The following is a 56,221-nucleotide window of genomic DNA, read 5'->3' as shown; positions in this document are numbered from 1 at the left end:
CGTTCATAGGTCAGGAATGCGCCGCCGACGGTGATGCGTCCTTGCGAGACCGGCGGGACGTTCTGGTTGCGCAGGCCGAAGCCGAGCACCGCGAGCGTCTGCAGGATCAAGAGGAAGCCGATCGAGGCAATCAGGCCGCCCAGCGGATTTGTTCGCAGCGGTCGAAACAGCGTCAGCTCCATCAGGATGCCGAGGCACCCGACAAAGACAAGCCCCAGCGCGACAGCCACGAAGAAGGGCAGTCCCGACCAGACGTAGAAGAAGACGATCGCATAGGCGCCAGCCATGTAAAGCTCGCCATGCGCGAAGTTGATGACACCCATGACGCCGAAGATAAGCACCAGTCCGACGGCGATCAGCGCCATGTAACTGGCAGCATAGGATGCATTGAAAACGGTCTGCAGGAGGAAATCCGGCATCGGTCACCCCGTTTAGTGGCGTCAAGTTTCAGGTGATGGAGCTGCCGGGCCAGCCTTGGCCCGGCAGCGCGCAAATCAGGTGCGCTGGTTCCACATCTGGCCGAGATCGGTCATGTGCTTGACCAGCAGCTGGCCGTTCTTGTCCCACCAGTCGGGGATCGAACGGAACTCGGCGATCGTCGCCTTGCCGTCGCGGATGACCACAACCGGCCAGTCGCCGACGAGCGCATTGTCGATGCCGAACAGTTCCTTGCCCCACCAGCGGGCGTCGCCGAAGGCGTGCTTGCCCTTGCCGCCTTCCTTCATCGCGACCAGCACGTCCGCAGGCTCGACGCTGCCGGCGCGCTGGGCGGCATCCGCCCACAGATCGAGGATCGATGAGTATTCCCACGACACAGCCGACCATTCGGTCGCGCCATAGCGCTTGACGTATTCGGCGAAGAACTCGTTCGGCTTCTTGAAGTTGATGCGCGGATCGTTGAGCGCCTTGTCGTCGAAATCCGGGAACTGGAAGATGACGCCTTCCATGAATTCCTTCGAGGTGCGCTCCACGATGCGCTGGTAGAAGTCCAGCGTGCAGGAGATGATCTTGCCCTTGTAGCCCTGCTGGAAAGCCTGTTCGCACAGCGGCTGCACGTAATCGGCATAGCAGGTGTCGAGGCACAGGATGTCCGGGTTGTTGGCCAGGAGCTGCGTCATCACCGGCGCGAAGTCGGTGGTGGCCGGATCGAAGAACAGCGGCGGGCTGGCCATGGTGATGCCGGCTGCCTCGAACGCCGCGAGATAGGTGGCGACGGACGGCTTGCCCAGCGCATCGTCCTGCGCGCAGACAACGGCCGTCTTGAGCTCCGGATGGTTGGCGGCCAGCCAGTCCACGCCGGTCACGTTATAGATCGGGTGTACTTCGCAGGGCGCGATCAAGGTCGTGGTGTCGGGCGTCAGATCGCTCGGCAACAGCGTCGAGACCATCATGCCCTGGCGCGCGGCAATTTCTTCCACGCCCGGCCAAGAATTGCCGCCCAGCATCATGATGAACTTGACGTCGTTTTCGCGGATGAGCTGGGTCGCGCCGGTACGCGCCTTGCCGGCGTCGTCCTCGTCGTCATAGGACGCAAGCTCGACCTTGTAGGGTTTGCCGCCGATCTCGATGCCGCCGGCCTCATTGACCCAATCAGCCCAGATCTTGCAGCCGTCGAGGCCAGGCTTGCCCCAAGCCGCGACAGGGCCGGTCAAGGGAGCCAGGAAGCCGACCTTGACGACGTTTTCCTGCGCAAAGCTCGCCTTCGGCATACCGACCAAGGGCAGCAGCGCGGCACTTGCCGCACCGGTCAAAAGGGATCGTCTGGTAAGCGAGATACTTGATGCTGACTTCATTGCAGTTCCTCCGCTTTGCGAATGGCCAACGGTGCCCCGCCCGACCAGTTCCCATGTCGATCCTGTCTGTTTCGAAGCGCGCCGGATCGACTGTAGCGCACCCGTTTCCCTCATTTTTCTACGATCGTCTGACGCGACCCGTTTCTTGTGGCGTCGCATCGCCATTGTTCGTTCCGGGCCTCTTTTCGCGGGCGGCGAGCATGATGACCGCCGCCATCAACTTCCTCGGATCGCTCAGCGTCACCGGGCGCTCCCGTTGCCAGCGCGCCAGGCGCACTCTTGCTTCTTCGCGGTCAATCAGTTCCAGCGTATCGCCGACGCAAACTTCCTCACGCACGTCGTCGAGCAATTCGCGCCCCTTGACACGCCAGCGCTCTTCATAGGCAGGGCGATGCAGCCGCTCCATGCGCAAATGAAACATCGACGAGCGAGCGGTTCGCGGCGCCGTCATCTTTTCGACCCAGCCGTCGCAGGCGGCCCAGGCCTGTTTCGCCGCGGCTCGCGTCTGGCCGGCACTTTGATCGCTGTCCAGGGCCGCCACCGCCGCCGCCTGGTTGCTCAAGCTTGCAGCCAGCCTCGGATCGTTGGCGGCAAATTCAGCGCGGGCCAGTCGAAGCGATGTGGCAAAGACGTTGCCGGCCTCGTCGATGCGGCCATAGGCCAGCGCGGTCAGCGCATCCTCATTCAGCCGTTCCCATTCGAGATCGGCTTCGCCCCAACCTGCGGATACGAGATCGTTGAAGGTCCAGTTCTCATGCACCAAGATACGCCCTCCTCACATGATCGTTGGTCTGAAGGTCGGAAGCCTTGCCTTCCACGGCGACCGTCCCGATTTCCAGGACGTAAGCATAAGAGGCCAATTTCAGGGCAAGGCCGGCATTCTGTTCCACCAGCACAACCGGCACGCCGCGCTCGGCGATGTCCGATACGATCCTGGCCATTTCCTGCACCATAACCGGCGACAGGCCCATGGACGGTTCGTCCAGCAAAAGAAGCTTGGGGCCGGACATCAGCGCACGGCCGATGGCGACCATCTGCTGCTCGCCGCCGGACAGCGTGCGCGCCCATTGGGTGCGACGTTCCTTCAGGCGCGGAAAGCGCTGGAAGATGTCTTCGATGTCGCTCTCGATCTTTGCCTTGTCGGTGCGCAGGAACGCGCCGATGCGCAGGTTCTCCTCCACCGTCAGGTCGGGGAATATGCGCCGCCCTTCCGGAACATGGGCGATGCCGCGTGCAACGATCTTTTCCGCCGGCAGATTGTCGATGCGCTGGCCGTTGAAATGGATTTCGCCCTTGGACGGCTTGGTCAGGCCCGAGATCGAGCGGAGCGTCGTGCTTTTGCCGGCGCCGTTGGCGCCGATGATGGTGACGATGCCGCCCGAGGGCACCTGCAGGCTGACGCCCTTCAGGGCAGCGACCTTGTTGTAGTGAACGTGCAGGTTGCGGACTTCAAGCAGCATCGTCTGTACGCCCCAGATAAGCTTCGATGACGCGCGGATCGTTGGCGATTTCCTGCGGCGAACCTTCCATCAGGAACTGGCCGAAGTTCATCACCGTGATGCGTTCGCAAAGGCCCATCACAGCCTGCATGTCGTGCTCGACCAGCATGATGGTGATGTCGCGCTCGTCGCGGATGCGCCGCACATGGTCCATCATGCGCCGCGTTTCTTCCGGGTTCATGCCGGTAAACGGCTCGTCGAGCAGGATCAGCGCCGGATCGGCAGCCAGCGCCACGGCCATGCCGAGCGCGCGCTGGTGGCCATGTGGCAGGCTGGAAGCCGGTTCGTCCGCAAGCTGGCCGAGATCGAACAGTTCAAGCGCTGCGCGCGCCTTCTTGTCGGCTTCGCGCTCGACCGGTGCATCGCCGCCGGTGATGCGCGAAATGAAGCCTGAGCTTGCGGAGCGGTGACAACCGACCCTGACATTGTCGATGACGCTGAACTCCTGGAACAGCGTCGTGCCCTGGAAGGTGCGGATCAGTCCGCGCTGGGCCAATTTGCTGGTCTTCAGGCCCGAGACGTCCTGACCTTCATAGAAGATCTTGCCGCTCGACGGCTTGTAGTACCCGCTGACCAGGCTGAACGTGGTCGTCTTGCCGGCCCCGTTAGGGCCGATAAGACCATGGATGCTGTTGCGCCTGACGGAGAAGGAAAGATCATTGACGGCTGTCAGCCCGCCAAACTTCCTCGTGACATTGCGCAGTTCGAGAATCGGTGCGTCGGACAGTGTTCGCCTCCCAATTGGCTACTGTCTGGAAAAGCAGGCCGGTGCGGGTATTCCCGTTCACCAGCCCACGGCTTTTATTCCGCTGCGGCGGTCGTCTCTGCTGCGCCGAGATAGGATTCCAGCGAATCGTCGAGCGCATCTTTCCACGGCGTGTGGTGCGGGGGCGCCATCGTTCCGGTGATGACCGACCGGTAGGAGTGGTTGCGGAACTCCATGATGCCCTTCTTCTTGTGCTTCTTCCACTCGAAGAACGCTTCGTTGGCGCCGTCCACGTCGAAGCTCGGATAGTCGGTCTCGGCGATCAGTTCCTTGACGTAGTCGCCCTGGTAGCGGATCGCGTCATAGCTGTCCTTGCCGGCATCCTCGCCCGCAACGCGGGCCTCGACGTCGGCGAGCAGCGCCTTCTTGTCCGCCGGAACCTTGATGCGGCCAAGGATGACATCGCGTGTCCACCATGCCTGGGCGTCGAACATGTTGAAGGTGAACCACTGATCCTGCATGCCGATGTAGAACAGGTTCGGATTGTGGACATACGCCACGCCCTTGTAGAGATCGGCGGTTGCAAGGCGGTTGGCCGTGCGCAGGCGCAGATCATCCGGCAGGAACGGGAAGTGGTGCTTGTAGCCGGTGCACAGGATGATGGCGTCGATGCGCTTGGTCGAACCGTCCTTGAAGGTGGCCGTGTTGATCTCGACCTTTTCGAGCAGCGGCTTTTCTTCCCAGTTTGCCGGCCAGTCGAAGCCCATCGCTGCGGTGCGGTAGCTGTTGGTGATCGACTTTGCGCCGTACTTCCAGCATTGCGAGCCGATATCCTCGGCCGAATAGCTGGTGCCGATGATCAGGATATCCTTGCCGATGAACTCGCGTGCATCGCGGAAGTCGTGGGCGTGGAGGATGCGGCCGTTGAAGCGGTCGAAGCCGGGGAACTCGGGAACGTTCGGGGTCGAGAAATGGCCCGAAGCGACGATGACGTGGTCGAATTCCTCGGAATAGCAATGGTCTTTCGGCAGATCCTGCACCGTGACGGTGAACTTCCTGGTCTTCTCGTCCCAGGTGACCATGCGCACGGCGGTCTCGAAGCGGATCCAGTCGCGGACGCCGGCCTTGTTCACGCGGCCTTCGATGTAGTCGAAGAGGACTGCCCGCGGCGGATAGGAAGCGATCTGCTTGCCGAAATGCTCCTCGAAGGAATAGTCGGCGAATTCAAGGCCCTCCTTCGGTCCGTTCGACCAAAGGTACCGGTACATTGAGCCGTGAACCGGCTCGCCATACTGGTCTAGACCGGTACGCCAGGTGTAGTTCCACAAGCCACCCCAGTTCGCCTGCTTCTCAAAGCAGACGATTTCCGGGATTTTCGTGCCTTTAGCGGCGGCTGACTGGAAAGCTCTCAGTTGAGCGAGGCCGGATGGTCCGGCGCCAATTACTGCGATCCTTTTATCCATGCGGTAGCCCTCTAGAAGATTTTTTGTTATTGGTTCTTTTGGTTCAACGAATGGTGCCTTTGATTGTACCAATCTGTCAACCGATTTCCTGCGGGGAAGAAAATTTTACCGCAAGAGGATGAAATGTTGTAGGTTTTGGTGGTACTTACCGACATGCAAAATTCCAGCTTCGCCCATCAACTTGCGGTCTCCAGCGCCCTGCCCCGGCTGTCTGTAGGCATGCCGAACGCGGTGAACATCGGATTTCTCGCCCCGCTCAGCGGCCAGGTGGAGTCATGGGGCCTGCCCGGATTGCATGGTTGCAGGATCTGGGAGGACTGGCTGAACAAGAACGGCGGGCTCCTCATCAACGGCCGACGCTATCCGATCAAGATCGTGGAATTCGATTGCGGCTACGACCCGGAAAAGGCCCGGCAGGGCGCGCGCCATCTGGTCGAGCAGCATGACGTCAAGCTGTTGATGATGCTGGGCGGCGACACCATCGCGCAGATACGCGACTACCTGACCCGTCGCAAACTGCTGACTTCGACCTTGCTGCCGAGCGACCTGTCGCCGGATACGCCCTACCTGATTGCGCCCAGCGAACTGCATCCGATCTACAACGTGACCGGCGTGGAGTGGCTTGCCCAGACAAAGCCGCAGCTTGGAAGCGTGGCAATCTGCAGCCAGGTCGATGAACTCGGCCTGCCCTCGCTTGCCACCTATCGCGCGGCATTCAAGGCCGCCAACATCCACATCACCAAGGAAATTCAATACGATCCCGGCACCACCACAGCCGCCGGGATCGTGCAGCCGATGCTGGATTCGGGCGCCGATATCCTGTGCTGGTGCACCAGCTACACGCCGATGGTCCATGCCATGACGGAGTATGCCCACGCCAAGGGTTTCAAGGGCCAGATCATATCCTGCACGCTGGATTACTACGACCAGCTTGTCGCCAGGACATCCGCCGAATTCATGGAAGGCTTCGTCTTTCAGTTCCCGGATTTCGACGATGAAAAGCTGACGGAAAAGACGTTTTTCTTCAATCGCCCCAAAGGCTTCTTCGACGAGTACAACAGTCGCTTCCCCGGCACATGGACCGCGGTGAGCTGGGAATATGTCGCCATTCTCGACATCTGGCATGCCGCGGTCGAAAAGTGCAACAGCGTCAACTCGCTATCCGTTTTGGCGGCGATGAAGCAGCTTGGCCACGTCACCCATGCCTTCGGTCCGGCTCACTGGTGGGGCGAAAGCATGTTCGGCATCGACAATGCGCTGGTCGGCGACTGGCCGGTGGTCACGCTGAAGAGCGGCAAGGCCAAGATTGCCGCTTTCGGCTCGATCCCGCGCTGGCTAAAACGCCACGGCGACCTGCTCAAGCATGAAATGTCGAATCTGGGCCAGCTTTGGGAGCAGCGCCTGCGCTCGAGCGGCAATGGCGCCGCCCTGAAGACGCGCACGCCGGAATCAGTCCTGCTGCAGAAGTAGTTTCTGCTCTTCGATCAGGTGCAGCTTGATGAACTCGACGGCGCGTTCGACATCGCGCGACGCAATCGCGTTGAACAGCGTGTTGTAGCGCTGTTGATATTCAAGGATGCGCTTCGGCGTCAGGTGCCGGCGCAGCAGCGCGGTGCGGAAGCTCAGCCTGCAAGCCTCGATCGTCAGTTCGTAGCACGACGCCAAAAGCGGGTTGCGCGTGCCTTCGGCGATCTTGCGGTAGATTTCCTCTTCACATTTCACGAAGGCGGCGACGTCGGTGTGCACGCCCTCGATCTTGGACATCAACTGTTCGAGTTCCCGCACTTCGCGCGGGGTCATGTTGATGACGGCGAGGCGCACCATCTCGGGCTCAAGGATGCCGCGCACAACGAGGTGGTCCAGCGGACTGGTTTCCAGCGCAACCGAATTGTCTTCGCGTCCGTATTCGTCTTCGGAGCGATAGGTCACGAAACTGCCGCTGCCTGGCCGCCGCTTGATGACGTTGCGGGCCTCCAGAACATCCAGCGCCTCGCGCACGGTGTTTCGCGCCACCCCGATTTCAGAGGCAAGGGCGCGCTCCGAGGGAAGGCGCGTATCCGGCGGGTATTCTTCCGATTTGATTTTCGCAAACAGCCGGTCCAGCACGATCTGCACCGTCGCCCCCACCGAGTGGGTGGTGATGATCTGAGACGTTATCTGGTCTATTTCAGCCTTCATTTGCCAACTCTGCTGTCAGTCCTTTCCTGTGGAAACAGGCGCCGGACAATGCCCTGCCGCGGCGTCGGCAGATCGGCGCCCGCACCTTGCGCTCGGCCTCAGTCGTTGCCGCGCGCCGGATAGGAGATGATCGACAGGTAGCGGATCGGGAACTTCGTCATCTCCTCGGGGCCGTGCGGCGCATCGGCATCGAAGAACAGGCTGTCACCCGGTTCCATGTGGAAAAGGTTGCCGCCATGGCGATAGGTCACCTCGCCTTCCAGCATGTAGAGGAATTCCATGCCGTCGTGCTGGAAAGTCGGAAAGACGTCGGAATCCTCGGTCAGCGTGATGAGATAGGGCTCGACGACCACGCCGCTGGTGTTGGAGCCGATATGGCCAAGCAGGTTGTACTGGTGGCCGGCGCGCGTTCCGCGCCGCTCCACGTCGACACCCTGGCCTGCCTTGACGAAGACTGCGCTGCGCTCTTCCTCGAAACGGCGAAACAGCGAGGTCAACGGCACGCCAAGCGCGTGCGATAAGGCCTGCAACGTGGTCAGCGATGGCGAGGTAATGCCGTTTTCGATCTTGGAAAGCATGCCGAGCGAGATGTTCGTGGCGCTGGCAAGGTCGGCCACGGTGATGCCGAGCTTCTTGCGAAACGCCCGCACCTCGTGGCCGATGGCGACCTCGAGGACCTTTTCCTTGGTGTCCTTAACGGCGTGCGGATTCTGCGAAAGGGTCGGTGAAGGACGGGCTGCGGCCTTCCGTTGAAGCGTCGATGCGTTGGATACGGATGGAGCGAGCGGCGCGACCGTCATGTTCCTTGCTCCCGCCATATTATCCTATCTCCCGATCACCGTAGCCTCTTTATCGAGAGTAAACATTTCACCACCTGAATTCAAGCGCCGACGCGCCATCGGGTAAATGGCCGCAATCACTCCCATGTGAAGCGGGAAGTGCTTCAATCGAAATCCTGGTTCCGGGAGGTTTCGGCGGCGCGGGTGAAATGCACCATCACCTGTTCCTTCAATTCGCCCTCGATGCCGACCGTGGCCATGGCCTTTTCCATGCAGCGCAGCCACAGGTCGCGCATGGCGGGGCCGATCGGAACATGCTCGTGGATTTCGGTCAGGCGCGAATGGCCGTGCTTTTGCACATAGCGGCTCGGGCCGCCGAAAAAGCCCGAGAGATAATTGAACTGTTCTTCCCGGGAATGCGCCACCCCGTGGCCCCTGAGGTGCAACAGGTGAAGCTCGTGGGCGCTCGGGTCCTGCTCGATGACGTCGTAGAAAGTCTCGACGAGGTTCCGCACACCTTCTTCTTCGCCCAATTCCTTATAAAGCGTGCGGGTCTTCACGGTTACATCCATCGTGATGTAACTCCTTTCTGCACTGCGGGAAAAGCGGCGTAACACGAGGGACGCCGCCCTTCTTTGTCCTAGCGCAACGAACCTTTCGGGGGTTCGCTTGGCGCGAGATCAGGCCGGTCTCAGTCCGGGCCCAAACCAGCCGATGTCGGCGCGCCGTCATCGTATTTCGACAGCCACTCGACCACCGTCGGCCGATAGCGGACAAGGCCCTTATATTCGGCCAGTTCGTTCGGCAGGTCGCGCAGCACCCGGTGGAACCGGCGCGCCCACTTGGGCGACGTCACCAGTTCGTCCATCTTGAGCAGGTAGCAGCGGATCGGGAACAGCAGCGCATTGGAACGCGGCAGGCGGAAGAACATCTGCACTTCGACGCGCAAATGCACCTTCTGGCCGACGTTCTCCGGCGTCACCGTCGCCCGGTCGGTGCCCCATTTGTGGAAATTCTCCGGGCTGGTGTCGAGCCGCGAATTGATGGTCATCGTCCAGTTGTGGCGGCGCGACGGCTGGCCCTGCTGCATCGCCATCAGGAACTTCAGCGCCCGGGTGAACACGCCCATCTGGTGCGCAAGCGGCACCGGCGCATGCCACTCGAAGAAGTTCATGCCGATGTCGAAATCGAGCGACCAGTCAGCCTGTGTCGTGACGATGCCGGCATCCATCCACAAATTGTTGTCGCGCTGGTCGAGCACGGCGAAGTCGCCCTGGCTCTGGCGGGTGATATATTCGAGCGGACCGTACGGCAGCGTCGAGCTGTCGCCGAAGGTGAAGTGGTCATCGATGCCGAGCGGGCGGTTGATCCAGTGCCACTTGTCGCCGTCGCGGGTCAGCGTGAACAGGTCAGGGTAGCTCTTCGCCTTCTCGGTCATGAGAAGCTCGAGCGTGTCCCAGCCGGCAAGCTCCATGTGCGGCAGCGACTGGCAGCGCAGCGGGTCTTCCGCCAGCACCAGCGCCCGGTCCTGCATCTCCGAGATATAATGCTCGTCAACGTCGAACAGGTGTTCGAAAACCGTGTCTTTCAAACCGGGCACATGCGGCTCGATATTCACCGAATACATGTACTTGTCTTCGGGGAACGGAAACGGGAAACGCCGGATCTGTTCCGGACTGTTCTTGAACGAATAATCGTCGCGGAACGTTTCCTGCCTGAAATTGATTCCCATGATCTCCTCCTTCTCCCGCCTACCGCTCGAGTACCAGCGACTTGCCCTCGAAACGCGATACGCAAGGCATGATCTTGCAACCTGACTGACGATCCTCCTCGCTCAGCCAATGATCGTTGTGCAGGAACTTGCCGTCATGCGAGATCACATTGGTCTCGCACTGGCCGCAAACGCCGCCACGGCACAGATAGGGCGGATCGAGACCGGCGGCCTCGATCGCTTCCAGCAAACTCTCATGCTCGCCGACCTGGATGTCGACGCCGCTGACAGCCAGCCGCACGTCGAAAGGCTTGCCGGGCTGGGGCGCTGCGAAATGCTCGAAATGCACCCGCTCGGCAGGCCAACCGGCAGCCGCGGCGGTGTTCCTTACCCAGGTGATCATGCCTGCCGGGCCGCACACATAAAGATGCGTTCCGAGCGGCTGGGTCGCCAGCACCCGCGCAAGGTCCAGCGTCTCACCACTATCGTCGCGATAAAGATGGATGCGGGAGCCATGGCGCTCCTTCAAGACATCGGCATAGGTGGCAAGCGCGTCATTGCGAACCGCGTAGTGCAGTTCGAAATTGCCGGAACCCGCAGCCAGTTGCGAGGTCTGGGCGACAAAGGGCGTGATGCCGATGCCGCCAGCAATCATCAGATGCTTCTTCGCCCTGAGATCGAGCGAAAACAGATTGACCGGATTGGAAATCACCATGCGGTCGCCGGGCTTCACCTTGCGATGCATGAACAGCGAGCCGCCGCGCCCGACGTCGTCGCGCCGAATGCTGATGCGAAAATCCCTGGTGTCGAGCGGCGAGCTCATCAGCGAATAGGGATTGAGCCGGGTCTTTTCATCATCGCGCATTTCTACGACGATGTGGGCACCGCCCGAAAATGTCGGCAAGAGACCGCCATCGGCACGTTCGAAATGGAATCGCTTCACCAATTCGTTGACCGCGACCACGTTGGTCACGACCGCTTCGATCCTGTTCGATCCTGCCTTCAACGGAATATCTCCTCTGTCGGTGGAATCTCGGTCGGGTCCTCCGCGTTGATGCACACGCCCTGGAAAGCCGCGTAACGGCGCGAATAGTGGTCGCGTACGAGAAGAAGCAGGCCACAATGAGAACAGGTGCAGGGCTGCGTGGTCACGTTCTCGGTGATGCCCTTGCAGTGCACGCACTGGACGCGGCGGGCGAGCGAGCCCCGGTGCTCCGTCTGCACCGCAGTATACTCTATGCCGGCTTCATTGGCGATCTGCACGATCTGGCCGATCAACCCCTCGGTTCCCGCCACATAAAGGCGCAAGCCCATGTGGGATTCCGCGAGAAGCTGGCGCAGCCGCGGCAGCGCGGCTGCGATGGAGGGGCCCTGGTAGAAGCGGGCCGGCGACAGCGCCTTCAGCGCCTGCACGGTCTTTGCGCCATCCGGCCCATCAAGATACATGATCTCGGCTGAGGCAAAGAAGCCGGGTGGCGCCTTTTTGGCGAAGTCCGTGATTGCGGACGCCCCATCGGCGTCCGCAATCAGGAGGTGGTTCTTTCCGGTCTGAGGCGTCAGAACTCCATAGACCGGGCGACTTAGCATCGTCATGACCGGTACACCGTCCAAAGCCTCAGCCCTTTGCCGTCCGCTTCAACTTCTTCGGATCGTCGAACGGCAGCGGGTGAGCCTTTGCCTTAACCTTGCCAGAGGCGTTGTGAATTTCCAGTTCGGTACCCTCGACCGCGCAATCGACATCGAGGCGAACGATGGCCATCGATTTCTTGACCAGCGGCGAATACATCGCGCAGGTCACCACGCCGACCTTCTTGCCGTTGCGGTGAACTTCGGCGCCTTCGTCAGCCGGCTTGTCGCTGGCGACTTCGATACCGTAGATCTTGAAGCGCTCCTTGCCCTTCAGCCGGTAATGCTCTTCAGCGCCGCGGAAGCCGGTCTTGCCCGGGCTGACGGTGAAGTCGAGGCCGAGTTCCCACAACGTGTCGCCAGGGCCTTCGTTCGCAAACGGGAAGCGCTGGGAATTGTCGTAAGGATAGAACAAGAGGTAGCTTTCGACGCGCAGCATGTCGAGCGTGGTGAAGCGGCACGGGATGATCCCGACCTCCTTGCCCTCAGCCACGATGCGATCCCAGATCGTGCCGGCATCCTGGCCGCGGCAGAAGATTTCATAGCCGCGCTCGCCGGTGTAGCCGGTGCGCGAGATCATCACCGGCAAGCCGAACAGCTGCGTCTGCATGTGGTGGAAGTAGTTGAGGTCGCGGATGCCGGGCACATACTTTGCCAGGTAATCGACGGCGGTCGGACCCTGCAGCGACAGGTCGTGCAGATTGTCGTCGAACTGCACGGAGACGTCGCGGCCGATCGAAGCGCGGGTCAGTTCCTCATGGCCGGAACCTGAGCCGTGCACGACCATCCAGGAGTTGGTGCTGATGCGATAGATGACGCAGTCGTCGGTGAACTTGCCGGCCTCGTTGAGCATGCAGGCATAGACGGACTTGCCGGGATAGATCTTCTCGACGTCGCGGGTCGTCGCCAGGTCGATGACGTGGGCAGCCGCAGGTCCGGTGATGTGGACCTTCTTCAGGCCCGAAACATCCATGATGCCGGCCTTGGTGCGGATCGCGACATATTCTTCGTTCGCATCCTTGTCGTAGCTCCAGGCGGTTCCCATGCCGCTCCAGTCTTCCAATTTGGAACCGAGCGCGCGGTGCCTGTCTGCCAAAGTCGAGAAACGCCAGGAAGCGGTCATGCGGTATTCTCCTCCAATCTGTTTTGCTTCAAAGGGCGCATCCTCTTGGCCCGGTATGAAGCTGTCGCGGATATTTGAACGTAAATTTGCTCGAAGGGCAATATCTAAATGCAAGAAATTTTACTGATAGGCAACAGGTTGAAATAGCAGCGATAGTCAAGGTCGAGCGCAGCGCTTGCAACCGCGGCGGTCATTCTTCCTGCTGATTTGCGCTATCGCGGCTCAAGCCCCGCCGTAGGAATTGGTCGTACATTCCATATCCCTGGCCAAATCCCGGGAAGCTTGAATGGCCGGCCAGATGCGAAGCGAGTTAAGCCGCTCCTGACATATGGGCATGGCCAGATGCGCGCCATCTGCGAACGTAGCCCCATCTGCAATCGCTGCGGGCGTGCCTGTGATCGATTCAAGGATCGAGCGGCTGCGCCGAGGCAACAGATCCGTGCAACGGGTCATGGCATTCAACACCAGAACCAGCGGAATTTCAAACCCGTTCAGGAAAACACCCGGCTCCGGTTCGCCCGGCAGCCAACCTTCAAGAGCTTCCAACGCATCATGAAACGCATTCTGCAGCGTGATCGGCGCGTGGCCTTCGTAAAGTTCAGGTAGAGCATTCTCCATCGACGGACCTCCTTAACCTCAGGCGCGAAACACTGCGACATCGGGTTGGCCCGACGCCGTCCTCAGTGGTTTGCGCTTTTCTCCATAGGCAAGATACTTGCACAAAGGTTAAGTTGCGTCCAGTCGAATTGAGCGCCGGAAGAGGGTGCTGGCGGCTACCCCCTTCCCTACCTGTCAAGGCTCGGGAATCTGCTCTGCAAGTGCCCAAAACGCCATCGAACGGTCAGTACCCGCACCACCCGAACGAATGGGAAATCTACCCGTCCGGGCGTTTCCGAGACGACGGAAAAGCGTTCTTCTGACTCACTGGCGATATCGGGTGATGCGCCGACCTGCACCACCCGGCAACCGTGGCAAGAGGAGGCCGGGATCGATGCAGGCCGGCAGTGGGAGCAACGAGCCGATGCATGGGCGTCTGTTGGAGGAAAGCAAGCCGCTGAGCTTCCGTGAGGATGTACGCAGCCTGTTGTTCAGGCTGCTGGTCTCGGTGGTGTCCGAACGCGAACCCGAAATGGCCGGCATCCTGACCGGCAAGGTCAGTCTCGACGAGGTCGCCAGCGAACGCCGCATCGCCGCCCTTCAGGCCACCGGCATCTGGTTTCAACTGGCCGCAATCGCCAATGAATTGCTGGCCATGCGCTCGCGGCGCGAACTGGAACAGGCTGGCGGCGCCGACGAAGTCATCGGCTCTTTCGCAAACGTCATCGGCGAAATCGCTGCGGCCGGCTATTCGGCCGAGGATGTGCAATCGGTTCTGGGCACGCTTAGCGTCGGCCCCACCATGACCGCGCATCCGACCGAGGCCAAGCGCGTCACGGTCCTCGAAATCCACCGCCGCATCTACCGCAAGCTCACCGAACTGGAGCAGCAGCGCTGGGCGCCGCGCGAGCGCGACCAACTCATCGACGACCTCAAGAGCGAGATCGAGCTTTTGTGGATGTCGGGCGAACTCCGACTCGAACGCCCTTCGGTCGAGCGCGAGATCGCCTGGGGCCTGCACTTCTTTCGCGAAGTCATTTTTGAGGCGACGCCGAAGCTCTACGACGCCGTCGAGGAAGGGCTTTCGCGCCACTACGCCGAATACGCGATCAAGGTTCCGTCCTTCATGCGCTATGCGTCATGGATCGGCGGCGACCGGGACGGCAACCCGAACGTCACCGCAAAGCTGACCGCCTACGCGCTGAACGAATGCCGGCAGGCCGTGATCGGGTGGTACATCGGTCAGGTTCGCCGCCTGGTGACCGTGCTCAGCGTCAGCGCAAACGTCATCGACATTCCTGAAAGCTTCACCAAGGCGCTGGGGCGCGCGCTGCACCGCAGCCGCGTCGCATCCGAGATCGTGGCGCGCAATCCGGACGAGCCGCTTCGCCAGTTCGCGGCGTCCATGCTCGACCGGCTGCAAGCGATCCTCGGCGAAGGTTCCGCCAAGCCCTACCCGCGCCCCGAGGCGTTCAAGGCCGATCTCGTCGATCTTGAGACCGTACTTGGCCAGATCGGCGGCAAGCTGGTCGCGCAGCGCTTCGTGCGTCCGCTGCGCCAGCAGGTCGAAAGCTTCGGCTTTCACACCGTCGCGCTCGACATTCGCCAGAACTCCACCGTCGTCAACAAGGTGCTCGAGGAGATCTTCCGGCAGCAGAGCCCGGACGATGCGCCGGCTGCCGATACGCCGCAATGGAGCACCCGCATCCGCGCAGCCCTGCACAGCGGCGAGAAGCTCAAGCTGAAGCGCTCCAAGCTCTCCGACGACGCGCGTGAACTGCTCGATCTCTTCGACGTCATCCGTGACGCCTCGGGCAATGGCAGCCGTGGTGCCGTCGGCGCTTTCGTGCTGTCGATGACGCGCTCGTGCGACGATCTTCTGGCGGTCTACCTGCTTGCCCAATACAGCGGACTGGCGACTGCGGACGACGGCAGCGGCACCATCGGCCTGCAAGTCGTGCCGCTGTTCGAAACCATCGCCGACCTGCGCGCCGCGCCCGAAATTCTCGACAAGCTGCTCGATGTCTCGATCGTGCGCCGCACGGTGCGCGATTTCGGCAACCGGCAGGAAGTCATGCTGGGCTATTCGGACTCCAACAAGGACGGCGGTTTCCTCGCCTCCAACTGGGAGCTCAACAAGGCGCAGCGCCGCATCACGGCGCTTGCCACCAAGCGCAAGATCAAGATCAGCTTCTTCCATGGGCGCGGCGGTTCGGTGAGCCGTGGCGGCGCACCGACAGGCCGCGCCATTGCAGCCCAGCCTGCCGGCACCGTCGGCGGCATCATGCGCGTGACCGAACAGGGCGAGGTCGTCTCGTCCAAGTTCGCCAACCGGGGCACCGGCCTCTACCAGCTCGAAATCCTGGCCGCGAGCGTGTTTGCGCACAGCGTCAAGTCGGGCGACGAGGCGGAACTGAAGGACAATCCGGAGTTCAACGAGGCGCTCGAAGCGCTGACCGGCATGTCGCAGGCCTCCTATTTCGGCCTGATCAACGAGCCCGGCTTCATCGACTATTTCAACCAGGCGAGCCCCGTCGAAGAGCTTTCGCTGCTCAAGATCGGCTCGCGCCCGGCCCGCCGCTTCGGCGCCAAGACCATCTCGGACCTGCGCGCCATTCCATGGGTGTTCGCGTGGAGCCAGAACCGCCATCTCCTCACCGGCTGGTACGGCATCGGCAGCGCGCTGAACGCCTTCGTCAACGTCCGCGGCGAAAACGGCCTCTATCTGTTGCAGCAGATGTTCGAGCGCTCGCGCCTGTTCAGGCTGATTGTCGATGAAGTCGACAAGACGCTCTACCAGGCCGACATGGACATTGGCCGGCTCTATGCCGAACTGGTCGATGACAGCGTCACCAGCGAGCGCATCTACCAGAAGATCGCCAACGAATACGCGCTGACGCGGCGCATGATCACCGAGGTCAATGGCGGCCTGAAACTGTCGCAGCGTTTCCCGGCCTTCAAGCGCCATTTCGACCGCATCCGGCCGCAGATGGACTCGATCCATCGCCTCCAGGTCCAGCTTCTTCGCGAAGTGCGCGCCAAGGAACCTGCACCGGAAAAGCCGAAGCGGGCAGTCAACGCGCTGTTGCTTTCCATCAACTGCATCTCGTCCGGCCTCGGCTGGACGGGCTGACGTCACCCAAAAAACGCTAAACACCACGCTCGCGCAAAAAAGCGCCACAAGGGAGGAGCCCGATGAATATTCCCGCAAGACCCGGCACAGGTAACGCCCGCTCGTTCTTCCACACCGGCGTCGCCGCCTCTGACCCGGCCGTCAGCGATTCCATCCAGCGCGAATTGAAGCGCCAGCAGGACGAGATCGAACTGATCGCGTCCGAAAACATCGTCTCCAAGGCGGTGCTGGAAGCGCAAGGTTCCGTGCTCACCAACAAATACGCCGAAGGCTATCCGGGCCGCCGCTACTATGGCGGCTGCCAGTTCGTCGACGAGGTCGAGGACCTTGCCCGCAACCGCGCCAAGGAAATCTTCAACTGCACCTTCGCCAACGTCCAGCCCAATTCGGGCAGCCAGGCCAACCAGTCGGTGTTCATGGCGCTGATGCAGCCGGGCGACACCTATCTCGGCCTCAACCTCGCCGCCGGCGGCCATCTCACCCACGGCGCTCCGGTCAACCAGTCGGGCAAGTGGTTCAATGTCGTGTCCTACGGCGTCAAGCCCGACACCCACCGCATCGACCTCGACGAAGTGCGCGACCTCGCCCGCAAGCACCAGCCCAAGGTGATCCTGGCCGGCGGCTCGGCCTATCCGCGCGTCATCGATTTCAAGGCGTTCCGCGAGATCGCCGATGAAGTCGGCGCCAAGCTGTTCGTAGACATGGCGCATTTCGCCGGCCTTGTTGCCGGCGGCGTGCATCCAAACCCGCTCGACCATGCCCATGTCGTCACCACGACGACCCACAAGACGCTGCGCGGCCCGCGCGGCGGCATGGTCCTGTCCAACGACGAGGACATCGGCAAAAAGATCAATTCCGCCGTGTTCCCCGGTTTGCAGGGCGGACCGCTCATGCACGTCATTGCGGCCAAGGCGGTTGCCTTCGGCGAAGCGTTGACGCCTGAATTCAAGACCTATGCGGCCAATGTCGTCACCAACGCCAAGCGGCTTGCCGAAACGCTCGCCAATGGCGGCGTCGATATCGTCTCAGGCGGCACCGACACGCACCTGATGCTGGTCGACCTGCGTCGCAAGGGCTTGACCGGCAAGGGCGTCGAGGCCGCCTTGGGTCGCGCTCACATCACCTGCAACAAGAACGGCATCCCGTTCGATCCGGCAAGCCCCACCGTCACCTCGGGCGTCAGGCTCGGCACCCCGGCCTGCACGACGCGCGGCTTCACCGCCGACGATTTTGCCCAGGTCGGTCAGATGACGCTGAAGGTCATCGACGGTCTGGCGAAGAACGGAGAGGACGGAAACGGCGCAGTCGAAGCCGCGGTCATGGAAGAAGCGCGCGGCCTGACCCGCCGATACAAAATCTACGACTGATTTCCGTCGCGGCAAGACTGTCATAGACTGCCGAAACCCGGATTGATATCCACCAGCAGGTGGTTCGGGTTTCATTGGCGGGTCCATGACGCAGACGAGCAGACTGAATGTCCTGATCGCGGAGCGAAACCCGCTGGTAATCGCGGCGGTGCGCGATCTTATCGGCCGTGACGAGCGGTTCAATTTTGCCGGCTCGGTGCAGAGCGGCGATGCCTTCATCGAGGCCGCCGCGAAGCAGCCTGCCGTGTTCGACCTCGCCATCGTCGGGTGGCGGCTTTCGGACATGAACGGCGGCGAAGTGCTGATGGAACTGCGAAACCGCCAGCTTACGCCTCGCGTCATCATCTTTTCCAACGACCACGACGTCGGCATCCTCAAGCAGTGCGTGCGGCTGGGCGCACAGGGTTTCTGCTACCAGTTCGAGGACCCGCTCATCCTGTTCCAGACACTGGTGGCGGTTGCCAACGGGCGCATCTGCATTCCCTACACCGACGTTACCAAGATCGGCGAAACCAGGCTCTCAGGCCTGACGACGCGCGAACTGGAGCTTCTGGGCGTGCTGGCCGACGGCTGGACGAACCTGCAAATCGCCAGCCGCACCGGCATCTCCGAGAACACCGTCAAATATCACCTGAAGAATCTCTACGACAAGCTGGGCGTGCGCAGCCGCGCCATGGCGGTCGCGCTCTATGCAAGCGAAAAGAGATCGGGGTCGTGAATTTCGTTGGTAGGTAACCGCTAAAGCACTTCCTTCGAAGCCACCGTCGAGTCCGCGTTAAGCCGGTAAACGATCGGCACGCCGGTGCCGAGTTCCAGCTTGACGATCTCCTCGCCTGACAAGCCTTCCAGCGCCATGATCATCGCGCGCAGCGAATTGCCGTGGGCCGCGACGAGCACCGTTTCCCCGCGCAGCACATGCGGCTGCATGTCGTGCAGATAGTAAGGCCACACCCGCGCGCCGGTGTCCTTCAGGCTCTCGCCGCCGGGCGGGGGCACGTCATAGGAACGACGCCAGATATGGACCTGCTCGTCGCCCCACTTCTTGCGCGCATCGTCCTTGTTGAGCCCGTTGAGGTCGCCATAGTTGCGCTCGTTGAGCGCCTGGTTGCGAACCGTCTTGAGATCGCTCTGGCCGGCCGCATCGAGAATATGCTGGCAGGTTTTCTGGGCCCGCATCAGCGCCGAGGTAAAGGCGATGTCGAACTTCAGGCCCTTTGCCTTCAGCTTCTGCCCTGCCGCCTTCGCCTCAGCATGTCCCTGCTCGGTCAGGTCGACATCGCGCCAGCCGGTGAACAGGTTCTTCAAGTTCCATTCGCTCTGGCCATGGCGCACGAGCACAAGGGTTCCCGACATCATTTCTTCCTTCAATATCTACAAACGGTCGTTCAATTCAGGCCAAGCACGTCGCGCATGGAGTAAAGCCCCGGCTTCTTGCTGCGCGCCCAAAGTGCGGCCTTGACCGCACCGCGCGCGAAAATGGCGCGGTCGTCGGCGTGGTGCGCAAGCACGATGCGTTCGCCCTGGCCCGCCAGCACCACGGAATGTTCGCCCACAACCGAGCCGCCGCGCAAGGTGGCGAAGCCGATGGTGCCGGCCTTGCGCGCGCCGGTATGGCCATCGCGCACGCGCACATCATTGCCGGCAAGCGCAATCTCGCGCCCTGCCGCAGCCGCTTCGCCCAAAAGCAAAGCAGTACCTGAAGGGGCATCGACCTTGTGCTTGTGGTGCATCTCAAGGATCTCGATGTCGAAATCCTCGGCATCGAGCGCGCGCGCCGCCTGTTCCACCAAGGCCGCAAGCAGGTTGACGCCAAGGCTCATATTGCCGGACTTGACGATAGTGGCATGGCGGGCGGCAGCGGCGATCTTTGCATCGTCCGCCGTCGAACAACCGGTCGTGCCGATCACATGGGCGATGCGCGCTTGCGCCGCATAGCCGGCGAACTCGACCGTCGCAGCCGGTGCCGTGAAATCCAGCACGCCGTCAGCCTTGGCAAAGGCGGGCAGCGGGTCGTCGCCAACCGTCACGCCAATCGCGCCAAGGCCGGCCAGTTCGCCGACGTCCTTGCCCAGCGCCGGAGAACCCGCGCGCTCGATCGCGCCGACAATCTTCGCGCCCGCCGTTTCGCGAATGGCGCGCACCAGCGCTTGCCCCATGCGGCCGCCGGCACCCACCACAACAAGCCCCATGTCGCTCATCAGCTTCTCCCGGCCACTTTCTTCGCGCGCCGCTTGATCGGCTGCTTCTCATCCGCCTTGTCGTCGATCAGGCCGAGGCCTTTGCCGCCCTGCAGCCGATGGAAGCGGGCATAGGCGCTGTGCGGGTCCGCCATCAATGACGCGTGGGTGCCCTCTTCGATCACCCGCCCCTGCTCAAGCACCACGATGTGGTCGGCATTGACGACGGTTGAAAGCCGGTGCGCGATGACAATCGTGGTGCGCCCCTGCATCACTTCGCCCAAGGCCTTTTGCACCCGCGCCTCGGACTCGTTGTCGAGCGCCGAGGTCGCCTCGTCGAGGAGCAGGATCGGTGCGCGACGCACAATGGCGCGGGCAATCGATACCCGCTGGCGCTGTCCGCCGGACAGGTTTGCGCCGTTCTCGCCGATCTGGGTTTCATAGCCTTCGGGCTGCTGGCGAATGAACTCGTCGGCGGCTGCCCGGTCGGCAGCCTGCTCGACCTCGGCATCGGTCGCATCAGGCCGGCCATAACGGATGTTGTCGCGGATGGAGCCTTCGAACAGATAGGGCTGTTGCGAAACATAGGCGATCGACTGGCGCAGCGACCGCTTGGTGACCTTCGATATGTCCTGGCCGTCGATCTCGATCTTGCCGCCGTCGAGGTCGTAGAAGCGCTGCAGCAAGGCCACCATCGTCGTCTTGCCGGCACCCGAAGCGCCGACGATTGCTGTTGTCTTGCCGGCAGCCGCGGTAAAGCTCACCTTGTGCAGCACCGGGGTATCGGCGGAATAACCGAACGAGACGTCCTTGAAACGAACCTCTCCCTGCTCGATCTGCGCGGTGACCGCCCCCGGCACGTCTCGTTGCCTGGGTTCAAGGTCGAGCAGTTCATAGATCATGCGCGCATTGACCAGCGCCCGCTCGAGACCGACCTGCGTGCGCGCCAGACGTCGCGCGGGATCGTAGGCAAGCAAAAGCGCGGTGATGAAGGCCAGCACATCGCCCGGCGGATGGTTGGTGGTCGCGGCCTGATAGGCGGCAAAACCGATGACGCCGGCCACCGCAAAGCCGGCCAGCATTTCGGTGAACGGGCCTAGGCGCTCGGACACGCGGGCAATCTTGTTGTAGCGGGCTTCCGCCAGATCAACCAACTCTCCGACCCGGACCGAAAGCTGATCCTCCATGGTGAAGGCCTTGACCACGGCGATGCCCTGCACCGCCTCCTGCATGGCCCCGATGAGGTGCGAATTGATGGTCACGGATTCGCGGGTGACGCGGCGAACCCTGCGCATGATGTAATTGACGGCCCAGACCAGCGGCGGCCCGACCACCAGTACGGACGCGGCAAGATAAGGCTGTTGCCAGACCATCACGCCGATCAGGCCGATAAGGCTGACGATGTCGCCGGCGACCGAGCGCAGCGTCAGGCCCATCAGGTCGCGGACGCCGCCGACGTTCTCGTTGATGCGCGCGGCAAGCCGGCCCGAACGCGTCTCGTTGAAGAAATCGACGCCCAACCGCATCAGGTGCTGGAAGACCCGCTTCTGGTAGCGCGCGACGACATTGTTGCCGATCTTGGCCAGCGTAACGGCCTGACCGTAGTTGGCGATGCCGCGAACAAAGAAGATCAGGATCACGCCACCGCAAATGATCGGCGCGCGCTCATACATGCGATGGACGAAGATGTCGTCGACCAGCGGCTTCATGATCCACGCCGCAAGGCCGGTTGTCGCGGCCATGGTGGCGAGGCAGATGACCGTAAAAATGTACAGGCCGCGATACTCGCGCCCGTTTTCGCCGAAGATGCGCTTCAGCACGGCGAAGACTTCGCCGGGCGCGGGCTTGCTGCTATTTGTTGCGACGGTCAAAATTCGGTCCGCTGCGTCTGTCTCATCAAGGAGCGCCGGGCGGCGTCCGGCCCTCTCTTAGAGCATCGGGCCTGAAAGTGGAAACCGCTTTTCGGGCAAGCTGCGTGCCAGCGTGGTCATGTTGCCGTCCGGCTACGCCTGCCAACGCCGTCCCGAGGTCTCGACGCCGAATTTGCGCGGCGCGCGCGCAAAGGCGGCAAGCCCGGCAAGTGCCGCCAACGGATGGGTGATGACGTAGACGGGAATGGTGCGCAGCAATTCGCTGTGCGGAGCCTTGTCTTCAAAGGCGGCGCGGAAATTGCCGGCCTTGAGCGCGGGCACAATCTTCTGGGCGATGCCGCCGGTCAGGAAGACGCCGCCGCGGCTCATGAACACCAAAGCGAGGTCGCCGGCAGTGCGCCCAAGGCAGGTCGCGAACATGGAAAGCGTTTCCACGGCAATTTCGTCGGTTCCGGCAAGCGCAGCGGCGGTAATATCGGCGGGCACGCTCAGCTTTGCGGCTTTGCCGTCGGTCTTGGCGATTGCCCGATAGGTGTTGACCAGACCGCGGCCGCACAGGATCTGCTCGCCCGAAACGCGCCCCTCGATCGTCTCGATATTGGGGAAAACCGCATAGTCGCGCGGTGTGCGCGGCCCAATGTCCATATGGCCGCCTTCACCCGGGATCGGCACCCAACCGCCAAAGGCATGGACAAGCCCGGCAACGCCAAGACCCGTGCCCGGCCCCAGAACGACGCGCCCGGCATTCGGCTCCGGCGCGCCGCCGCCGATCTGCTCCATATGTTCTTCGCCAAGCGCCACGACGGCCAGCGCCTGCGCCTCGAAATCGTTGAGCACCACGACATCGCCAAGGCCGAGCGACGACAGCATCTGCCTCGGCTTGACGATCCACGGGCAGTTGGTCAGCGGGATTTCATCGGCTTCGACCGGGCCGGCAACAGCCAGAACGGCTGAATTGGGTCGAATGCTGGAACGGTCCAGAACGGCGGCGCGGATGGCGTCGTCGATGGTGGCGTAGTCGGCTGTCTTGACGATCTGCGGTTCGCCGGCTTCGGACCCCTCGTCGGCAATCACCGAAAAGCGCGCATTGGTGCCGCCGATATCCCCGATGAGGACCGGAAAGCGCAGCGTTTTTGTAGCACCTTCTTCCGCCATAGCCGTTCTCAGTTCGTCACCGTCCGCCCGACGGCCTCCGGTTGACTAAAGCGCGAAGCACTTCGACTTGTTCGATTTGCGCATGCCGTGATCCCGAAACCGTTTCCCGCTTTCGGGCGACATGCTTTAGCGCATCGCCTCGAAAAGGGAAATCGCTTTTCGCTTACCCGTCTTAAATCGATTGAAAGCAGCGAAGCCTGCCTCAATTATCGGGCCGCGGCCGTGGCAACGGCACGCCGATGTCAGGCGTCGGGGCAAAGGCGTTGACCGAGGAAGGCAGCGCCGCGCCACCGCCTGTTGCGGAAGCGGTCACCGGCTGCGCCGTCGATATGGTCGCAGCCCCGCCATTCACCGGATAGGTCACCGCCGCAATCGACACCGGGTCCGGCGCGTTCAGCACGGCCCGGCAAGCCTTGGGCAGGGATGCCATCGTCATGATATCGCGCGCCTTCGGCGCATCCGGGTTCTGGTTCGGCCGCCACGGCTCCTCGGTAAACCACCACGCCAGCGACTTGTCGCAGCCGTCGCTTGCCGGCGTCGCTTCCTGCCGCTTGCAATCGGGCGAACCCGGCTGGCAACCGATGCGGACATGGAAATGATAGTCGTGCCCCCAGAACGGCCGCACCTTGCGCAGCCATGAGCGATCGCCGGTCACCGTATCGCACAGCTTCTTCTTGATACCCGGATTGACCAGTATCCGCTCGACTTCCGGATAGCTTGCCGCGCGCTTCAACAGGCGTTCGTGCGCCGGCGTCCACAGCTTGTCGATGACCCGATGCGTCTTTTCATTGACCAGCGAGGTCGCGCTCATGTTCTCGCGCTCGCTTGCGCTCAGCCGCCGGTCCGGCATCGGCGTGAACCAGATGTCGGCATCGAGACCGATCTGATGCGAGGCGTGGCCGGTCATCATCGGCCCGCCGCGCGGCTGCGAGATGTCGCCCAGCAACAGGCCCGGCCAGCCGTCCGCGACCGCGTCGCGCGACAGTTTCTCGATCAGCGCGATCATCGTCGGGTGACCCCAGCGGCGGTTGCGCGAAAGCCGCATCGCCTGCCATGTCGGGCCATCGGTGGCAATCGCGACACCACCGGAAAAACAACCCTTGGAATAGAAGCCGATCGATTGCGGCGCGGTCGCAGCCGGCAGGTCCTTGGCGCCGAACAGATTCTTCGCCAGTTGCTCGGCCTGAACCTCAGGCGCGCCCAAAACCGAAGCGGCAAGCAGCGCCGCACCCGCAAAGACGGCCCACGCAAACCGGCCACCCATTGATCGCATCGTCCGCTTCATCAAGATCGAAGTCCCCGCAGTCCGATTTTCCCCGCCTGTCCTCGAGAGGCAGAAGCAGTGCGAATCACATCATGAAGCCAACTGCGACCGGATCAAGGCCGTTTCATCGGGCTGCGCGCTTCACCGTCGGCCCAGTTGCCCTTCGACCACATGTCGTCCAGAGCGCTGCGGTAGTTCGGAAAGCCGAACGAGAACCCGTCAGCCTTGATCGCGGCATTGGAAACGCGCTTGTTTTCGCCATAGAACGAGCGCGCCATCGGCGTCAGTTCCGCCTCTTCGAAGGCGATTTCCGGCGGCGGCTCGACACCCATCAGCTGCGCCGCATAGGTCACCACATCCTGCGGCGGCGAAGCCTCGTTATCGGTCACGTTGAAGATGCCGCCACGGTCCTGTTCGGCAAGATGCAGCAAGGCCCCTGCAATATCCTCGACATGGATGCGGTTGAACACCTGTCCAGCCTTCACCAGCCGCCGCGCGGTGCCTTCCTTGAGGTTCACCAGCGCATTGCGGCCCGGACCGTAGATGCCGGACAGCCGCAGGATCGCCACCGGCAGCCCCGTTTCCTCGCCGAGCGCGAGCCAGCTTTTCTCGGCCTCGACCCGCATCATCGACCGGCGCGAGACGGGGCGGCAGTCCGCCGTTTCGTCAACCCAGCCGCCGCCATAGTCGCCATAGACGCCAACGGTGGAGAGATAGCCGATCCATTTCAGCTTGGGCATCGCCTGCCTGATCGCGGTGCCGGCGGCGTTCAGCACCGGATCGCCGGTCTCGTCCGGCGCGACCGAAACGACCAGATGCGTCGTGTCGGCAAGCGCATCCGAAATCTGCGGCGTCAGCGAACCCTGGAACTCCAGCGGCCTGATACCCGCTGCCTCCAGCGCGGCAAACTTCCGCGCCGCGCGCGTCGTGCCATAGACCGGCGTGCCGTCCGAACAGGCGCGGGCAAATGCCTTGCCCGAGTAACCGGCACCAAAAATGAACACCTTTTCCACCGTCACGCCCCGATCTCCTGCTGGCCGACACTCGCCAAGGCCTGCTGCCATTCTTCGCACACGCCGCCGTCGTCTTCCAACGCCAAAGCCGCATCGGCGCGCTCAGTAAACTCGACTTGCGGCAGCAACTGCGACAAGGCCCACACGGCAGCGCCGCGCACCAGCGGCGACGCATCCGCAAGCAGTCCCGCCACCTGCCCTGCCAACGAGGGATCAGTGGAATTGCCCGCGGCGATCAGCACGTTGCGGATGAAGCGGTCCCGGCCGATCCGCTTGACCGGCGAGCCGGAAAAGAAATTGCGGAAGGCGGCATCGTCCAGTTCAAGAAGCTCGCTCAGCTTCAGCTCGCGCAGATCCTCGCGCGCCGCCAATTTGGCCTCCGAAGCCATCTGGGCAAACTTGTTCCACGGACAGGCGGCGAGACAATCGTCGCAGCCATAGATCCGGTTGCCGATCGCCCGGCGAAATTCCAGCGGGATCGGCCCCTTGTTCTCGATGGTGAGATACGAGATGCAACGCCGTGCATCGAGCCGGTAGGGTGCTGGAAAAGCATCGGTCGGGCAGGCGTCGAGGCAGGCATGGCACGAGCCGCAGTGATCGGCCTCTCGCGCATCCGCCACCAAATCCGCCGTGGTGAAAATCGAGCCAAGAAACAGCCACGAACCATGTTCGCGGCTGACCAGATTGGTGTGCTTGCCCTGCCAGCCAACGCCCGCCGCCTCGGCCAGCGGCTTTTCCATCACCGGCGCGGTATCGACGAACACCTTCACGTCGCCGCCCGCCTTGGCCACGATCTTGCCGGCGATTTCCTTCAGCCGGCCTTTCATCACGTCGTGATAGTCGCGGTTGCGCGCATAGACCGAAATCGCGCCCCGGTCGCGCCGCGCCAGCAGCTCGCGCGGATCGTGTTCCGGCCCGTAATTCATGGCGAGCACGATGACCGAGCGAACCTCCGGCCACAGCGCCGACGGGTCGCCGCGCCGGTCCAGCGTCTCCTCCATCCACCCCATCGAGCCGTGGAAACCCTCGGCGACAAATTGCGCCAGCCTTGATGGCGCAAGCGGGATTGAATCGGGGGACGTCACCGCAACGACGGCAAAGCCGGCGCGCGCTGCCTCGTGGTCGATCAGCTCGCGCAGTTTCTGGGTATCAGAAGTCAAGGTCCGCATAGTGCGACACCGGCGAGAGTCCGCGCACGCGGTCGGACAAAAGCGAGCGGAACGAAGGGCGCGACTTCACCCGCGTGTACCATTCGCGCGCAGCACCGTGGTCGCGCCATTCGATCTCGCCAAGATAATCGAGCACCGACAATGTCGCTGCGGCGGCAAGGTCGGCGTAGGTGATGCGCGGCCCAGCCAGCCAGGGCCGCGTGCCGGCCAGCCAGTTGGTGTATTTCATGTGCTGCTTGATGTTGGCGCGCGCCGCGCGAATAGCGGTAGAGTCCGGCGATCCGCCGCCGACTTCCTGCGGCATCAACGGCTTCAGCACGCGCTCGCGCACCAGATGCTTGGTCACTTCGCTCTCGGTCTTGGTCAGGTACCAGTCGGTCAGCCGGCGTATCTCGGCGCGCTCCATCGGCCCTTCGACGAACAGGCGTTTCTCGCGCTTCAGCACGCCGCGCGTCTCATCCAGATATTCCGCGATCACCGGTGCGCCGACAATTGGCACGTCGCCTTCGGCCAGCAGGATCGGCAAGGTTCCGGCCGGATTGAGGGCCAGAAATTCCTTGCGCCGTGTCCACGGCTTCTCCTCGATAAGGGCCAATTCCTCGCCATATTCGCCGAAAGCGAGCCGGACGAATCGACAGGAAGCGGACATCGGATGATGAAAAAGTGTCAGCATGGTCTCTTGAATCAGAAGCGTACTGGCGAATCGCCTAACGCGCCGGTAAGTCTTGGCAGCCTGAACGAGCGGGCTGTCAAGCTGCTGTTGCTATAGGATCAGTTCGGCGACATGACAAGCAAAGTGGGACAAACTGAGCATGCAAAGCCAGACAATCATCGAAGCCTTGCTGCTTGGACTTCTGGAAGGCCTGACCGAATTCATTCCGGTGTCCTCGACCGGGCATATCCTGCTGGCGGGCCATTTCCTCGGCTTTGAATCGACCGGCAAGGCCTTCGAGGTGCTGATCCAGCTCGGTGCCATCCTCGCCATCCTGAGCGTCTATGCCGGCCGTTTCTGGACCTTCCTGAAACGCCCCGACAGGTTCCGTGTAATCGGCGAAACCATCGTCGGCGTCCTGGCTTCGCTTGTCTGGATGGGCGGCTGCGCATTCGAACTCGTCGCCTCGGCCGTGCGGCGCAGGAAGCCCAACATGTTCCTGCCGCCCGAACTGCCGAACGACCCGGCCGTCAAGATGCTGGTCGGGCTTGCCATCGGCTTTTTGCCGGCTGCCGTCATCGGCGTTCTGGCGCATGACTTCATCAAGACGGTGCTGTTCGAAACGCCGAAGCTGATCTGCATCATGCTGATCCTCGGCGGCATCGTCCTGTTGTGGATCGACCGGCTCGACCTCAAGCCGAAATATGCCAGCGTCGCCGACTTCCCGCTGTCGCTCTACCTCAAGATCGGCCTGTTCCAGTGCCTCGCGATGATCCCCGGCACGTCGCGCTCCGGCGCAACCATCGTCGGCGGCCTACTCATGGGCGCCGACAAGCGCGCTGCGGCTGAGTTCTCGTTCTTTCTTGCCATCCCGACGATGCTCGGCGCATTCACGCTTGATCTGCTCAAGAACTGGAGCGTGCTTTCGGCGGCCGACCTGCCGATCATCGTCACCGGGTTCATCGCCGCCTTCGTCATGGCGGTCATCGCCGTGCGCAGCCTGCTTGGCTACGTTTCACGCCACGGCTATGCGCTGTTCGGCTGGTGGCGGCTGATCGTCGGCGGCCTCGGCCTTGCAGCCCTCTTCATCTGGGGCTGAGCTAGAAGAGACCGCCCGACTTCCTCAGCCGGCAGGCTTGCGCTGGAACTGGCCGGCGGCGCGGAAACGCCACAAATAGCTCGGCAATATGGTGCCAAGCGACTGCGGCTGGATGCCGAGGCCGATCAGCGTCCGGCCGGACTTGACCGCTTCCTCGGAGACGACATTGTTCGAGCGCAGTTGCGTGACCTGGTCACTGGTCAGCAACCGACCCGGCAGCACGCCGAGAATGGAAGCCTGGATCTCGGCAATCCACCACGGCACCGGCACCAGCAACCGCTTGCGGTCGATGACGCTCAGCAATTCCTGCATGCATTCCTTGAAGGTCAGGACGTTTGGCCCGCCAAGCTCATAGACCTTGCCCCCCTCGACCGCGCCATCGACCGAGCGCGCAACCGCCTCGGCGACATCGCCCACGTAGACGGGCTGGAACTGTGTCGCGCCGCCGCCGATCAGCGGCAAGGCCGGCGAATAGCGGGCCATGGCGGCGAAGCGGTTGAAGAAACCGTCCTCGGGGCCGAAATTGATCGAAGGCCGTAAAATCACCGCGTCCTTGATCGTCTCGAGAACCGCCTTTTCGCCAAGCGCCTTGGTGCGGGCGTAAGCGGATTGCGAATTCACGTCCGCGCCGATGGCCGAAACATGGGTCATGCCAGCGCCGACGGAGCGGGCGGCCTCTGCAATGGCGCGCGCCCCGAACTCATGGACGGTGCGGAATTTCTGGCGACCGCTCTCGTGCAGGATGCCGACAAGGTTGATGACATGATCGGCGCCGATCACCGCCTGATCGACCGACCAGCGCACGCGCAAATTCGCCTGCACCGGTTGGATCTGGCCGACGTTGCCGAGCGGTTGGAGATGGCCTGCCAGATCGGGCCGGCGGCAGGCGACGCGGATGCGGTAGCCTCGCTGGGCGAGAGCCCGCACGACATGGCGTCCGACAAAGCCCGCGCCGCCGAAAATCACCACGAGCTTTGGGGTTTGCAGGATTTCGGTCATGTCTGGCTCCGGCTATGCGCCCCGGTCTTGCCGGGGCTTGGCTGTAGCCGCTTCATAATCCGTTTCGCGCCGAAGGCAAAGTGCGTTCGGTGGTCGCTGGATCAGCCATTTATGCCCACGGCGTGCAGAGATTCAGGTCCGGGTGAGCCTAAAGGGGCTTTCGAGCAGCGGAGGCGCAGAAAGACGCCAACTTGCAGGCCACCCTCACTTGAATATCACGCTTAGAAAGCCTTGCCGATCCTTGCATCCACCGAATGCCGGTTGGCGCCGCGAATGACGAAGAAGAACAGCATTGCCGACCAGAGGATCGACTTTTCCGCGCCGGAGATCCCCTGGCTCATGGTCACCCAGTGGAACCAGACCGTGACCAGAAGCACGATCAGGCCGGCCAGTGCCGAAGGGCGCGTCAGGAAACCCAGCGCAATGAAGATGCCGCCGAAGAACTCCGTGCAGGCCAGAAGCAGCGACCAGAACGCGCCGGGGTAAAAGCCCAGCCCCTCGACCATTTCGGCAGCGCCGAACGGATTGACGATCTTCTGCGAGCCGTGCAGCGCGAGAAAGCCGCCCGTGGCGAGGCGCAGCAGCGTTTCGGCGCTATCATGAAGAGCCGAGTAGATCCCGCGCAAGGCAGGAACGATCAAGCGCGGCGAGGTGGTTTCGCTGGTAACTGACATATATGATCCTTCGTTGTGTGCTGCAGCGCACACATCCGACCATAAGGCTCACGGTCAAATAAAATAAAGTTGAACTAGATAGTCAACTTATTTGCCGGCGAAGCAGCTTCACTCCGAGTAGCGCGAGGCGAACTCGGAAATGCGCTGGACCACTTCCCTGGAAACAGTCACGCCGCGCGCCACCGCCTGCTCCGAAGCTTCCGAGCGCGAGCGCCCGGGAATATGCACGCCATATTGCCGCCGCAGCCGGTCCATTTGGTCCTTCATCCGGCCTTCGAAATCTGGATCGAGCAGTTTCGGCTCGATGGCGACGATGAAAAGCCCCGTTCCCGGGCTTTGCGACCCTTCCGTGAAAGAGGGCGCATCGAGCGACCAGTTCGCCCCGGTCAGCCCCGCCGCCAGCACCTCGACCATCAACGCGATGTTGGCTCCGCGCTCGCCGCCGAACGCCAGCAGCGCGCCTTTCATCGCGGCTTGCGGATTGGTGGTCGGGTTGCCGCTCTCATCGATCGCCCAGTCCGGCGGGATGCTGCGACCCTCCTCGGCAGCCTGGCGAATGCTGACGAAGGCGGTAGCGCTCGACGCCTGGTCGATCACCAGCGCCGGACCATTTGCCGACGGCGCGGCGAAGGACAACGGATTGGTGCAATAGACCGGCTTCACCGATCCCGATCCGGCAAGCAGCGCCGGGCCGTTGGTCGCAGCCAATGCCACCAGTCCTTCGGCAGCCAGCCGCCCGGTGAAATAACCGAGCGCGCCGCAGGTATAAGCGTTCTTCTGCGCAAAAATCGAAATGCCGAACAGCCGCGCCGCCTTGGCGAGGTCGCCAACCGTCCTGTCGAAGCCGATATGGGCGACGCCGCCCTTCGCATCCGAGCGGAACACCGCCAGCGCAGGCCGCGTCACCACCGGTTCTGCCTTGCCGTCGATGCGGCCGGCTTCAAGCGCTTCGAGATAGTCGATGAAATGCGACAGGCCGACGGTGCGATAGCCTTCCGCCTCCGCTGCCACTGCAGCAGCGGCGATCGAGCGGGCAACCTCGTCGCTGGCGCCCGCGCCAAGTGCCGCCATGCGGCAAAGACCTGTCGCCTGTTCAAGACTAAGCTGCATCACCTGCTCTTGCGCTGCTTCCTCGGGGCCCTGCATATCTCCGGTCAGCCGATCCGGGTCGGGATACGCACTTCCAGCCTGCGGAAGGCAAGCACGATGATACCCGTGATCGCCATATAGACCACGGCCAGCAGGAGCAAGGGTTCGTAGGTGACGAAGGTGTCCTGCCGCACCCGCGAGGCCACGGCATAGATATCGACCATGGTGATCGTCGCCACCAGCGGCGTCGCCTTCAGTTGCAGCACAGATTCTCCCGCAAGCGTGGGCAAGGCGCGCTGCAGCGCCTGCGGCAGCCAGATGCGGCGAAACGCCGTCCAGCGGCGCATGCCGAAAGCGCGCGCGGCCTCCAGTTGTCCCCTCGGCACGCCGGCAAAGGCGCCGCGCATCACCTCGCCTTCATATCCGGCAAAGGACAGCGTCAGGGCCAGCACGCCGTAGGGCCATGCCTGCCTCAGATACGGCCACAGGAACGACTCGCGTATCCACGGCAGTTGCGGAAACAGCGAGCCGAGGCCGTAGTAGAGCAGCCACAACTGCAACAAAAGCGGCGTGCCGCGAATGATGGTGCAGAACGTCCTTGCCGGCACGGACAGGAACCAGGGTCCCGCCGCTTGTGCGAGCCCCAGCGGTATCGCCAGCAATATGCCGAGGACCGACGTCACCACCAAAAGCCAGATGGTTCGCCAGATGCCTTGTATGGCAAGCGGCAGATAGGCCGGCAGCCAGTCCCAGCGCAGGTAGAAGATCGATGCCAGCACGATCGCCAGCGCTATCACCAGAAGCACGATGCGGTGCGGCTGCAGCCAACCCGCCGCGCTCTTCCTCATCGTTCCTGCCGTCGCATCGCTCGCCATCAGCGCGTCTCCGAAAGCTGCGGCGTACCGCGCCGCGCCCATCGCTCGACACGGGCGATGATGACGTTGGAGAACAGCGTCAGCGCGAGATAGAGCGCGCCGGCAGCGAGGAAAAAGGTGAAATAGGCCTTGGTCGCGCCTGCCGCCAGACGTGTCGTCTGCGTCAGCTCGTTGAAGCCGACGATGGCCAGAAGGGCAGTGTCCTTGGTGGCGATCAGCCACAGATTGGCTAGGCCCGGAATGGCAAATGGCAGCATGGCCGGCAAGGTGATGCGCCGCAACAGTAGGCCGGGCGGCATGCCATAGGCGCGCGCCGCCTCGATCTGGCCTTGCGGAATCGACAGGATCGCGCCGCGCAGCACTTCGGTCGAATAAGCGCCCTGCACGATGCCCAGCACGCCGATGCCGGCCACCAGCCCGTTGATGTCGACCGGCTGATGCCCGAAGGCGATCAGGACGCGGTTCACCAGGTCCGTGCCGGCAAAATAAAGCATCAGGATCAGCACCAGTTCCGGCACCGCGCGCACGACGGTCGTGTAGAGCCCCAACAGGTCGCGCACCACCGGCCCGCCATAGAGCTTGCCATAGGCTCCGCCGATGCCGATCAGAAGTCCGACACCGTAAGCGCCCAAAGCAATCTGGACGGAACTCAGCAGGCCGCGCAGCAGATTGCCTCCCCAACCCGGAGGCTCAAGCGCCAGAAGGTCGAAGATGCCGGATGCTGCGGCGGGTATGATTGCGTCGATCAGCTTCGCCTCCAATCGCTGGCGATGACCGAGAACAGGAAATTGCGCCACGAGTGCCCGGCGTCGTCACGGACGCCGGGCATCAGGCAGCGCTCAGGCTTTGTCAGTTCGACTGCGTTTCGTCGCCGTAGATGTCGAAGTCGAAGTACTTCTTGGTGATCTCGGCATATTTGCCGTTGGCGCGAATGCCCTTGATCGCCGCGTTGATCTTGCCGGCAAGTTCGGTGTCGCCCTTGCGCACGCCGGCACCAACGCCCGGTCCGAGCACTTCGAGGTCAGGCGCGACATAGCCCTTGAGATCGCAGCACGCCTTGCCCTGGTCCGACTTCAGGAAGGCGTCCAGTGCAATCGAATCCGCCTGCGTTGCGTCGATGCGGCCGGCAACGAGATCCTGGTTGGCCTCGTCCTGCGTCTGGTATTCCTTGATCTCGGAAGCGCTGCCGCCAAAATGCTTCTTGGCGTAGGCGGCATGGACGGTCGAAACCTGAACGCCGAGGATCTTGCCCTTCAGGCCTTCCGGCGTCGCGTCGAAGGTCTGGTCCTTCGGTCCGATCACGGCGGTCGGCGTGTTATAATACTTGTCGGAGAAGTCGATCTCCTTCTGGCGTTCGGCGGTGATCGACATCGAATTCATGATCGCGTCGATCTTGTTGGTCTTGAGCGCCGGGATGAGGCCGTCCCACGGGATCGGCGTCAACACGCATTCGAGCTTGGCCTCGCCGCAGATCGCCTGCACGATCTCCACTTCCCAGCCGCCCCAGTTGCCGGAGGCATCCTGCGAATAGAAGGGCGGATAGGCTTCCGGCGAAAAGCCGACCTTGACCTGCTGGGCGCTCGCCGAAACCGTTCCGGCAAGGGCGATGACGGCGGCGGCTATCGCTGCCTTCAAAAATGTCTTCATGCTCCATTCTCCCATTTTGACTTGGACTTTCTGTCCGGTTTTTCTTGATGCGGGTTGTCACCCGACATTGCGCAGAAACTGCTTCAGCCGGTCGGATTTCGGCGAACCGAAAAGCGCGGCCGGCGGGCCCTCCTCCTCCACAACTCCATTGTAAAGATAGACGACATGGGTCGCGACCTCGCGCGCGAACTTCATCTCGTGCGTCACCAGAACCATGGTGCGCCCCTCGCGCGCCAGGTCGCCGATCACCTTCAACACTTCGCCCACCAGTTCAGGGTCCAGCGCCGAGGTCGGCTCGTCGAACAGCATCACGCGCGGCTGGATGGCAAGCGCGCGCGCAATCGCCGCCCGCTGCTGCTGACCGCCCGAAAGAAAAGCCGGATAAACGTCGCGCTTTTCCGCCAGCCCGACGCGCGCCAGAAGCTTCTCCGCCTCGGCGATCGCCTGTTCCTTCTTCACGCCCAGCACGTGAACCGGCACCTCGATGACGTTTTGCAGAAGCGTCATGTGGCTCCACAGGTTGAAGCTCTGGAACACCATGCCAAGCCGGGAGCGGATGCGTTCGATCTGGCGCCGGTCGGCCGGCTGCGTGTTGCCGTGGCTGTCGGCCTTGAGGCGGATTTCCTCGCCGTTGACGCGGATGATGCCGCTGGTCGGGTTCTCGAGACAGTTGATGCAGCGTAGAAGCGTCGACTTGCCCGAACCGCTGCCGCCGATGATGGCGATGACGTCGCCGTCGCGCGCCGACAGCGACACGCCCTTCAGCACATGCAGTTCGCCAAACTTCTTGTGCAGGTTTTCGACATGGATGGCTTCGGCTGCGCCCTGTACGGACGAAGGCTGCGAAAGGGAAACAGCTCCTCCATGACTCATGCCGGCACCGCCCTGCGGAACCGAAACTTCGTCAGGCGTTGGACTTTTTTACCCATTACCCGCCACTAACGATTACTCCCACCGCAAGATGGACCGTTCCGCTCGCCCTCGTCAACCCGCAGCCGCAGAAGCCAAACGACGTATGCGCGCGTCCCTGCTACGGGTTCACCGCCATCAAGCCGATTGACACCGTTCGAAAGAAGGCGCAACGGGCATGGCGACGGTCATCGGACCGTCACAGGACCGAAGGAAACATGATGGACCCGGACAGTCGAAGTCCCGCTTCAGACCCGTCCGCCGCACGCAGCCTCTAGATCAAGGCTCCACCGGCGGTGCGAAACCTTGCCGGAAGGAGCTAGAAATGCTGCGTATCTATGCAGGCCAGAACGGCCGCCTCGCGACCATCGACACCCTCGACCAGCCCGAATCCCCCGGCATCCTGTGGCTCGACCTTCTCAATGCTTCCAATGACGACGTGAAGCGGATTGAATCCCATCTCGGCATCAGCATCCCGACGCGCGACGAGATGGCGGAGATCGAGCTTTCCGACCGCCTCTATCACGAGGACGGCGCCGAGTTCATGACCATGACGACAGTCACGGAAATCGACAGCGATCACCCGGTCAAAGCGCCGATCACCTTCATCTTGAAGGGCCAGTCACTGGTCACCGTGCGCCATATGGAATCGAAGCCGTTCCTCCAGTACATCGCGAAAGTACAGCGCGGCATCGCCGAACCCTGTGTGTCCGGAGAGAGCGTCATGCTGGGCGTGATCGAATCCATCATCGACCGCATCGCCGATACGCTGGAACGCATCGGCGACGAAACCGACGCGGTCTCGCGCGAAGTGTTCCAGACCAAGGCCGGCAATGCGACCAAGATGACGCGCGACCTGCAGTCGCTCATCGAGCATATCGGCCGCAAGGGCGATTTGCTGGCAAAGCTTCGCGAAAGCCTGGTCAGCATCTTGAGGCTCACCGCCTATCACAGCGCGCTTGCCACCAACGGATTGTCGTCTCAAACGCCCCGCCGCAAGCCGAAGAAGGATGCGAGGGAACGCCTGAAGCTCGTCCAGCGGGATGCCTCATCGCTGGCCGACCACGCCGTGTTCCTGTCGGGAAAGTTGAACTTCCTGCTCGACGCAACGCTTGGCCTGATCAACCTCCAGCAGAACCAGATCATCAAGATCTTTTCGGTTGCCGCAGTCGTGTTCCTGCCGCCCACCCTGGTCGCTTCGATCTACGGCATGAACTTCGACATGATGCCGGAACTGAAGTGGATGCTCGGCTATCCGTGGGCGCTCGGCCTGATGGCGCTCTCGGCCATCCTGCCCTACCTGTTCTTCAAGAGGCGCGGCTGGATTTAGGGCCTGTTCGTGTGGACCATTGATCTTGCGCCACGCCGAATGCTTACTTGCAGGCAACAAGGTGGGAGCACGCAAAGTGACCAAGGCATACGGATCGCAGTCGATGGCTGGCCCGCTCAAGCGGGTGCTCATGCGCCGGGCTTCCAGCGCCATGCGCCACGCCAAGGCGAACGAGTGGCATTACGGCCCCGGTTTCGATCCGCAAAAGGCCGCTAGGCAGCATGACGAGCTTGCGGCACTCGTGGGCGCTTCGGGCGCAGAAATCGAGTGGCTGACCGACGAGGACGACGGTCTTGCCGATTCCGTTTTCACCCACGACCCCTCGTTGATGAGCGATCACGGCGCGATCCTGCTCTCGATGGGCAAGGTGCTGCGCGAACCGGAGCCCGCCTTGCACGGGCTGGCCTTCACCCGCCTCGGCATTCCCGTTCTCGGCCGCATCACCGCGCCCGGAACCGTCGAAGGCGGCGATTGCGTCTGGGTCGATGCCAGGACGCTTGCGGTCGGGCGCGGCGTGCGCACCAACGAGGCTGGCATCCGCCAGCTTGCCGACATGCTTTCCCCTCACGGCATTTCCGTCCTCGGCTTCGACCTGCCGCTTTGGCAAGGCGAGGAAGCCTGCCTCCACCTCCAGTCGGTGATCTCGCCGCTCGCCAGCGACCTTGCGCTGGTCTACGCACCGTTATTGCCGGCGGCGTTCTACCAGTTGCTGCGTGCCCGGGGTTACACGCTGGTTCACGGCGATGCCGACGAATTCCACGCCTCCAACGGCCTCAGCCTCAACGTGCTGGCCACAGCGCCGAGGCATGTCATCGCGGTTGCGGGCTTCCCGAAAACCGCCGCTGCCATGCGGGCCGCCGGCTGCAACGTACAGACCTTCGAGGCGGACGCGCTTTGCATCGCCTGCGAAGGCGGCCCGACCTGCCTCACACGGCCGATCCTGAGGCAATGAGGGTGGTGATGGAGTTCACCCCCCTCTGGCCTGCCGGCCATCTCCCCCTCACGGGGGGAGATCACGTGTACGCGACGTCGTTCCTGGCTTGCGAGGCCGGTGATTTGCGACACGGCTGCGTTCTGCTGATCTCCCCCCGTGAGGGGGAGATGGCCGGCAGGCCAGAGGGGGGTAAAAACACCCACAGTATCGAGAGCCTTGCCGCATGACCCTCGGCGAAGCTCTCATCCGCCTGCTGGAAGCCTACGGCGTCGATACCGTGTTCGGCATTCCGGGCGTGCATACGGTCGAGCTCTACCGCGGTCTTGCCGGCTCGAAAATCCGCCACGTCACGCCGCGCCACGAACAGGGCGCGGCTTTCATGGCGGACGGCTATGCGCGCGCCAGCGGGCGTCCGGGCGTGGCCTTCGTCATCACCGGGCCGGGGCTCACCAACGCCATCACGGCGATGGCACAAGCCCGCGCGGATTCCGTGCCGATGCTGGTCATCTCCGGCGTCAACGCCACCGCGACGCTGGGCAAGGGTCTCGGTTACCTGCACGAATTGCCCGACCAGCGCGGCATGATGGAAAAGGTCGCGCTCAGTTCCGAGCGCATCACCAAACCCGACGAGTTGCCCGGCGCGCTTGCCCGCGCCTTTGCGCTTTTTTCCTCGTCACGGCCCGGCCCCGTTCACATCGAAGTGCCGATCGACGTCATGGCCCTGCCCGCCGACAATCTTGCCTTCGGTGTCGCCGGCACGACGCCACCCACCCCGGATCAGGCGCTGGTCGCAAAGGCGGCGGAGTTGATCGCTTCTGCCCAACGGCCCCTCATCCTCGCCGGCGGCGGAGCGAAAACCTCGAATGCCGAGTTGAAGCGTCTTGCCGAACTGCTCGACGCGCCGGTCGTGCAGACGGCCAATGCGCGCGGCCTCATGCACGGCCACAAGCTCGCCGTTCCTGCCAGCCCCAGCCTTACAGCCGTGCGCGAGCTGATGGCCGATGCCGATGTCGTCATCGCCGTCGGCACCGAGTTCGGCCCGACCGACTACGACATGTATGCCGATGGCGGCCTCGTCGTACCGCCTGTTCTGATCCGCATCGACATCGATGCCGCCCAGCTCAAGCGCCGCCCTTCAACCATAGCCATCCAGGCCGATTGCCGGGTTGCCTTGGCGGCCCTGTGCGACTTGCCTGGCACTGCCTCGACCGGTGGTCACAGCGGCGCGGAACGGGCGCGCTCGACCCGTGAAGCCGCTTTCGCCGAGATCGGCCCGGCCATGCAGGCGCAGGTGCGCGCCGTCGAGCACATCCGCGACGCGCTGCCCGGCTCGCTCATCGTCGGCGATTCCACCCAGCCGGTCTACGCGGCCAACCTCTACTACGACCATGACCGCCCCGGCGGCTGGTTCAACGCCGCAACCGGCTTCGGCGCGCTGGGTTACGGTCCGCCGGCCGCCATCGGCGCGGCAATCGCCCTGCCCGGCGTTCCCGTCGTCTGCCTTGCCGGCGACGGCGGCTTCCAGTTCACGCTGCCTGAAATCGCGGTCGCGACAGATGCCGGCGCGCCCGTCATCTTCGTCATCTGGAACAATCGCGGCTACCGCGAAATCGAGACCTCGATGCGCGATGTCGGCGTCGAGCCGGTCGGTGTTTCGCCGGCCCCGCCCGACTTCATCAAGCTCGCCGCGGCCTACGGCATCGCTGCCGAACGGCTTTCGTCAGCCGACGAACTAAGCGCCGCGCTGACAAGAGCCCATGCGAAAAGACATCCCTGCATTATCGAAATTGCAATTGAGTGATGACGCAAAAGGCGCGACGGTCACCAAATAGGCGTTTTGTGCGAGACCCATTGCTTATGACAGGTACATTGAACGGCAAGAATATCGTCGTAACCGGGGGAACAGGCGCATTAGGCAGCGCCGTGGTGGGCAAGCTGCTCAGCGAAGGTGCAGTCTGCCACGTTCCCAACAGCCACGCAGCCGCGCCGCCGCATTTCCCGTTCGTGGACGACAAGAACGTCAAGCTGACACACAATGTCTATCTGGCCGACGCCGACGCGGTCGACGCCTACTATGCGACCGTCCCCGAGCTTTGGGCGTCGATCCATCTCGCCGGAGGCTTTGCCGCCTCTCCCGTCGAAAAGACCGAGGCCGCCTCGTTCGACGAGATGATGGAAACCAACGTCCAGACCGCATTCCTGTGCTGCCGGGCATCCGTGCGCGCCATGCTTGCCACCGGTGCCGGCGGACGCATCGTCAATGTCTCGGCGCGCCCCGGCCTCGATCCGCGGCGCGGTTCCGGCATGGTCGCCTACGCCACCAGCAAGGCGGCGGTCGCGGCAATGACGGTGGCGCTTGCCGAAGAGATGAAAAGCAAGGGCATCCTCGTCAACGCGATTGCGCCCTCGACACTCGACACGCCCGCCAACCGCTCCGGCATGCCGGATGCCGATTTTTCGAAATGGGTCAGCCTCGAAGCCGCCGCCGAGGCGATCGCCTATCTGGTGTCGCCGTCGAACCAGGCCATCAGCGGCACGCTCGTCCCGCTCTACGGCCGCGCCTGATATCGCCACCAACGGCGCAATCAGTTCCGTCCAAAACCTAAAAGAAAAACCCGCCGGATCGCTCCGGCGGGTTTTTTATCTTGTCAGTCGCGCCGCCTGAAACGGCGCGACCAAACGACAAGGCTCTTAGTTGCCGCCCTGCTTCTTCAGCGCGGCGCCCAGGATGTCGCCCAGCGAAGCGCCGGAGTCGGTCGAACCGTACTGCGCGACAGCTTCCTTTTCCTCGGCGATTTCCAGCGCCTTGATCGAGACCTGCAGCTTGCGGGTCTTCTTGTCGTAGGCGATGACGCGGGCGTCCAGCTTCTGGCCGACCGTGAAGCGCTCGGGGCGCTGCTCGTCGCGGTCACGCGAAAGGTCGGCGCGCTTGATGAAGGTCTCCAGGCCGCTTTCGACCAGTCGAACTTCCAGGCCGCCATCCTTGATGCCGGTGACTTCGCAGGTCACAACCGCGTTCTTGCGCAGTTCGCCGCTGGTGGCTGCTTCGCCGGCCACGTCGCGCTGCAACTGCTTGACGCCGAGCGAGATGCGCTCCTTCTCGATGTCGACGTCGAGCACCTGCGCCTTGACCATGTCGCCGCGGTTGTACTCTTCGATGACCTGCTCGCCCGGACGGTTCCAGTCGAGGTCGGAGAGGTGCACCATGCCGTCCACGTCGCCGTCGAGGCCGATGAACAGGCCGAACTCGGTCTTGTTCTTGACCTCACCCTCGACCTGCGAACCAACAGGGTGGTTGCGGGCGAAAGCTTCCCAAGGGTTCTCGAGCGTCTGCTTGAGGCCCAGAGAAATGCGGCGCTTGGCCGGATCGACCTCGAGCACGACCACGTCAACCTGCTGCGAGGTGGACAGGATCTTGCCGGGGTGTACGTTCTTCTTCGTCCACGACATTTCCGAAACGTGGATGAGGCCCTCGATGCCCGGCTCCAGCTCGACGAACGCGCCGTAGTCGGTGATGTTGGTGACCGTGCCGGTGATCTTCTTGCCGATCGGGAACTTGGTGCCGATATCGCTCCACGGATCGCTCTCGAGCTGCTTCATGCCGAGCGAGATGCGGTGGGTTTCCTGGTTGATGCGGATGATCTGCACCTTGACCGTCTGGCCGATGTTGAGGATCTCGGTCGGATGGTTGACGCGGCGCCAGGCCATGTCGGTGACGTGCAGCAGACCGTCGATGCCGCCGAGGTCCACGAACGCACCGTAGTCGGTGATGTTCTTGACCACGCCTTCGACCACCTGGCCCTCTTCGAGGTTCTGCACGATTTCCGAACGCTGCTCGGCGCGGCTCTCTTCGAGAACGGTGCGGCGCGAGACGACGATGTTGCCGCGGCGGCGATCCATCTTGAGGATCTCGAACGGCTGCGGGTTGTGCATCAGCGGGGTGACGTCGCGGATCGGGCGGATATCGACCTGCGAACGCGGCAGGAAGGCAACTGCGCCGTCCAGATCGACGGTGAAGCCGCCCTTGACCTGGTTGAAGATGACGCCTTCGACGCGCTCGCCCTTCGAGAACTTCTCCTCGAGCTTGACCCAGCTTTCTTCGCGGCGAGCCTTGTCGCGCGACAGCATCGCTTCGCCAAGCGCGTTTTCGATGCGCTCGACATAGACCTCGACGGTATCGCCGACCTTGAGCGAGGTTTCCTTGCCCTTGGCGCCGAATTCCTTCAGCGGGACGCGGCCTTCGACCTTCAGGCCGACGTCGATGATGGCCATGTCCTTTTCGATCGCGGTGATGATGCCGCGAACGACCTGGCCTTCGCCAGAATGACCATCAGAAAATGATTCTTCGAGCATGCTCGCGAAATCGTCGCGAGAGGGATTTGCAACAGACATATGTTCTCCTGAAAAGCCTCTTTGAGAGGCGGCGCCGTGGGTTAGCGTTGCGTTGGCCTGCCGACATTCCGGACCCTTGGGCCCTGACCGCTTCAAGCGGCAATCCGGCGCGAAAGAATGCTTGCAGGCTGGTTCTACCTGAAATGGGGATTTTCCACGTCTCCGGCAAGCGCCGACAGACCAACCCGGATCAGGTCTTGTTTCCGCCGGCCGCGACGTCGTCTACGATTGCCTTGGCCGCCAGGAACGCGGCTTCTATATCCATTTCGCTGGTATCAAGCAAGTGCGCGTCGGAGGCCGGCTTCAACGGCGAGTCTGCCCTGCCGGTGTCGCGCTCGTCGCGGCGCTGTATGTCGGCAAGAATACCGGCAAAATCGGCTGCGCCGCCATTCTCCTCAATCTCGGCAAGGCGGCGGCGCGCGCGCACCTCGGCGCTCGCCGTCACATAAAGCTTCACGTCCGCATCGGGGCAGACCACAGTGCCGATGTCGCGCCCGTCGAGCACCGCACCCGAAGGCTGTGACGCAAAGGCGCGCTGCTTTTCGACCAGTATCTTGCGCACTTCGGGGATCACCGCCACCTTCGAAGCTGCCTCGCCGACCGCATGAGCCGAAAGCACGGCGCGGTCGAGATGGCCGAGATCGACCAGCCTTGCCGCCTCCACCGCATGTGGCTCGTCGCCGAGCGGCCAGCCCTTCATCAACAGCATGTGGGCAACGGCGCGATAGGTCAGCCCGGTGTCGAGATGCGGCAGGTGATAGTAGTCGGCCAGCCGCCTCGCCAGCGTGCCCTTGCCGGCGCCTGCCGGACCATCAATGGCAATAATCATCGTTTGGCACCGTAGTGGCGCACCAGTTCGGCCATCGCCGCATTGTGCAACGGCTCGCCGCTCGTTCCAAGGCTCTCAGCCACCCTGTCCCTGTCGGCGGCGGGGCGGTTCTGGCTCACCTTCCACTTGCCCTCGATCTCGGTGATCTCGATCTCAAGCCCGACAATGCCCTTGATCTGCGACTGGATATAGCTTTCCGGCGCATCGCTCACCGCCCATGCGTCGGCGCGGCCCGTTTCGTGCTCGTCCGTCAGGGCCGAGACATGCGCATGCAGCCAGTCGGCGCCCTCCATGACGGTCACCTTGCCGCGCACCTGCACCATCGCATAGTTCCAAGTCGGCACGACCTTGCCGGTTTCCTGCTTGGTCGCATACCAGGACGGGGTGATGTAGGACTCTGGCCCCTGGAACACCACCAGCGCCGGTGCGCCGTCCTTCAGTTCCTGCCATTGCCCATTCGCCTTGGCCATGTGCGCCAGCAAGGTTCCCTTGGCAGATCGGCCCGCCTCGAGGTGGAACGGATAGACATTGGCCGTCGGCCCGCCGGCCGGCGCGGTGATCAACAATCCCAGCGGATGCGCCCTTATCAGGGCGTGCTGCACCTGAAGATCGTCTTCTTTGAAAAGCGGCGGCTGGTACATGCTGGCATTCTTTCTTGCGCTGGCTCGCTCTGGTCGCGGGTCAGCGCTTCGGCGTCTTTGGCAGTTTTCCGGCCTCGCGCGCAAGCTCGGCGATCAAGCGATCGGCTTCATCCAGACGCTCTGCTTTTCGAGCCTGAACAAACCTTTCGTATTCCGCTTCAGCTAGTTGCCGCGCAGCCGAGGCCTTCATAGACCCTCCCGAGCGCAATAGGTTTCGTCCAAGGCCCGTCAGTTGCTTGTCCAGCACGGCCTCCGCGTCGCGCATGACGACGAGACGTCCCAGATCGAGCTGGTCTTCGAAGACATCGAGCAGGATGGTCGTAAGCCGGTTCAGCTCCTTGATCTCAGCTTGCCCGAGATAGTTCTTCGATACTCTAACGTCGGCCTTGCGAATGGTGTCGCCCGGCCAGTTCACAAGGCCCATGTTTTCCGCGGCGTGGTTTGCCCTCGCCGCTATGATCTCGGCTGGCGTTTGCGCGGTAACCGCATAAACCAGTTTCGCTTGGGTCTGCTTGTAGAAGGTCTGCGAGACGTCCGAGGCAGGTTCGTAGTCCTGGCAGAGCGAGCATATCCTGCGCAGTTCCCGATAAACGTTGGCCTCGTCGGAGCGGATGTCGCGAATGATTTCGCGAAGCTCTGCAACACGATCCATGGCCTGCGGCTGCTTGAGCCGAGGCGCATCGACGACAAACCCTTTTCTCGCGAATTGCACCAGAATGCCGGTCGCCCAACGGCGAAAAGTGGTTGCCTGGGTAGAAGACACCCGATAGCCGACCGAGATCACCATATCGAGGCTATGCAGAGCGACGGGCTTCGCCGAACCAGCAATATGCATTTTCTGCATATTGCCTTCCTCAGCCAACTCACCCTCTTCTAAAACGTTGGCAATGTGCCGTGAAACAACCGATTGATCGCGCCCGAAAAGCTGCGCGATCTGCGCCTGCGTCATCCAAAGCGTTTCGCCTTCGTAGCGGATATCGAGGTGCAGCCCCTTCTCCGTTCCATAGACAAGGAAGCGGTTCCCGGTTCCTGCATCCTCGACGAGATGAACCGGCTCTTCGCTGCTGTCGTTCATAGTCCCACCCGGCACTGCAATGAGAACATAATAGCAACATCTGCAATTGAATGTCAGCAGGAAATCGTCGAATGCTTCTTCATGTGTGGATAAAATTCATCGCCCATCAGCGGAGCAAGGAAATTTGCCCAACCAAATCAGGGCTGTCTATTTCCTCACGCGTATGTTCCTGCCGAACTTATCCCCGCCCTGTCGCGCGGCACTATGCTTTGCCCGTCCCTTCCACCGGGAACACCTGTCATGACGGTGATTGCGTGGGGAGGGGTCGGTGCCCCGGAGGCGAGGCTAACGTGGTCTTGTTCCGGGGAGGTTTGGCTGCTCCCCCACGAAGGGGCCGGTTGCGCCCTGTGCAGCGTTGAAAGGGGACGCGCTAGGCCTGCCGAGCGTTGCCCTCACCTTAGCAGCGGCATCTTTTCGGAGAGCCTGTGAGGGGACACGGCGGGTCGATGAAAGCGGAGCGGCTTGAAACCTTAAGACACCGGACGGGCGGCCGCGAGGTCGCATTATCTATCTAAAACGAGCGTCCTTGCGGCCGCCCGTCTTCCCGACCTTGAGCTTTACAAGCAAAGGTCAGTTCTTTGATAATGGCCAGACGGCTTCAGCCGGGCGTGGCGATGAATAAGCACATCCATCTCTTCGTCATCCTAGGGCGGAGCAGGCCTAAGGCCGTTGCGAAGACCCTAGGATCCATGCCGTGAAGAAGCCGCAGCGCGCAAATGGCGCAAAAAATGGCTCCTCATTCTGAACCATGTTGCACGTGCCAACCCGCACGGCATGGATCCTCGGGTCGCGCCCATCGCTGCGCTCAGGCTTGCCCGAGGATGACGAACGGAAAGGGACTTTCCACGCGACAAGGCGCGGTGGCTCGGGGCGGAGATTCAGGTCAGGGTGAGTCGAAAATGGTGGAATTCGAGAACCGGAGCGGAGCGTACATTAAAGTACGTGAGCACCGGAAGCGCAGAAAAACGCCACTTGCAGGCCACCTTCACCTGAATCTTCCCTGCACCTGAATATCCTAGTCGATGTGAGCGCCAAGTCCCGCCATGAGCCCCATGAACTCGGGAAAGCTGGTGGCGATCATCGAGCGGTCATCGACCGTGACCGGGTGTTCCGAGGCCAGCCCCATGACGAGGAAGCTCATGGCGATGCGATGATCGAGATGGGTTTTCACCGCCTCGCCCTTGTCGCGACCGCCAAGCCTTTTGCCGCCCGGCGTGCCGCGTACGGCAAGCGAGGTCTCGCCCTCGGTGCAGTCGACACCGTTCAGCTTCAGCCCGTTGGCGACAGCCGCAAGCCGGTCGGACTCCTTCACGCGCAGTTCTTCAAGGCCCTGCATCAGCGTCTCGCCCTCGGCGAAGCTGGCGGCAACTGCGAGCACCGGATATTCGTCGATCATCGACGGCGCGCGCTCCGCCGGCACGACGACGCCCTTCAACTCCGAATGGCGCACATGCAGGTCGGCGACATCTTCGCCGCCGGCATTGCGTTCATTCAGCACCTCGATTTGAGCGCCCATCTCCTGCAAGGTCAGGATCAGGCCGGTGCGGGTCGGGTTCATCAGCGCGTTCTGGATGACGATGTCGGAACTTGGCACGATCAGCGCCGCAACGAGCGGGAAAGCTGCGGAAGACGGATCGCCCGGCACCGCAATGGTCTGCCCGGTCAGCTTGCCCTGCCCTTCGATGAAGATGTGGCGCACGCCGCGCTCATCGGTCTCGACCTGAAGATTGGCGCCGAACCCCTTCAGCATCTTTTCGGTGTGGTCGCGCGTCATCACCGGCTCGATCACGGTGGTGATGCCGGGCGTATTCAAGGCGGCCAGCAGCACCGCGGATTTCACCTGCGCCGAGGCCATAGGAACTCGGTAGGTGATGGGCGCCGAATGCTTCGGCCCGCGCAGTGTGATCGGCATGCGGTCGCCGGGCGCTGCCTTCAACACCTGCACGCCCATCTGCCTGAGCGGATCGAGCACGCGGCCCATCGGCCGTCCGGACAGCGATGCGTCGCCGATGAAAGTGGTTTCCATGTCGTAGGTGCCGACCAGCCCCATGGTCAGGCGCGAACCGGTGCCGGCATTGCCGAAATCGAGCGGGCCTTCCGGCTCAAGCAGAGCGCCGTTGCCGGTACCGCGAATCACCCATTCGTCACCCTGCTTTTGGATATGCGCGCCCATCGCCTTCATCGCCTCGCCGGTGCGCAGCACGTCCTCGCCCTCGAGCAGGCCGGTAATGCGCGTCTCGCCGGACGCCAGTCCGCCGAACATGAAGGAGCGGTGCGAAATCGACTTGTCGCCGGGAACCCGCACGGTTCCGACAAGCGCCGCCGAGCGGCGGGCCGTTGCAGGTTGCGGGGCGGCATCGTGCGACATGGCAATTCCTCTTGGCGAAATCCCGATGGACAGACATTTTCCCATCGGCGTGGCGGTCTCGTATCATGGCCCGCGGCTACGGTCATCCCCCGGCGCCGGCGTCCAAACCGCCCTTTTTCCAGGCTGCCTTTTAGCTTTGACAGCGCTTCAATGAGCCGTTAAGGGGACCAGACTTTTTTCGACGAGGCTTGCCGTGGCGAAACCCGAACTTGGCACAAAACGCATCGACCCGGAGACGGGCCGCAAATTCTACGATCTGAACAAGGATCCGATTGTCTCTCCCTATACGGGCAAGAGCTATCCGCTCAGCTATTTCGAAGGCTCGAAGCCGTCCAGCATCGAAGACGATGAGGACGTAGCCGAGAAGGAAGTCGACACCGAGGAAGAAGGCGCGGAAATCGTGTCGCTCGAGGATGCCGACGAAGAGGCGAAGGGCGACGACCTTCCCGATCTCGGCGACGACGATGACGATGTCGACCTTGGCGACGACGATGACGATACGTTCCTCGAGGACGAGGAAGAAGGCGACGACGACGTCTCCGACATGATCGGCGTCGGCGACGACGACGAGGAAATCTGATCACCTTCCTGCCGGCGCGTCGCTTCTTTTGCGGCGCCGGCAAAAAGCGGCCTGTTGAGGCTTGCTATTGACGACAGGCAGCGCTAGAAGCCGCCTGCACTACGGGCCGGGTCTTCCCGGTCTGATCTCTTCGCCGGAAACGGCGCCGGCTGACTGCCGGGAGTGGGGCCATAGCTCAGTTGGGAGAGCGCTTGAATGGCATTCAAGAGGTCGTCGGTTCGATTCCGATTGGCTCCACCAAACAGTCCCTCTCTAAAGTGACGGATTTCTCGGCAGGTGAATAGCTCCGTCTTTTCCGAGGCTTAGCAGAGCGTTCGTGGGAATATGTAGCTGAGACGCAGCGGTTTGGCTGGCTTTCTCTGTGTTTTCTGCCTAACGCCCCCGCAACGAAGAGCGTGAACGATCCCACTCAACACACGGCGATCATCCACGCGAGGCTTGCCGCGCACATCGGTCGAAAGCAGTGGCTCGGTCCGTGCCCACTGTGTATCGGAGAACCAAAAGAAATCAGCCAAATCACTGCCTCCGTGATCAGGCAGTGAATCACGATCTTCCGACCGATGCACCTCTTTTCCGATTTTTAAAACCCAAGATACCAGTCAACAGTGCGGTATTTTTCTGGATGTGTGTCGTAATCATGACGACTATCTGGATCAGATAGAATCTTGTAAGCGTATTCTATATTATCAACAAAGTATAATTTTCTTACAATTGACCTAGAAATCCCCTTTTCCCCTAGCCATTTTATCTTTTTATTATAAGCATCCTCTATTTCATCTTGAGATGCATACTCATTTATTGAGAATATGTCATATAAACTCATGTCGGCCTGGTGCGCTATCTCACAACCTTCAGGCACTATTTTATCCCTGCAATTGCGCGTGTCTGATAATAAAATATAATCCCATGGATCGGCTATGATGATCCAGCCATTTCGATCTGCGGTAAAAGTTCGATAACCAGCTTGCCGATATTCCCGTTATCATCCATTAACTGATGTGCTTGGACGACTTCACCAAGCGCATATTTTCGAAAAATACGCGGCGTGACGTTGCGCTTGGCAACAAGAGGCCAGATATGGCGCTCCACTTGGCGCGCCAGCCTGCTTTTTTCTTCTGTAGACTTTGGTCGCAGGGTCGAAGACGTAAGCGTAAGCCCCTTCATCATGACAGTCGTCAGGTCAATTGGAACGACGGCCCCTTCCATGAAGGCGATACTGACATGACGGCCGCCTGGCGCGAGCACTGAAAAATTGCGGGCAACATAGCTGCCGCCGACAATGTCCAGTACGACATCGACACCTCGATCGCCAAGCGATACATGGCAAACCTCTACGAAGTCCTCGCTTCGATAGTCGATAGCGATATCGGCGCCAATGGTTCGCAAGAATTCAACCTTTTCGGTGCCTCCAGCCGTCGCAACCACGGTAGCGCCGGTCGCCTTGGCAAGCTGGATGGCCAGGGAACCAATGCCGCTGGCCCCGCCGTGGACAAGCACCACTTCACCTGGCGCCAGCCGTCCAAGCTCGAAGAGGTTGTGCCAGACAGTGAATGCCGCTTCAGGTAGTGCCGCCGCGGGAATCGGATCGATCCCAACGGGGACTGGCAGGCAATGACCAAGCTGGGCGGTACAATATTCTGCGTACCCCCCGCCTGCCACGAGCGCTGCCACCTGCCGGCCGATCTGAGAATCGGAGACACCCTCCCCTACGGCTACCACTTCACCCGAGACTTCGAGCCCAAGAACATCGGTAACTCCGGCTGGAACGGGAATAGCACCGCGACGCTGCATAATGTCGGGTCGGTTAATTCCGGCTGCGGCAACTCGGAGCAGAACTTGCCCTGCCCCGGCCTTCGGCACGGGTCGGTGGACCAGTTGAAGCACTTCCGGTCCACCGGGTTGCGACGCCACGACAGCCTTCATCGTTGCCGGCAGAGTTCCCATTCGCAATCTCCTTTGTCACCGGTCCGCACAGCGACACCCGTTCGCTTGCTAGAATTGCTCCAGCTTCTTCCTGTTTGTGGCGAACCGTTGCGGATCGGTAAAATCGTGTTTCACGTCCTATGAGATCGGATACGCCGAGGCTTTTGTCTCCTCCGCTACCCGATGAAGGCAAGTGATGCCGGATCGAGAATCTTTTCAGCTTCTTCCGGGGTAACCAGTCCTCGCTCCACGGCGAGATCGGCCACCTTGCGCTCGAGCCGTAGAGCATCCTTGGCCAGTTCGGCGCTCCGGCCATAGCCAATCAACGGAACCAAAGCGGTAACCGATCCTACACTTGCATCCAAGTGTGAACGGCAGCGTGCTGAATCGGCCTCGATGCCGCGGACACAATCCTGATCGAGGGCACGAACGGCCGCCTTTAACATCTGGATCGAGAAATGGAGGTTGAAAGCGATAAGGGGCTCCATAGCGTTCAACTGAAGTTGGCCGGCTTCTGAAGCCATGGTGACGGCCATATCGTTCCCCACAACCTGAAAGCATACCTGATTGACCACCTCGGGGATTACCGGATTGACTTTACCTGGCATGATGGACGAGCCAGGCTGAACCGCGGGGAGCTGGATTTCACCAAACCCACCACGGGGCCCACTGGATAGGAGGCGCAGGTCGTTCGAAATCTTGGAGAGCTTGGTAGCCAAGCGCTTGAGCATTGCCGAAAACAAGACGAAAGCGCCCATATCCCAGCTTGCCTCGAATAAATTGGCCGCCGGGGTCAGCTTTTGTCCACTGATCGCCGAAAGTTCCGCCACCGCCAGTTTGCGATACCCGTCTGGCGCATTCAAACCGCTGCCGATGGCGGTGCCGCCGAGATTGATTTCGCTGAGCAGTGATAGCATCTCCCGTAAGCGAAGTACGTCCTCGCGCAACACCGTTGCGAAAGCGGAAAACTCTTGGCCTAGCGTCATCGGGATCGCATCCTGGAGTTGGGTGCGACCGAGTTTAGCGACTTTGGCGAAGGCATTGGCACGATCATCGAATGATGCAACGAGTGAGAGCAAGGCTTCCTCAAGATCAGCGTGCGCCAGTATCAGAGACAGGCGAACTGCCGTGGGATAAGCATCATTGGTCGATTGTGACCGGTTGACGTCGTCATTGGCATGCACCGGAAAGTTGGTTCCCCGAATGCCACCGAGACGTTCGTTGGCCAGATTGGCGACGACCTCGTTGACGTTCATGTTCACCGAAGTGCCTGCACCTCCCTGGACAACGTCGAGTGGAAACGCGTCGTGGTGCCTGCCGGTAATGATTTCATCACACGCGGCATCGATCGCCTCAAACTTATCTTGCGGCAAAAGCCCCAGATGGTGGTTGGTTGTGGCGGCGGCCTTCTTGGTCATTGCCAACGCAACCACGAGATGCGGGAACCTGTTCAGCGCGAAACCCGATATGCGGAAATTGCCCCGCGCGCGCTCGGTCTGAGCACCCCACAGGGCCTCAATTGGAACATTCACATCACCAAGACTGTCGTGCTCACATCTGAAATGCGTATCCATCGGTGCCCCCTTCAGGAGAACCTGCAAGACGCAGACGCTCCAAGCGGCCCGATCTCTAAAAGAATCCCACCAGACAACGCCAATCGCAAAGCGCTAAGCTAAAGAACGGAGAATCCGAGCCTTCGTACCTTCGCCAGGTATCTTCCTGGCACTCATGGCCACGGGGCCATGCCTGGGAGACTGTCGGTCGAAATCAATTCCCGGCAATGCTCCTCGAAACTCTTGGCAGCGCGTGTCATCCGCAAACCCCTTAGGGTTGCGATTCCAAGGGTCATGGGGGGATGGTCACCTTGTAATCGTACGTAGGCGAGGCGTTTGCCGGTAACAGAAAACATGTTCTTGGGCCTGGCTGTCGAAAGGGAATAACCGAAGCCGGAAGCTACAAAACTGCGAACTGTCTCAGGATATTGGGATATCGCTCCGATACTTGGCGTCAGCCCCTGCATCATGAAGAGCGAGAGAAAGTATTCCTTGCTCAAGGGCATGTCTAATTGAATGAATGGCTTTTCGACCAGTTCGGAAAGGGCAACCGATTCCCTCTGTGCCAGCGGATCGTCCGATGCCAACAGAATGAAGGTCGGCAACTCTGCCAGGGGTTCGAATGCAATGTCTTCGGTGAGATGAATGGCGTAGGTAAGCGCCAAATCGATCTCCGCACGACGCAACATGGCCATCAAGGTAGCTTCATCTTCCTCACAGACCCTCAGCCTGACGGCGGGATTCTGAACAATGAACGACTTGCACAGATCGGGGATGAGCATTGGCGAGAGAGTGCGGAACGAGCCGACATTGAGCGGACCCGAAACGGCATTGGCCACTTCCCGAGCCACACCGTGCAATTCCTCGGCCTGTTTCAGTAACGCCTTCGCGGCCTGCATTACCCGGTGGCCAGCAGGCGTTAGCGACAAGCCTTGAGCATGATGCCGCACAAACAGTTGAAGGCCGAATTCCTTCTCCAACTGCGAGATTGCCGCAGAAATCGAGGGCTGGGAAACATTGATCCGCTCGGATGCAAGCGTCACCCCACCTACTTCACCCGCTGCGACAAAATAAGACAGCTGGCGAAGTGTGAAGCGCAGCGAAAAAATGCGTAAACTTGTATCGTCCACGAAGCCCTGAACTGAGTTAAACTCCAAGCTTACAGTTCCCTGCATTTACGAACGTTTGCGCATGGAACCAATGCCGATGGTGGCGATGGAACCATATCATGTCAAGGCGTTGAAAGCTCTACAAATCGCCAGGAACTCCATAAGACGGGGCAGCCGAGGGGTTTATTCCGCGAGACACGTATGCATCCAGTTGCGGCTCCCAAATCCGCCAGAGTTTGGCGAGTTCGCCTATAGGATCCGTATCGTGCCAGTCCACGCGAAGATCCGCAACGGGCCAGGGAACCTCACGCACGAGCAGCATGCCGATTGAATGGACCGGTCCCTCCTCGCCACCTGCCTCCTCAGCGGCCTGCATGGCACCTATCAGGCGAGCACCCAGCGATGCACCTTCCGTCTTCATGAACGCTTCCACCATCTTCTCAGGCACCATGGAGCTTGACAGCAGATTGCCAGCCGCAACGACACCAGGCCCAATGACGGTGCGATGAGTGCCTAATGTATTGGCGCCTGAAAAGGCAGCCCCATTACCATCCTTGTCAACGAGCGCGAGCTGGCGATATTCGATGTGATGGGTTTGCGACCTGATCTCTTCCAAAGCGTCCATAGCGCTCAAACCAGACGCCATCAGGTCGAGACCGAGCGGTCCGAGCGTGGGATCGGTAATATTTTGGGTCGCCACAACGCCGACGCCGGCCCGCGCATGGGCGCAGCGCGCCGCCACGCAAGGGCTGGAGGAGGATACGGCAATTCCGAACATGCCAGTCTTTGCACAACGCGCAGAAATGGAGAATGTCATGCGACAGCCTCCGTCAAGCCGCTTCGGGAATGACAGCAGTCACTTCGATCTCAACGACCCATTCTGGCCGTGCCAGCGCTGGCACCACAAGGCCCGTTGAGCAAGGAAACACGCCCTTGAGCCATTTTCCCATTTCCTGGTAGACGGCTTCCCGGTAGCGGATATCGGTAACGTAAACGACAATTCGACAGATGTGGGCCATCTCGCTGCCGGCTTCCTCCAGCAACATCTTGATGTTTTGCATGGTCTTTGCCGTTTGTGCACCCGCATCGCCCACATGAAGGCATTCACGGGTATCGAGATCCTGGGAGACCTGGCCTCGCAGGAACACCATTGTTCCGCGTGCGACGACGCCTTGTGACAAATCATTGTCGAGCTTTTGCTCCGGATAGGTCTCGCGAGTGTTGAAAGGACGAAGGCGCTTATGAATCATGATGTCGATTTCTCTCAGGAGATGAAAAGGCCGCCTCGCCCAGTTTTGTGGTACGCTGAGCAAGGCGGCGGGGAGGATTACTTGGCAGCGGCTGACAACTTCTGCGCGCCATAGATTCTGTTCGACAAACCTGCGGATTCCTTCGTGAAGCGCAGCGGTTCATCCCATTTAAAGTTATTGTAGACGGCGGCCAGATGGGCGAAGGGCGGAGCCTGCGCGAAGAGCTGGAAAGTCAAACGGTGGCCGGCATAGTCCGAATTCAACAGGTCGCGCGCAAAAGCGAGCAGCTTGCGGCGGTCCTCGGCCTGCCAATTGTCATTCAGAGTATAGAACTTATCCAGCCAAGGGCCTGCCTCCGGGTCGCGGAAGCTGGCGACGTCCGGGGTAATGCATATCTGACCGCCGCAAAGTTCGCGCGCAATATGCATCATCAAATGCAATTGCGAGCAGGCAAGCACACGGCCCGTCATCAGAAGCGACTGGTTTGGCATCAAAAGCCCAGCCGGGCTTTGCTCGGCATTCGCTATTGCCGCTGTCAGGTGGGCGTTGATTCCTTCACGATAGCAGGCAAGCGTGGCGAGTTTCTCTTGCACCGCCGGCTGCTTTTCCAGACCGGTCTGACGCACGTTCCAAAGCGCCGCGCCGATCATCATGTCTGCAAGCTTCAGATTGCGCTGAACGAAGGCGAAGGCTGAATAGCGATGCAAAGTGGACCGGATAAACTGGGCCGCTTTTGTGTACTGATAGAACAGCACATTCTCCCAGGGGATCAGGACATCGTCATAAATGACCAACGCATCAATTTCGTCGACCCGATTGGACAACGGATAATCTTCAGCCGGCGCACGCCCGGCAAAGCCGGTGCGGGCTATGAACCGGAGATTGGGGGAGGAAAAGTCGCAAACGAAGCCTACAGCGTAGTCGGACAGCTTCTCGTCGCCCCAATTCGCGATCGTCGGTTTGGTAAATGCCTGATTGGCGTAGGCGGCTGCCGTTTCATACTTCGCACCACGAACGACAATGCCCGCATCGGTTTCCTTGACGACATGCAAAAGCATGTCCGGATCCTGGTCTTGCGGCCTTTTCGAACGGTCACCCTTCGGATCCGTATTTGCCGAAACGTGGAACGGGTCGTTGCGCAGAACGGTATTGATATGACGTTCGATATTTTCAGCAAAGCGAGGATCGACCTCGTTCAACATTTCGCGACCGTCGAACAACGACCACATTTCGCCGACGGTTTCATCGCCGACGCGCGTAACGACACCCTTGACCTCTTCCAATACGGCATCCGTGGAACGGCGCTTGTCGTGCCAGTCCTGTTGCGTATAGGGCAACTTGAGGCCGATAGCGAAGCGCTCGCCTCCGTCTTCATAGCTCATCACATCACGATGCTGGGGCTGGTGAGCCATATCGTAAATGTGGGCCCTGATATCGACGATGGGCTTAAACATCGGATGGGTGGTGACGTCCTTGACGCGCTCGCCGTTGATCCAGATCCGCCGACCATCACGGATCGAATCCCGATATTGATTGCCGGTCCTGATCATATGAAAAGCCTTTCGTTAGATAGCTTGATGTTTTGAAATGCGGCCTAGTTGGCCAAAGGCAGAGCGGCCGGATGACAATAGGTGCGCCGAAAATGTGCCAATGGCGCACTCTCACTGGCTGTTACATCCACAACTCGGCCGACGAAGATCGTATGAGTTCCCACATCCTGCGCAGTATGAAGGACACAGTCGAACGTGCTGGCCGCACCGGGCAATCGTGCAGAACCGGTCGTCGTGGCTCGCCATTCGGTGCAGCTGAAATCGAATGCTTCGCCTTCGCGGGGGTGGCCCGCGAAGACATCGGAGATTTCATGTTGATCAGCCGCCAGGAGATTGACGCAGAAAACGCCGTTCTCCTTGATTGCCGTGCACGCAGGGCTACGACGGTTCATACAAACCAGGAGCATCGGCGGATCTGCCGAAACCGAAGCCATAGCGCTCACAGTAACGCCAAACCGGCCGCCGGCTCCGTCGGTTGTAATGACATTGACGCTGGTCACGGCGCCGCTCATTGCCGACACAAAAGCCGTACGCTCGGCAGTCGGGTACGCCTCCCTGGCGCCTGCAACCGCCGAAGCGGCAGCGGATATTGGTTCAATCATCGACATCTTTTGATCTCGCGACTTGCTCATCGATTTCTCGCTGCGTGAATTAGTGCGGCAAAAACCTTGTTTTGTATAATAGAGCTTAAGTATTTTTTAGATCAGGATTTCCGATCCTCTTTGGATCAACCCTCCCGCACTGTGCGTACGATCGCTTCCACTGCAAATTCATAGCCTTGCGGGCCAAGCCCAATCAGACAGCCCGTGACAGCCTGCGAGATGTAGGAATGGTGCCGAACGGCCTCGCGCTTGAAGACATTGCTGACATGGACCTGGAAGCTTGGGCCGCTGAAAGCGGCCAAGGCATCCATCAAGCCTATTGATGTATAGGAAAGGCTGCCCGCATTGATGACGAGGCCGCTGGCCTTTCCGCGCGCCTCGTGAATCCAGTCTATCAAGACACTTTCAGCACTTGACTGTCGGAAGCGAGCCTTGGCCCCCAGGGTCTCGGCTTTCGCGCGGCAACGCTCCTCTATTTCGGCTAGTGTCAGCTTCCCGTATGGCCCCTTTGGGTCAAGGCCGTAGAGGTTGGTATTTGGTCCATTAATGATCTCGATGTTCAATGTATCCGACGACATATTGAGAACTCATCCTTACGACGTCTTGGAATTCCGCTTGCTGGGCTATGCAGCCGGCGGCCTGGTGACGACCATGGCCGGGCGTTCATCAAAGCTGGCGAACCAGCGTGTGGAGGCGGGCCTGCGCTCGCGCCAGTTCAGTTCGGGAAAACGGAAATCCAGGTAGCCCAGGCTGCAACCGAAGGTGATGGTCCCGATCGTGACGGCGTCGCCGATCTCGGGAAGCACTACCTCGATGTGGTCAAGCGCGGCCTCCACCTTGCGCAACTGTGCATTGCGCCAGGTGATGCTACGCTCTGCCTCCGGTCGCATGACCATTTCATAGCGCGCCAGCAATGCGGCATCGAGGAGCCCGTCGCCGAGGGCTTGCTGGGCCAAAGCGTTCCAGCGCTGGGGCCCGTCTTGAGGAAAAATCGTTTTGTTGACCCCGGAAGCAGCGAGATATTCACAGATCACCGGGCTATCAAATAGGCAAGTCCCTTCGTCCGTAACCAATGCCGGGATTTTTCCTAGCGGATTGAAGGCCAGCAATTCCTTGTCAGCGGCCAATGGTGTTGTGCCACTGCTCAACAGGTCCAATCTGTCGGCAAGACCTGCTTCATGGGCTACCACCATGACCTTGCGAACATAGGGAGATGTCGGCGCATAAAAAAGTTTCAATGCAATATCCTGAGCGTTGTTGATGAAGCCCGCCGAATGGTGAAAGCGCTCGGAATCGTCGCTGTGCATCACTCGAAAAGCGAGGAGACAGGGTTAGCCATGGTCAACCCGTTCACGGTTTCTGGTCTTCGGCTCCTATCCCCGCGAGGGCCGCACGGGCGACCTCGACATCCTGTGCGCCGGTGCCCGATCCCACGCCAACCGCACCGACGCACTGGCCATCGATGACGATCGGCAACCCACCTTCCAGGTTGGTCAGACGGCCCCCGCCGGCGATGG

At 61.4% G+C, this 56,221-nt stretch carries 55 protein-coding genes, 1 tRNA gene and 1 pseudogene (1 of these 57 cut by a window edge); 11 read left to right on the top strand and 46 right to left on the bottom strand.

Going from position 1 to position 56,221, the window contains the following annotated elements:
• The 6 genes from ACODTY_RS11675 to ACODTY_RS11650 form a co-directional block, all read right to left on the bottom strand.
• Positions 1-419, bottom strand: partial view of a branched-chain amino acid ABC transporter permease gene (locus ACODTY_RS11675; RefSeq protein ID WP_488994432.1) — the beginning only. Its footprint begins 448 nt before the window's first position; 419 of the gene's 867 nt are visible here — the first part of the coding sequence; its start codon is at positions 417-419; its stop codon lies beyond the left edge, outside the window.
• Positions 420-494: 75 nt separating this feature from the next.
• Positions 495-1,793, bottom strand: a complete 1,299-nt coding sequence (locus ACODTY_RS11670) for an ABC transporter substrate-binding protein (RefSeq protein WP_488994431.1) — start codon at positions 1,791-1,793, stop codon at positions 495-497.
• A 118-nt stretch (positions 1,794-1,911) separates the two neighbouring features.
• Entirely contained in the window at positions 1,912-2,556 is a 645-nt protein-coding gene (locus ACODTY_RS11665) for a hypothetical protein (RefSeq protein ID WP_488994430.1), read from the bottom strand.
• On the bottom strand, positions 2,546-3,250 hold the full coding sequence (locus ACODTY_RS11660; RefSeq protein WP_488994497.1) for an ABC transporter ATP-binding protein: 705 nt from the start codon (positions 3,248-3,250) through the stop codon (positions 2,546-2,548). The genes ACODTY_RS11665 and ACODTY_RS11660 overlap by 11 nt, the downstream gene beginning before the upstream one ends.
• Positions 3,243-3,965, bottom strand: a complete 723-nt coding sequence (locus ACODTY_RS11655; protein ID WP_488994496.1) for an ABC transporter ATP-binding protein — start codon at positions 3,963-3,965, stop codon at positions 3,243-3,245. The genes ACODTY_RS11660 and ACODTY_RS11655 overlap by 8 nt, the downstream gene beginning before the upstream one ends.
• Positions 3,966-4,093: 128 nt before the next feature.
• The gene (locus ACODTY_RS11650; protein ID WP_488994429.1) at positions 4,094-5,461 is read right to left on the bottom strand and encodes a trimethylamine monooxygenase; all 1,368 of its coding nucleotides are present in this window, start codon (positions 5,459-5,461) and stop codon (positions 4,094-4,096) included.
• 153 nt (positions 5,462-5,614) lie between these two features.
• Between ACODTY_RS11650 and ACODTY_RS11645 the strand changes: the two genes are divergently transcribed.
• Complete coding sequence (locus ACODTY_RS11645) at positions 5,615-6,931, top strand: ABC transporter substrate-binding protein (protein WP_488994428.1); 1,317 nt, start codon at positions 5,615-5,617, stop codon at positions 6,929-6,931.
• Here the strand turns inward: ACODTY_RS11645 and ACODTY_RS11640 are convergent.
• From ACODTY_RS11640 to ACODTY_RS11605, 8 genes are all read right to left on the bottom strand, one after another.
• Complete coding sequence (locus tag ACODTY_RS11640; protein WP_056240547.1) at positions 6,911-7,639, bottom strand: FadR/GntR family transcriptional regulator; 729 nt, start codon at positions 7,637-7,639, stop codon at positions 6,911-6,913. The genes ACODTY_RS11645 and ACODTY_RS11640 overlap by 21 nt on opposite strands.
• A gap of 98 nt (positions 7,640-7,737) precedes the next feature.
• A complete protein-coding gene (locus tag ACODTY_RS11635) occupies positions 7,738-8,439 on the bottom strand; it encodes a helix-turn-helix domain-containing protein (protein ID WP_488994427.1) in 702 nt (233 codons plus the stop codon).
• Positions 8,440-8,582: 143 nt separating this feature from the next.
• Positions 8,583-8,990, bottom strand: a complete 408-nt coding sequence (locus ACODTY_RS11630) for a group II truncated hemoglobin (RefSeq protein WP_056240541.1) — start codon at positions 8,988-8,990, stop codon at positions 8,583-8,585.
• Between the two features lie 119 nt (positions 8,991-9,109).
• A complete protein-coding gene (locus tag ACODTY_RS11625; RefSeq protein ID WP_488994426.1) occupies positions 9,110-10,150 on the bottom strand; it encodes a heme-dependent oxidative N-demethylase family protein in 1,041 nt (346 codons plus the stop codon).
• Between the two features lie 19 nt (positions 10,151-10,169).
• Entirely contained in the window at positions 10,170-11,135 is a 966-nt protein-coding gene (locus ACODTY_RS11620) for a PDR/VanB family oxidoreductase (protein WP_488994425.1), read from the bottom strand.
• On the bottom strand, positions 11,132-11,722 hold the full coding sequence (locus ACODTY_RS11615) for a dimethylamine monooxygenase subunit DmmA family protein (protein WP_488994424.1): 591 nt from the start codon (positions 11,720-11,722) through the stop codon (positions 11,132-11,134). Before ACODTY_RS11615 ends, ACODTY_RS11620 begins: the two co-directional genes overlap by 4 nt.
• A 22-nt stretch (positions 11,723-11,744) precedes the next feature.
• Positions 11,745-12,878 carry an aminomethyl transferase family protein gene (locus tag ACODTY_RS11610; RefSeq protein WP_488994423.1) on the bottom strand — a complete coding sequence of 378 codons (1,134 nt, stop codon included), beginning with the start codon at positions 12,876-12,878 and terminating at the stop codon, positions 11,745-11,747.
• Positions 12,879-13,100: 222 nt separating this feature from the next.
• Positions 13,101-13,496: a BRA0787 family protein gene (locus ACODTY_RS11605; RefSeq protein WP_488994422.1), complete on the bottom strand. Its 396-nt coding sequence runs from the start codon at positions 13,494-13,496 to the stop codon at positions 13,101-13,103.
• A gap of 373 nt (positions 13,497-13,869) precedes the next feature.
• Between ACODTY_RS11605 and ACODTY_RS11600 the strand changes: the two genes are divergently transcribed.
• From ACODTY_RS11600 to ACODTY_RS11590, 3 genes are all read left to right on the top strand, one after another.
• A complete protein-coding gene (locus tag ACODTY_RS11600; protein ID WP_488994421.1) occupies positions 13,870-16,608 on the top strand; it encodes a phosphoenolpyruvate carboxylase in 2,739 nt (912 codons plus the stop codon).
• Positions 16,609-16,670: 62 nt separating this feature from the next.
• A complete protein-coding gene (gene glyA, locus ACODTY_RS11595; RefSeq protein ID WP_488994420.1) occupies positions 16,671-17,975 on the top strand; it encodes a serine hydroxymethyltransferase in 1,305 nt (434 codons plus the stop codon).
• 85 nt (positions 17,976-18,060) lie between these two features.
• Positions 18,061-18,693 (top strand): LuxR C-terminal-related transcriptional regulator, encoded by a 633-nt coding sequence (locus tag ACODTY_RS11590; protein ID WP_488994419.1) that lies wholly within the window; start codon positions 18,061-18,063, stop codon positions 18,691-18,693.
• A gap of 20 nt (positions 18,694-18,713) precedes the next feature.
• On the opposite strand, the gene ACODTY_RS11585 is transcribed toward ACODTY_RS11590, so the two are convergent.
• The 8 genes from ACODTY_RS11585 to ACODTY_RS11550 form a co-directional block, all read right to left on the bottom strand.
• A complete protein-coding gene (locus tag ACODTY_RS11585) occupies positions 18,714-19,328 on the bottom strand; it encodes a 2,3-bisphosphoglycerate-dependent phosphoglycerate mutase (protein ID WP_488994418.1) in 615 nt (204 codons plus the stop codon).
• Positions 19,329-19,360: 32 nt separating this feature from the next.
• Positions 19,361-20,173, bottom strand: a complete 813-nt coding sequence (gene dapB / locus ACODTY_RS11580) for a 4-hydroxy-tetrahydrodipicolinate reductase (RefSeq protein WP_488994417.1) — start codon at positions 20,171-20,173, stop codon at positions 19,361-19,363.
• A complete protein-coding gene (locus tag ACODTY_RS11575) occupies positions 20,173-22,023 on the bottom strand; it encodes an ABC transporter ATP-binding protein (RefSeq protein ID WP_488994416.1) in 1,851 nt (616 codons plus the stop codon). The genes dapB and ACODTY_RS11575 overlap by 1 nt, the downstream gene beginning before the upstream one ends.
• Positions 22,024-22,155: 132 nt before the next feature.
• Positions 22,156-23,178: a glucokinase gene (locus ACODTY_RS11570; RefSeq protein ID WP_488994415.1), complete on the bottom strand. Its 1,023-nt coding sequence runs from the start codon at positions 23,176-23,178 to the stop codon at positions 22,156-22,158.
• Between the two features lie 202 nt (positions 23,179-23,380).
• Complete coding sequence (gene mepA, locus ACODTY_RS11565) at positions 23,381-24,451, bottom strand: penicillin-insensitive murein endopeptidase (RefSeq protein ID WP_488994414.1); 1,071 nt, start codon at positions 24,449-24,451, stop codon at positions 23,381-23,383.
• 104 nt (positions 24,452-24,555) lie between these two features.
• Positions 24,556-25,506, bottom strand: a complete 951-nt coding sequence (locus ACODTY_RS11560) for an SDR family oxidoreductase (protein ID WP_488994413.1) — start codon at positions 25,504-25,506, stop codon at positions 24,556-24,558.
• Positions 25,458-26,624 carry a tRNA epoxyqueuosine(34) reductase QueG gene (gene queG / locus ACODTY_RS11555; RefSeq protein ID WP_488994412.1) on the bottom strand — a complete coding sequence of 389 codons (1,167 nt, stop codon included), beginning with the start codon at positions 26,622-26,624 and terminating at the stop codon, positions 25,458-25,460. Before queG ends, ACODTY_RS11560 begins: the two co-directional genes overlap by 49 nt.
• On the bottom strand, positions 26,605-27,297 hold the full coding sequence (locus ACODTY_RS11550; protein ID WP_488994411.1) for a glutathione S-transferase family protein: 693 nt from the start codon (positions 27,295-27,297) through the stop codon (positions 26,605-26,607). The genes queG and ACODTY_RS11550 overlap by 20 nt, the downstream gene beginning before the upstream one ends.
• A gap of 139 nt (positions 27,298-27,436) precedes the next feature.
• On the opposite strand from ACODTY_RS11550, the gene ACODTY_RS11545 reads away from it, so the two are divergent.
• Entirely contained in the window at positions 27,437-28,375 is a 939-nt protein-coding gene (locus ACODTY_RS11545; protein WP_488994410.1) for an undecaprenyl-diphosphate phosphatase, read from the top strand.
• 24 nt (positions 28,376-28,399) lie between these two features.
• Here the strand turns inward: ACODTY_RS11545 and ACODTY_RS11540 are convergent, their stop codons facing one another.
• The 7 genes from ACODTY_RS11540 to ACODTY_RS11510 form a co-directional block, all read right to left on the bottom strand.
• On the bottom strand, positions 28,400-29,374 hold the full coding sequence (locus tag ACODTY_RS11540) for a complex I NDUFA9 subunit family protein (RefSeq protein WP_488994409.1): 975 nt from the start codon (positions 29,372-29,374) through the stop codon (positions 28,400-28,402).
• Positions 29,375-29,595: 221 nt separating this feature from the next.
• The gene (locus tag ACODTY_RS11535) at positions 29,596-30,048 is read right to left on the bottom strand and encodes a DoxX family protein (RefSeq protein WP_488994408.1); all 453 of its coding nucleotides are present in this window, start codon (positions 30,046-30,048) and stop codon (positions 29,596-29,598) included.
• A gap of 108 nt (positions 30,049-30,156) precedes the next feature.
• Positions 30,157-31,158, bottom strand: coding sequence for an Ldh family oxidoreductase (locus tag ACODTY_RS11530; RefSeq protein ID WP_488994407.1), 1,002 nt, complete (start codon positions 31,156-31,158; stop codon positions 30,157-30,159).
• A gap of 44 nt (positions 31,159-31,202) precedes the next feature.
• Positions 31,203-32,012: an ABC transporter permease gene (locus ACODTY_RS11525; RefSeq protein WP_488994406.1), complete on the bottom strand. Its 810-nt coding sequence runs from the start codon at positions 32,010-32,012 to the stop codon at positions 31,203-31,205.
• On the bottom strand, positions 32,012-32,677 hold the full coding sequence (locus tag ACODTY_RS11520; RefSeq protein ID WP_488994495.1) for an ABC transporter permease: 666 nt from the start codon (positions 32,675-32,677) through the stop codon (positions 32,012-32,014). The genes ACODTY_RS11525 and ACODTY_RS11520 overlap by 1 nt, the downstream gene beginning before the upstream one ends.
• A 184-nt stretch (positions 32,678-32,861) precedes the next feature.
• Positions 32,862-33,659, bottom strand: a complete 798-nt coding sequence (locus ACODTY_RS11515; protein ID WP_488994405.1) for a transporter substrate-binding domain-containing protein — start codon at positions 33,657-33,659, stop codon at positions 32,862-32,864.
• 57 nt (positions 33,660-33,716) lie between these two features.
• Positions 33,717-34,532 (bottom strand): ABC transporter ATP-binding protein, encoded by an 816-nt coding sequence (locus tag ACODTY_RS11510; RefSeq protein ID WP_488994404.1) that lies wholly within the window; start codon positions 34,530-34,532, stop codon positions 33,717-33,719.
• A 361-nt stretch (positions 34,533-34,893) separates the two neighbouring features.
• On the opposite strand from ACODTY_RS11510, the gene ACODTY_RS11505 reads away from it, so the two are divergent.
• The 4 genes from ACODTY_RS11505 to ACODTY_RS11490 all read left to right on the top strand — a co-directional run bounded on the left by ACODTY_RS11505 (position 34,894) and on the right by ACODTY_RS11490 (position 39,397).
• Positions 34,894-35,898 (top strand): magnesium transporter CorA family protein, encoded by a 1,005-nt coding sequence (locus tag ACODTY_RS11505; protein WP_488994403.1) that lies wholly within the window; start codon positions 34,894-34,896, stop codon positions 35,896-35,898.
• Between the two features lie 103 nt (positions 35,899-36,001).
• Positions 36,002-36,850, top strand: a complete 849-nt coding sequence (locus ACODTY_RS11500; RefSeq protein ID WP_488994494.1) for a dimethylarginine dimethylaminohydrolase family protein — start codon at positions 36,002-36,004, stop codon at positions 36,848-36,850.
• A gap of 205 nt (positions 36,851-37,055) precedes the next feature.
• Positions 37,056-38,633 (top strand): 5-guanidino-2-oxopentanoate decarboxylase, encoded by a 1,578-nt coding sequence (locus tag ACODTY_RS11495; protein ID WP_488994402.1) that lies wholly within the window; start codon positions 37,056-37,058, stop codon positions 38,631-38,633.
• Positions 38,634-38,689: 56 nt separating this feature from the next.
• Positions 38,690-39,397, top strand: coding sequence for an SDR family NAD(P)-dependent oxidoreductase (locus tag ACODTY_RS11490; protein WP_488994401.1), 708 nt, complete (start codon positions 38,690-38,692; stop codon positions 39,395-39,397).
• A 126-nt stretch (positions 39,398-39,523) separates the two neighbouring features.
• Here ACODTY_RS11490 and rpsA read toward each other — a convergent pair whose 3' ends face one another.
• The 5 genes from rpsA to aroA form a co-directional block, all read right to left on the bottom strand.
• Positions 39,524-41,224, bottom strand: coding sequence for a 30S ribosomal protein S1 (gene rpsA, locus ACODTY_RS11485; RefSeq protein WP_488994400.1), 1,701 nt, complete (start codon positions 41,222-41,224; stop codon positions 39,524-39,526).
• A gap of 190 nt (positions 41,225-41,414) precedes the next feature.
• Positions 41,415-42,053: a (d)CMP kinase gene (cmk, locus tag ACODTY_RS11480; protein ID WP_488994399.1), complete on the bottom strand. Its 639-nt coding sequence runs from the start codon at positions 42,051-42,053 to the stop codon at positions 41,415-41,417.
• The gene (locus ACODTY_RS11475; protein ID WP_488994398.1) at positions 42,050-42,694 is read right to left on the bottom strand and encodes an FMN-binding negative transcriptional regulator; all 645 of its coding nucleotides are present in this window, start codon (positions 42,692-42,694) and stop codon (positions 42,050-42,052) included. The genes cmk and ACODTY_RS11475 overlap by 4 nt, the downstream gene beginning before the upstream one ends.
• Before the next feature lie 40 nt (positions 42,695-42,734).
• A complete protein-coding gene (gene rhuM / locus ACODTY_RS11470) occupies positions 42,735-43,769 on the bottom strand; it encodes a RhuM family protein (protein ID WP_488994397.1) in 1,035 nt (344 codons plus the stop codon).
• 1,015 nt (positions 43,770-44,784) lie between these two features.
• Complete coding sequence (aroA, locus tag ACODTY_RS11465) at positions 44,785-46,137, bottom strand: 3-phosphoshikimate 1-carboxyvinyltransferase (protein WP_488994396.1); 1,353 nt, start codon at positions 46,135-46,137, stop codon at positions 44,785-44,787.
• Between the two features lie 193 nt (positions 46,138-46,330).
• On the opposite strand from aroA, the gene ACODTY_RS11460 reads away from it, so the two are divergent.
• Together ACODTY_RS11460 and ACODTY_RS11455 are read left to right on the top strand one after the other, a co-directional pair.
• A complete protein-coding gene (locus tag ACODTY_RS11460) occupies positions 46,331-46,717 on the top strand; it encodes a TIGR02300 family protein (RefSeq protein WP_488994395.1) in 387 nt (128 codons plus the stop codon).
• A gap of 164 nt (positions 46,718-46,881) precedes the next feature.
• Positions 46,882-46,957 (top strand) — tRNA-Ala (locus ACODTY_RS11455).
• 137 nt (positions 46,958-47,094) lie between these two features.
• Here the strand turns inward: ACODTY_RS11455 and ACODTY_RS11450 are convergent.
• The 12 genes and pseudogenes from ACODTY_RS11450 to ACODTY_RS11395 all read right to left on the bottom strand — a co-directional run.
• Positions 47,095-47,232: pseudogene (locus ACODTY_RS11450) on the bottom strand (transposase); the annotation flags it as partial.
• 65 nt (positions 47,233-47,297) lie between these two features.
• Positions 47,298-47,576 (bottom strand): DnaJ domain-containing protein, encoded by a 279-nt coding sequence (locus tag ACODTY_RS11445; RefSeq protein WP_488994394.1) that lies wholly within the window; start codon positions 47,574-47,576, stop codon positions 47,298-47,300.
• 56 nt (positions 47,577-47,632) lie between these two features.
• Positions 47,633-48,640 carry an NAD(P)H-quinone oxidoreductase gene (locus ACODTY_RS11440; protein ID WP_488994393.1) on the bottom strand — a complete coding sequence of 336 codons (1,008 nt, stop codon included), beginning with the start codon at positions 48,638-48,640 and terminating at the stop codon, positions 47,633-47,635.
• 176 nt (positions 48,641-48,816) lie between these two features.
• The gene (locus tag ACODTY_RS11435; protein ID WP_488994392.1) at positions 48,817-50,214 is read right to left on the bottom strand and encodes an aspartate ammonia-lyase; all 1,398 of its coding nucleotides are present in this window, start codon (positions 50,212-50,214) and stop codon (positions 48,817-48,819) included.
• A gap of 152 nt (positions 50,215-50,366) precedes the next feature.
• Positions 50,367-51,350 carry a LysR family transcriptional regulator gene (locus tag ACODTY_RS11430; protein WP_488994391.1) on the bottom strand — a complete coding sequence of 328 codons (984 nt, stop codon included), beginning with the start codon at positions 51,348-51,350 and terminating at the stop codon, positions 50,367-50,369.
• A 91-nt stretch (positions 51,351-51,441) separates the two neighbouring features.
• Complete coding sequence (locus tag ACODTY_RS11425; RefSeq protein WP_488994390.1) at positions 51,442-52,119, bottom strand: DUF1028 domain-containing protein; 678 nt, start codon at positions 52,117-52,119, stop codon at positions 51,442-51,444.
• Between the two features lie 13 nt (positions 52,120-52,132).
• Positions 52,133-52,552 carry a RidA family protein gene (locus ACODTY_RS11420; RefSeq protein ID WP_488994493.1) on the bottom strand — a complete coding sequence of 140 codons (420 nt, stop codon included), beginning with the start codon at positions 52,550-52,552 and terminating at the stop codon, positions 52,133-52,135.
• A gap of 77 nt (positions 52,553-52,629) precedes the next feature.
• Entirely contained in the window at positions 52,630-54,102 is a 1,473-nt protein-coding gene (locus ACODTY_RS11415) for a 4-hydroxyphenylacetate 3-hydroxylase family protein (protein WP_488994389.1), read from the bottom strand.
• Positions 54,103-54,146: 44 nt separating this feature from the next.
• Positions 54,147-54,734: a flavin reductase family protein gene (locus tag ACODTY_RS11410; protein ID WP_488994388.1), complete on the bottom strand. Its 588-nt coding sequence runs from the start codon at positions 54,732-54,734 to the stop codon at positions 54,147-54,149.
• Between the two features lie 95 nt (positions 54,735-54,829).
• Positions 54,830-55,282, bottom strand: a complete 453-nt coding sequence (locus ACODTY_RS11405; RefSeq protein WP_488994387.1) for a type II 3-dehydroquinate dehydratase — start codon at positions 55,280-55,282, stop codon at positions 54,830-54,832.
• 45 nt (positions 55,283-55,327) lie between these two features.
• Positions 55,328-55,942 (bottom strand): glutathione S-transferase, encoded by a 615-nt coding sequence (locus ACODTY_RS11400; protein ID WP_488994492.1) that lies wholly within the window; start codon positions 55,940-55,942, stop codon positions 55,328-55,330.
• 112 nt (positions 55,943-56,054) lie between these two features.
• Positions 56,055-56,221, bottom strand: a 167-nt coding sequence (locus ACODTY_RS11395) for a heme-binding protein (protein ID WP_488994491.1), incomplete at its 5' end; no start/stop codon positions are given.

This window comes from Mesorhizobium sp. FG116 (genome assembly GCF_057809835.1).
Note: the sequence above shows the minus strand (reverse complement) of the source record. Positions and strands in the feature narration are given on the sequence as shown.

What these genes read in the sequence shown, in the direction of transcription:
- queG (WP_488994412.1), bottom strand. Translation starts at nt 26,624, where the DNA reads ATGCGGACCTTGACTTCTGATACCCAGAAACTGCGCGAGCTGATCGAC.
- ACODTY_RS11605 (WP_488994422.1), bottom strand. Translation starts at nt 13,496, where the DNA reads ATGGAGAATGCTCTACCTGAACTTTACGAAGGCCACGCGCCGATCACG.
- ACODTY_RS11630 (WP_056240541.1), bottom strand. Translation starts at nt 8,990, where the DNA reads ATGGATGTAACCGTGAAGACCCGCACGCTTTATAAGGAATTGGGCGAA.
- ACODTY_RS11670 (WP_488994431.1), bottom strand. Translation starts at nt 1,793, where the DNA reads ATGAAGTCAGCATCAAGTATCTCGCTTACCAGACGATCCCTTTTGACC.
- rhuM (WP_488994397.1), bottom strand. Translation starts at nt 43,769, where the DNA reads ATGAACGACAGCAGCGAAGAGCCGGTTCATCTCGTCGAGGATGCAGGA.
- ACODTY_RS11540 (WP_488994409.1), bottom strand. Translation starts at nt 29,374, where the DNA reads ATGACCGAAATCCTGCAAACCCCAAAGCTCGTGGTGATTTTCGGCGGC.
- ACODTY_RS11600 (WP_488994421.1), top strand. Translation starts at nt 13,870, where the DNA reads ATGCAGGCCGGCAGTGGGAGCAACGAGCCGATGCATGGGCGTCTGTTG.
- ACODTY_RS11525 (WP_488994406.1), bottom strand. Translation starts at nt 32,012, where the DNA reads ATGGCGAGCGATGCGACGGCAGGAACGATGAGGAAGAGCGCGGCGGGT.
- ACODTY_RS11515 (WP_488994405.1), bottom strand. Translation starts at nt 33,659, where the DNA reads ATGAAGACATTTTTGAAGGCAGCGATAGCCGCCGCCGTCATCGCCCTT.
- ACODTY_RS11505 (WP_488994403.1), top strand. Translation starts at nt 34,894, where the DNA reads ATGCTGCGTATCTATGCAGGCCAGAACGGCCGCCTCGCGACCATCGAC.
- ACODTY_RS11570 (WP_488994415.1), bottom strand. Translation starts at nt 23,178, where the DNA reads ATGGCGGAAGAAGGTGCTACAAAAACGCTGCGCTTTCCGGTCCTCATC.
- glyA (WP_488994420.1), top strand. Translation starts at nt 16,671, where the DNA reads ATGAATATTCCCGCAAGACCCGGCACAGGTAACGCCCGCTCGTTCTTC.
- ACODTY_RS11545 (WP_488994410.1), top strand. Translation starts at nt 27,437, where the DNA reads ATGCAAAGCCAGACAATCATCGAAGCCTTGCTGCTTGGACTTCTGGAA.
- cmk (WP_488994399.1), bottom strand. Translation starts at nt 42,053, where the DNA reads ATGATTATTGCCATTGATGGTCCGGCAGGCGCCGGCAAGGGCACGCTG.
- ACODTY_RS11650 (WP_488994429.1), bottom strand. Translation starts at nt 5,461, where the DNA reads ATGGATAAAAGGATCGCAGTAATTGGCGCCGGACCATCCGGCCTCGCT.
- ACODTY_RS11405 (WP_488994387.1), bottom strand. Translation starts at nt 55,282, where the DNA reads ATGTCGTCGGATACATTGAACATCGAGATCATTAATGGACCAAATACC.
- ACODTY_RS11495 (WP_488994402.1), top strand. Translation starts at nt 37,056, where the DNA reads ATGACCCTCGGCGAAGCTCTCATCCGCCTGCTGGAAGCCTACGGCGTC.
- ACODTY_RS11615 (WP_488994424.1), bottom strand. Translation starts at nt 11,722, where the DNA reads ATGACGATGCTAAGTCGCCCGGTCTATGGAGTTCTGACGCCTCAGACC.
- ACODTY_RS11510 (WP_488994404.1), bottom strand. Translation starts at nt 34,532, where the DNA reads ATGAGTCATGGAGGAGCTGTTTCCCTTTCGCAGCCTTCGTCCGTACAG.
- ACODTY_RS11435 (WP_488994392.1), bottom strand. Translation starts at nt 50,214, where the DNA reads ATGGATACGCATTTCAGATGTGAGCACGACAGTCTTGGTGATGTGAAT.
- ACODTY_RS11645 (WP_488994428.1), top strand. Translation starts at nt 5,615, where the DNA reads ATGCAAAATTCCAGCTTCGCCCATCAACTTGCGGTCTCCAGCGCCCTG.
- dapB (WP_488994417.1), bottom strand. Translation starts at nt 20,173, where the DNA reads ATGAGCGACATGGGGCTTGTTGTGGTGGGTGCCGGCGGCCGCATGGGG.
- ACODTY_RS11420 (WP_488994493.1), bottom strand. Translation starts at nt 52,552, where the DNA reads ATGATTCATAAGCGCCTTCGTCCTTTCAACACTCGCGAGACCTATCCG.
- ACODTY_RS11530 (WP_488994407.1), bottom strand. Translation starts at nt 31,158, where the DNA reads ATGCAGCTTAGTCTTGAACAGGCGACAGGTCTTTGCCGCATGGCGGCA.
- ACODTY_RS11425 (WP_488994390.1), bottom strand. Translation starts at nt 52,119, where the DNA reads ATGACATTCTCCATTTCTGCGCGTTGTGCAAAGACTGGCATGTTCGGA.
- ACODTY_RS11635 (WP_488994427.1), bottom strand. Translation starts at nt 8,439, where the DNA reads ATGACGGTCGCGCCGCTCGCTCCATCCGTATCCAACGCATCGACGCTT.
- ACODTY_RS11410 (WP_488994388.1), bottom strand. Translation starts at nt 54,734, where the DNA reads ATGAGCAAGTCGCGAGATCAAAAGATGTCGATGATTGAACCAATATCC.
- ACODTY_RS11610 (WP_488994423.1), bottom strand. Translation starts at nt 12,878, where the DNA reads ATGACCGCTTCCTGGCGTTTCTCGACTTTGGCAGACAGGCACCGCGCG.
- ACODTY_RS11590 (WP_488994419.1), top strand. Translation starts at nt 18,061, where the DNA reads ATGACGCAGACGAGCAGACTGAATGTCCTGATCGCGGAGCGAAACCCG.
- ACODTY_RS11560 (WP_488994413.1), bottom strand. Translation starts at nt 25,506, where the DNA reads ATGGCAGCAGGCCTTGGCGAGTGTCGGCCAGCAGGAGATCGGGGCGTG.
- ACODTY_RS11475 (WP_488994398.1), bottom strand. Translation starts at nt 42,694, where the DNA reads ATGTACCAGCCGCCGCTTTTCAAAGAAGACGATCTTCAGGTGCAGCAC.
- ACODTY_RS11625 (WP_488994426.1), bottom strand. Translation starts at nt 10,150, where the DNA reads ATGGGAATCAATTTCAGGCAGGAAACGTTCCGCGACGATTATTCGTTC.
- ACODTY_RS11640 (WP_056240547.1), bottom strand. Translation starts at nt 7,639, where the DNA reads ATGAAGGCTGAAATAGACCAGATAACGTCTCAGATCATCACCACCCAC.
- ACODTY_RS11490 (WP_488994401.1), top strand. Translation starts at nt 38,690, where the DNA reads ATGACAGGTACATTGAACGGCAAGAATATCGTCGTAACCGGGGGAACA.
- ACODTY_RS11440 (WP_488994393.1), bottom strand. Translation starts at nt 48,640, where the DNA reads ATGAAGGCTGTCGTGGCGTCGCAACCCGGTGGACCGGAAGTGCTTCAA.
- ACODTY_RS11585 (WP_488994418.1), bottom strand. Translation starts at nt 19,328, where the DNA reads ATGTCGGGAACCCTTGTGCTCGTGCGCCATGGCCAGAGCGAATGGAAC.
- aroA (WP_488994396.1), bottom strand. Translation starts at nt 46,137, where the DNA reads ATGTCGCACGATGCCGCCCCGCAACCTGCAACGGCCCGCCGCTCGGCG.
- ACODTY_RS11415 (WP_488994389.1), bottom strand. Translation starts at nt 54,102, where the DNA reads ATGATCAGGACCGGCAATCAATATCGGGATTCGATCCGTGATGGTCGG.
- rpsA (WP_488994400.1), bottom strand. Translation starts at nt 41,224, where the DNA reads ATGTCTGTTGCAAATCCCTCTCGCGACGATTTCGCGAGCATGCTCGAA.
- ACODTY_RS11500 (WP_488994494.1), top strand. Translation starts at nt 36,002, where the DNA reads ATGGCTGGCCCGCTCAAGCGGGTGCTCATGCGCCGGGCTTCCAGCGCC.
- ACODTY_RS11550 (WP_488994411.1), bottom strand. Translation starts at nt 27,297, where the DNA reads ATGCTGACACTTTTTCATCATCCGATGTCCGCTTCCTGTCGATTCGTC.
- mepA (WP_488994414.1), bottom strand. Translation starts at nt 24,451, where the DNA reads ATGCGATCAATGGGTGGCCGGTTTGCGTGGGCCGTCTTTGCGGGTGCG.
- ACODTY_RS11535 (WP_488994408.1), bottom strand. Translation starts at nt 30,048, where the DNA reads ATGTCAGTTACCAGCGAAACCACCTCGCCGCGCTTGATCGTTCCTGCC.